Origin of the sequence: Cedecea selenatireducens, assembly GCF_042138895.1 — a bacterium.
GTDB lineage: Bacteria > Pseudomonadota > Gammaproteobacteria > Enterobacterales > Enterobacteriaceae > Cedecea > Cedecea selenatireducens.
On the sequence record NZ_JBHIKW010000001.1, the window covers coordinates 1 to 57,671 of the forward strand.

A 57,671-nucleotide genomic window follows, 5' to 3' on the forward strand; every position below is an offset into this window, starting at 1 on the left:
TTTCAGGGGCTTTTTCGTTTCTTACTTCAGCATATTCCTGATCACATAATGCAGGATGCCATCGTTACGGAAATAGGTAAGCTCATTGCCGGTATCAATACGGCAGCGGCAATCAACCACCTGCTTACGCCCGTCGGCGAAGGTCAGCGTAACCGGGACATCTGTACCCGGCTGGAGCTGATTAAGCCCGCTGATGTCCAGCTTCTCTTCGCCCGTTAAGCCAAGCGTTTTACGCGTGACGCCCTGCGGGAATTCCAGCGGCAAAATGCCCATGCCGATAAGGTTAGAGCGGTGAATTCGCTCGAACGATTCGGCAATCACCACCCGAACGCCTAACAGCCGGGGACCTTTCGCAGCCCAGTCACGGCTTGAGCCGGAGCCATATTCTTTCCCGGCAATCACCGCCAGCGGCGTGCCCTGCTCTTTGTAACGCATCGCTGCGTCGTAAATTGAAAGCACTTCTTCGCCCGGCAATAGCCGCGTCATGCCTCCTTCCACGCCCGGCACCATTTCGTTGCGAATACGAATGTTGGCAAACGTCCCGCGCATCATCACTTCGTGGTTACCGCGCCGCGAGCCGTAGGAGTTAAAATCCCCGCGCTCAACGCCATGCCCTTGCAGATAACGCCCTGCCGGGCTGTCAGGTTTAATACTCCCAGCCGGGGAAATGTGGTCGGTGGTTACCGAGTCCCCGAGCATCGCCAGTACCTTAGCACCGTGGATATCTTCCACAGGTTTAGGCTCTATGCCCATATCATCAAAGAACGGCGACAGCCGGATATAGGTCGAGTCATCTTGCCAGCCGTAGGTAGCCGAGCGTTCCACCTTAATATTGCGCCACTCCTCAGTGCCTTCGAACACCTCCGCGTACTCTTTGCGGAACATATCGGTGGTCACCTGCGCCACGGCGGCAGCAATCTCCTGGCTGCTCGGCCAGATATCTTTCAGGTAAACCGGGTCACCTTTTTTATCGTGCCCCAGCGGCTCTTTGGTCAGGTCGATGTTCATGTTCCCGGCCAGCGCATAGGCCACAACAAGCGGCGGCGATGCCAGCCAGTTAGTTTTGACCAGCGGGTGAATACGACCTTCGAAGTTACGGTTCCCTGAAAGCACCGCGCCCACGGTGAGATCGCCTTTTTTAATCGCCTGTTCGATAGGATCCGGCAGCGGGCCCGAGTTACCGATACAGGTAGTACAGCCGTAGCCCACCAGGTTAAAGCCAAGCTCATCGAGGTAAGGCGTTAACTTCGCCTTTGCCAGGTAGTCAGACACAACTTTAGAGCCCGGCGCAAGCGACGCTTTCACCCATGGCTGTGGCTTCAGCCCCAGGCTGACGGCCTTTTTAGCCAGCAACCCGGCCGCCATCAGCACGCTAGGGTTTGAGGTGTTGGTACAGGAGGTAATGGCCGCGATCACGACTGCGCCATCCGGCAGCTGGTGCTCACGGCCAGCAAGCGTATAGCTAACCGGGTTGCGGTCTTTGTGTGAAGCGTTGACTTCAAGCTCGTTGCTGGCGGCAAATGCTTGCGGTACGCCGCCAAGCGGGACGCGGTCCTGTGGACGTTTTGGCCCGGCCAGGCTGGCCTCAACGTCGTTCATGTTTAACGCCAGCGTGCTGGTAAACACGGGTTCGTCCCCCGTATTACGCCACATGCCCTGCGCCTTAGCGTAGGCTTCTACCAGGGCAACCTGCTCTTCGCTGCGCCCGCTGAGACGCATATAGTCGAGAGTTACGCCGTCAATCGGGAAGAAGCCGCAGGTGGCGCCGTATTCAGGTGACATGTTGGCGATAGTCGCCCGGTCGGCAAGCGGCAGCGAATCAAGACCATCGCCGTAAAACTCAACAAATTTACCCACCACGCCGTGCTTGCGCAGCATCTGGGTGACGGTCAGCACCAGGTCCGTGGCGGTGATCCCCTCACGCAATTTGCCGTCGAGCTTAAAGCCGACGACATCCGGGATCAGCATGGAAACGGGCTGGCCAAGCATTGCGGCCTCGGCTTCAATACCACCTACGCCCCAGCCAAGTACACCCAGACCGTTAATCATCGTCGTGTGGGAGTCGGTGCCCACCAGCGTGTCAGGATAAGCGATAAATTCACCGTTCTGCTCTTCGCTCCAGACGGCTTTCCCCAGATACTCAAGGTTGACCTGGTGGCAAATACCGGTGCCCGGCGGGACGACGCTGAAGCGGCTAAAGGCCTGCTGCCCCCAGCGTAAAAAGACATAGCGCTCGTGGTTACGTTCCATTTCCAGGCGAACGTTTTCTTCGAAGGCGTCTTTATCGCCAAAATGGTCGACCGTCACGGAGTGGTCAATTACGAGGTCAACCGGGGAGAGTGGATTCACTTTTGCCACATCTCCGCCAAGGCGTTTCACCGCTTCGCGCATCGCGGCAAGGTCAACGACTGCGGGGACGCCGGTGAAATCCTGCATCAGTACACGGGCAGGACGATAGGCAATTTCGCGGTCGGCGTGGGCATGTTTTAGCCAGTCGGCCAGCGCCTGAATATCTTCCCGGGTGACGGAGTCTTCATCCTGCCAGCGCAGCAGGTTTTCCAGTAAAACTTTTAGCGACTTAGGTAAACGGCTGATATCCCCAAGCTCTTTTGCGGCCAGCGGCAGGCTGTAGTAGTGCCAGGTTTTGTTTAGCGCTTGTAAAGTGTCCTTACTGGCTTCGCGTAGGGTTAACGACATAGCTCCTCCTTTATGACAGGGATAGCGAGTGCCCTGATTATCAGCAGGGTCACTATTAAAGATAACACAAACCTGCCGTAACGATTTGATAACAACCCAAATTGATAAATGACGCGAAGGGAATAAGCCGTGAGTAAACAAACGCCCCGGCGTTAGCCAGGGCGAGATTTAAAGCAGAGAGGAGTCTTTGGTGCGGCAGAGCAGCGGCGGTAAGCCGCACGTGGCGATGATTAATTAACGAAGGCGCGGAACATTTCTACCCAAAAGACAGCAGATAGCGTAAAGGCGCCCATCCAGGACCAGTATTTCACGGCGCGTTGATTATTCATAAGTTTTGCTCAATGTTGCGATATGCAATAAGACTGCTTAATTAAGCAGTCACCAGAATGTATTGCTGTGTGTAATTATCAGTAAACGATTCGTTGCCCTACGGTAAATAAAATGCATTTCTTTGCCGCAGAGAAAATAAACGGTTTAATAACGAAATTATTGTTTTTTGCTGTCGTCTTCGGAAAACAAATCGATAAAAGCCTGCTGCTGTTTTGTCAGCGCCCAGCCTTCAGTCGATGTGCTTTCCTCTTTTTTTACTTCTTTTCGCGTTTTGCCGCGGGTGCGGGCCACGACTTTGGGTGCAGGAACCCTATCCCGAGTAGACATAGCTACCCCCAAAATTTCCAGGCAACCAGCGCCACGACCAGCCAGAACAAGGCTGACACCAAAAACACCGCAGTCCACGCCTTGCGTTTCAGCGCCGGATCCCTTTGCGGTTGCTCACTTCCTGATGACATTGCTAGCCTCATACAATCGACACCACTTATCGTAATATTTCCAAACAATCGGTATAACTAATCGCCAGTTGGGATTAATCCTAAAGAAACTCTAGCTCAAAAGCCAGAAAAATTGCGCTATGGGGAAGAGAAAAGATTTAATCTTTTGACCTGAAATAAATAATCGAAACACCAAATTTGCGCAACTACGACTTATTTACTAGCTGTGTCTCTTTATTGCGACACAATAACCATTGTCACGATGTGGCTTATTAGGCGGGAATGGGAATAGATGAAGAAATGCGTTTAATTCTTATTTAATAATGAAGTGGGTATCTCCGGATTCACCGAAGATACCCTGGGAAATTATTTGGCCGGTAATTTTATATCTTTAAACATCGCTTCAATATCTTCATTTGAGCGTAATGCCACTGCGGTATCGACCACATCTCGCGTTAAATGCGGCGCAAAACGCTGAATGAAATCATACATATAACTGCGAAGGAAAGTGCTACGACGGAAACCAATTTTCGTGGTGCTGTGGCTAAATACGCCCTGCGCTTCAATGCGGACTAAATCGGGGTCGGAAATCGGATCCACCGCCATGCTCGCGATAACCCCCACGCCAAGGCCCAGACGCACGTACGTTTTGATAACGTCAGCATCGGTCGCCGTAAAGACGATACGCGGCGTTAATCCGGCTCGGTTAAAGGCGGTGTCCAGCTCTGAACGGCCGGTAAAACCAAAGGTGTAGGTAACCAGCGGATACTGCGCCAGCTCTTCAATGGTGACCGACTCTTTTGAGGCCAGCGGATGATCCGGCGTGACCACGATTGAACGGTTCCAGTGGTAGCACGGCAGCATGACCAGGTCGTCATAAAGATGCAGCGCTTCGGTGGCAATCGCAAAGTCTGCATTGCCTTTAGACACGGCCTCTGCAATCTGCGTCGGCGAGCCCTGATGCATGTGCAAAGAAACACGCGGATAACGCTCAATAAAGCCTTTTATCACGCCGGGCAACGCGTAACGAGCCTGGGTATGCGTGGTGGCCACATACAGCGAGCCTTTGTCAGGCCAGGTATGCTCCCCGGCAACGGATTTAATGGCGTCGACTTTAGAAAGCACTTCCCGGGCGATACGGATAATTTCCTGCCCTGCCGGCGTCACCTGAGTCAGATGTTTCCCGCTGCGGGCGAAAATTTGGATCCCAAGCTCATCTTCCAGCATACGAACTTGCTTACTGATCCCCGGCTGAGAGGTATAAAGCCCTTCCGCCGTGGAGGACACATTCAGGTTGTGGTTAACGACTTCAACGATATAACGAAGCTGCTGTAATTTCATGACTTACCGTCCAGGGTCAAAGGCCCCGGCACTCAATGGCAGGGGTTACGACGCAGAAAATACGAAAATTGACATTGCTTTACTTACTATATCAGTTATAGCTACTTTGTATAGATGGGATGAAAAGATAATAAACGAGTTATATAAAGCGGCATAAAAAAACCGGAGACAGGCTCCGGTTTTCTCATTTGCAGGCAGGCTTATTTCTTGCCGACAACCCATTTACCGTCGACGAAGAAGGCGGACCAGCCGGTCGCTTTGCCCTCTTTCTCAGAAGCGACATACTGCTGCTTCGTTTTACGGCTAAAGCGTACGAAAGCTTTATTCCCTTCAGGATCTTCCTGAGGAGCATCGGCCAGGTAGCGCAGTTTCTCCGGTAAACGATCGCGGAAGCGGTGAAGCTCTTCAACCAACGGCGCACGCGTTTCACGAGATTTCGGGAAGGTGTTTGCCGCCAGGAATACCCCAGCCGCACCATCACGCAGCACGAAATAGGCATCGGATTTCTCGCACGGCAGCTCAGGCAACGGCACCGGGTCTTCCTTCGGCGGCGCGACTTCGCCGTTACGCAGGATCTTACGGGTATTCTTACACTCGTCGTTGGTACAGGCCATGTACTTCCCGAAACGCCCCATTCTCAGGTGCATTTCTGAGCCACACTTCTCGCACTCAACGATCGGGCCGTCATAACCTTTGATGCGGAACTCACCCTCTTCGATTTCGTAGCCGTCGCAGGTCGGGTTGTTACCACAAACGTGCAGCTTACGCTTCGGATCGATGAGATAGCTGTCCATCGCCGTGCCGCATTTCTGGCAGCGACGCTTGGCGCGCAGGGCGTTTGTTTCCGCGTCATCCCCTTCCAGCACGTTAAGAACTTCGTTCTCCGGCACCAGGTTGATGGTGGTTTTGCAGCGCTCTTTCGGCGGTAACGCATAGCCGGAACAGCCGAGGAACACGCCGGTACTCGCGGTACGGATCCCCATTTTACGGCCGCAGGTTGGGCAATCGATGCTGGTCAGGACCATCTGATTCGGGCGCATGCCGCCTTCTTCCGGATCCTGCTCGGCTTTCTCAAGCTGGCCGCTGAAATCGCTGAAGAAGTTATCCAGCACGCCTTTCCACTCGGCCTGATTGTTTGCGACCTGGTCCAGGCTGTTTTCCATTTGCGCGGTGAAGTCGTAATTCATCAGCTCGCGGAAGTTTTCTTCCAGACGGTCGGTCACGATCTCGCCCATTTTTTCAGCGTAGAAACGGCGGTTCTCGACGCGCACGTAGCCACGATCCTGAATGGTGGAGATGATAGAAGCGTAGGTAGATGGACGACCAATACCGCGTTTTTCCAGCTCTTTAACCAGCGATGCTTCACTGAAACGTGCAGGCGGCTTGGTAAAGTGCTGGGCCGGAAGCAGCTCAACCAGCGTCAGTTCCTCACCCGGGTTAACCGCCGGTAAAGTGCGGTCTTCATCGCCCTTACGCAGCGCAGGCATCACCTTCGTCCAGCCATCAAAGCGCAGCGTACGACCACGCGTCTTCAGGCGGTATTCACCGGCTTCCACCGTCAGCGTGGTGGAATCGTATTTCGCAGGCGTCATCTGGCAGGCCACGAACTGGCGCCAGATCAGCTGATAAAGCTTCTGGGCATCCGCTTCCATGTCTTTCAACGACTCGGCCTGCACGGACACATCAGAAGGACGAATCGCTTCGTGCGCTTCCTGAGAGTTGTCCTTGCTGGCGTACTGGTTGGCGTCCGCAGGCAGGTATTTCTTACCGAAGCTCTCTTCGATATAGCCGCGCACCATGCTCACCGCATCCTGGCTCAGGTTGGTGGAGTCGGTACGCATATAGGTAATGTGGCCCGCTTCGTAAAGACGCTGTGCCATCATCATCGTTTTCTTCACGCCGAAGCCAAGACGCGTACTGGCGGCCTGCTGCAGCGTGGAGGTAATGAACGGCGCACCCGGCTTGCTGCTGGTTGGCTTGTCTTCACGATCCAGAACGATGTAGCGAGCTTTTTCTAGCAGGCTAACCGCCGCCATAGTTTGCTCGCGGTTAACCGGCCGGAAAGGCTTGTCTTTATGATGGCTCACCTGCACCGGGAGCGCATCGCCCTTCGGCGTCGACAGGTTAGCGTCGATTTCCCAGTACTCTTCCGGCACGAACGCTTTGATTTCGCGCTCACGCTCGACAACCAGGCGAACCGCTACGGACTGCACGCGCCCTGCGGACAGGCCACGCGCAATCTTTTTCCACAGCAGCGGCGACACCATGTAACCCACTACGCGGTCCATAAAGCGGCGCGCCTGCTGGGCGTTAACACGGTCGATGTTCAGTTCACCCGGCTTTTCAAACGCCTGGCGAATCGCATTTTTAGTGATTTCGTTAAAGACCACGCGGCTATAGCGCGTTTCATCGCCGCCGATAACTTCCCGCAGGTGCCATGCAATGGCTTCCCCTTCGCGGTCAAGGTCGGTTGCGAGATAGATGTGGTCTGCTTTTTCTGCCAGAGATTTCAGCTCGGAGACCACTTTCTCCTTGCCCGGCAGCACTTCGTAGCGAGCGTCCCAGTTATGCCATGGATCAACACCCATGCGATTGACGAGCGCTCCGCGTTCATCCTTTTTGACCTTTTTGGTCCCTTTGGCGGCGGCAGAGTCAGCGCTCTTCTTGGTGGTTGATCCACTGGTCGGCAAATCACGGATGTGACCGACGCTGGATTTAACCACGTAGTCATTACCGAGATATTTGTTGATCGTTTTGGCTTTTGCCGGGGACTCAACGATGACGAGAGCTTTACCCATTTTCACCTTTACCTATTTAATTCTTCCAGGAATACGTCGCAAATTTTCACCTTCCACTGGCGACGCGCTTTTTTATATTGCGGCAGTGTGGAAGGAGATCAACTCTTTTTTTCAATAACCTGCATCACAGGCGGCTCACTCGCCGGTTATTGAAGGCCAGAAGTCTCGCGCAAGTGGCATAGCACGACGGAAGTTTGGTCGAATGTCAAGCAATTCTGTTGCCAGATTTGCGAAAGCGTCACACTCTACCTGATAAAATATGTTACGCAACTTTATTAGCATGCAATACCGGATCCCGCCAGCACGGTTAACTTTTTTAAGGCCACAGGGTTTACAGGGAAAATTTGCCCTTTCCCCTCAAGCGGACGTAAACTAGCGCCAGTTTTTTAAGGAGAACATCATGCAAGAGACAACTCAACCTATTGACCGCGAATCCCTCCTCGTTGAGGCGAACAAAATCATTCGTGAACATGAGGATTTCCTGCACGGGATGGAAGCCACCGGCGTGGCCCAGAAAAACGGCGTGCTGGTCTTTAGTGGAGAATACTTCCTGGACGAACAGGGCTTGCCGACGCCGAAGAGCACGGCGGTGTTTAATATGTTTAAGCACCTGGCCCACGTCCTGTCTGAAAAGTATTCGCTGCAGGACTAAACGAAAAGCGAGGCTCAGGGCCTCGCTTTTTTGGTCTTAGAACAGCCTTGTTTTAGAAAATAATTGTTTTAGAGCAGCGGCTTTTCTCCCCGCTGCCACCAGCGCAGCAGCAGGCGGTCAACGCTGTTCGCCGCGCTTCCGGTGAAACGATCCATTACTTTTTTACGCTGCAGATATCGGACATTTACGGCGTCAAAATCTTTCATCATGCCCAACAGCAGGTCATCGCTGGTCGCCACGTCATCCACCAGGCCCTTTTCCTTCGCCTGAGTACCGTACCAGTGCTCGCCCGTAGCCACCGCTTCAATATCAAGCGCGGGACGCATGCTGCTGACAAACTGCTTGAAAAGGTGATGCGTTTCGTTCAGATCTTCCCTGAATTTCTCACGTCCCTGTTCGGTATTTTCGCCCAGCAGCGTCAGGGTACGTTTGTACTGCCCCGCGGTGTGCAGCTCAACGTCGATGTCATTACGTTTGAGCAGGCGGTGGAAGTTAGGAATTTGGGCCACGACGCCAATCGAACCGATGATGGAGAATGGCGCGGCAACAATACGCTGAGCCACACACGCCATCATATAACCGCCGCTGGCCGCGACTTTGTCTACCGCAACCGTTAGCGGGACGTCTTTGTCACGTAAACGCTGAAGCTGCGATGCCGCAAGTCCATAGCCATGAACCACGCCGCCGGGGCTTTCAAGCCGCAGCAGAACCTCATCTTTCGGCTTCACCACGGACAGCACGGCGGTAACCTCTTCGCGCAGGGAACTCACTTCGTGAGCATCCATGCTGCCTTTAAAGTCGAGCACGTAAAGCGTTGGCTTGCCCGAACTGGTTTTTTCGCCACGTTTTGCCCGCGCTTTAGCCTGTTTTGCTTCAAGCTTGAGTTTTTTCTTTTCTTCTTTATGCCACAGTTTCTGCTGGTGCGGATCGAGCATAGCGACCTGCATTTCCTGCTTGACGTCCTGATACTGCTCGCTCAGATTCGTCAGGCGTAGTTCACCGCGCGCCTGTTTCTTACGTTGCGCAACGTTCACCAAAATAATGGCCACGGCGGCAATCGCAACCACGAGGGTTACCGCTTTAGCCAGAAAAAGCCCATAGTTAGCAATCAGATCCACATTTACCGCCTTTATCACTAAGCATTGTTAATGTCTGCCAGTGTACCCGAGCGGGTACACGTTCGTCTGTAAGTAACTATAAAGGCAGGAAGAGCGCTTCCTTAAAGGGTTTGGCGCAGGGAAACTTTTGCAAAATGTTAATCCTGAGCATTGTCTCCGTCAGGCTGATTGAAATGCGCCCGCCTTTGAGGCATAAAGCCCGGTAACCCAATGAGAAATAAGACGTGAGCATATTGCATCACGCGAGGAGCAAAACCGTGCACTACCAGCCGCAAGATAACTTACTGCAAAACCGAATTATTTTAGTCACCGGCGCCAGCGATGGCATCGGCCGTGTCGCCGCACTCACCTACGCTCGCTTCGGTGCTTCGGTCATTCTGCTGGGACGCAACGAACAGAAGCTTCGCGCCGTCGCCGGCGAAATCCAGTCCCACGGCCTGCTGCCAGCGCACTGGTTCACGCTCGACCTGGCCACGGCCACCCCGGAAGAGTGCCACGGCCTGGCAAACAAGCTCGCTACGCTGGTTCCGCGCCTCGATGGCGTACTGCATAACGCAGGTATTCTTGGCGACGTGGTGCCGATGGATAAGCAGAACCCGGACACCTGGCAGGCCGTGATGCAGGTGAACGTTAACGCCACCTTTTTCCTGACTCAGGCTTTGCTTCCTTTATTACTCAAATCCGAATCCGGCTCGCTGGTCTTCACCACTTCCAGCGTTGGCCGCCAGGGCCGCGCTGGATGGGGAGCTTATGCTGCATCGAAGTTTGCCACAGAAGGCATGATGCAGGTGCTGGCCGAGGAATATAAGCAACACAACCTGCGCGTGAACTGCATTAACCCCGGCGGCACGCGTACGGCGATGCGCGCCAGCGCCTTCCCAACAGAAGATCCGTCAAAACTAAAAACGCCGCGAGATTTAATGCCGCTTTATCTGTGGCTGATGGGCGACGATAGCCGCCGAAAAACCGGCATGAGTTTTGACGCCCAGCCTAACCGCAAACCGGGGATTTCAGAATGAGTGAGGATCGTTACCAGCAGCGACAGCAGCGGCAAAAAGAAAAGGTTGATGCCCGCATTGCGGATGCTCAGGAAGAGCGAGGGATCCTGATAGTCTTTACCGGCAACGGCAAAGGTAAAACAACCGCTGCATTTGGCACCGCCACCCGTGCAGTAGGCCACGGCAAAAAAGTCGGAGTAATTCAGTTTATCAAAGGCCAATGGCCGAACGGCGAGCGTAATCTGCTGGAGCCGCACGGCGTGGAGTTTCAGGTGATGGCAACCGGCTTTACCTGGGAGACACAGAACCGTGAAACCGATACGGCCGCGTGCCTGGCGGTATGGGAGCAGGGTAAACGCATGCTGGCGGACGCTGCGCTGGATATGGTTATCCTCGACGAACTTACCTATATGGTGGCCTATGATTATCTGCCGCTGGAAGAAGTCTTAAGCGCGCTGGCTAGCCGTCCGGCAAACCAGACGGTGATTATCACCGGACGCGGATGTCATCGCGAGATTCTGGACATCGCCGACACGGTCAGCGAACTTCGCCCGGTGAAGCATGCGTTTGACGCCGGGGTCAAAGCGCAACCCGGCATTGATTACTGAAATTCCAGGCGCTTAAGCAGCTCCGCATTCAGCGGCAGGCAGAGACAATCCTCCCCCAGAGCCAGCTTGCTGTCGATGGCGCTTTGCCGGGAAACAAAGCGTTTTCGGTACTCCGTTGGCGTCAAACCGCAATACTTATTAAACGCGGCAATCAGGTATTTATGCTCCTGAAAACCGCAGGAGTGGCTAATGGTGGTGATAGGCGAACGCGTGTCTTTGAGCAGCGTGCGGGCTTTATTTAACCTCACCAGGGTCAGGTATTCTTTAAAGTTATGGCGGCTCACTTTCTTAAACTGCCGCGAAAACCATGAATAGCTGACCCCGATATAGCTGGCGACCTCGGCGAGGCTGAGGGGCTGATCAAATCGCTGGTTAATAAACTCAATTCCTTTCTTGATCATCGCCACGTCACGCTGCGCGCTCTCGACCCGACCCACCGGCTTTCCTGCCGTTACAAGCGCATCCAGCAGCAAATAAATTGCAGCAATACGCTGGAAAGGCGCACGGTCGTCTATCAGGTGTTCAATCAGCGTTTTTAGTCGCTGATGAACGACCCTGTCAGCGCTGTCCGTAACCCCATCCGGACGACACCAGTCAATGTCCGGTGCCGGATGTAATTCGTCGAACAGACCCGAGGAAAACTGCACCGTGACCAGCGTACTGCCCTCTTCCTCCGCACACAGCGAGTGGACCTCCTGGGCATTAATATAGAGCATTCCGCCCTTATTCAGTTCAATAGACTGCATGCCTACGGACAGGGTAAAACGCCCCGCAAGGACGGTGACAAGCTCAGGTGCCGGGTGCCAGTGAGGCTCGCAGTAACGCACCTCAGCGGCAAAGACATTCAGCTTTTCGGCGTCGAAAGCTATCAGCTCATAGCCGCTCGCGTTCAGCTGCCGCCCTTCTGTTATTGCCGACCCGGCATGAATAGCTGAAAAAGAAAACACGGCGCCCCCTGTGGCTGTTCATTATTATTCCCCGGCGAGCACGGCGTTTAACTCATCTCGCTCAATATCCAGCCCAAGAAACTCGGTAAGCGCGATGAATAAGCCGCAAAAGAGGTCCGGTGCAACCCTGGTCAGCTTCTCCCGCACAACCTCTGGCGGCACAAGGCTTTTCCCGGCAACCAACGCCACTACGCGATCGAAGACTTCCGGCTGCTGAATCAACTGCTGTAGCGAGTTATCATCACGAAGCGTCATGTATTGCTCCTCGCAGTCAACATTAAACCCGGCACTCAGCGGTAAATCGCGTGACGACCCGCCAACATACACCTGCCAGCGGCCGGGCGTTATTAGCCATTTTGCCAGACCCGGATGATAGCAGCTCAGCTCGGCAACAGGCACCTGGAGGCTCACACGCCGCGTTTCTCCTGGCTCAAGGAGGATTTTACTAAAGGCTTTCAGCGCCCTTTCCTCACGAATCAGTTCCCCTTTTGGCGCACGGACGTAAAGCTGCACGATTTCTTTACCGGCGTATTTGCCGCAGTTCGTCACATCCACGTTAACCGTTAAGGTCTCATTATCACCCAATCGCTCAGTAGAAAGTTCAATCCTGTCATACGCAAAACGCGTGTAGCTCAGGCCGAAGCCAAAAGGAAACAGCGGCGTCAGGCGGCGTTTATCATAATAGCGATAACCGACAAATAATCCCTCACTGTAATGGTGCTGCAGATTTTCCCCCGGATAATGCAGCCAGGCCGGCGTCTCTTCCAGCGTATTCGGAACGGTGACCGTGAGCTTGCCGCAGGGATTACGTTTGCCAAACAAAATGTCCGCCACGGCGCCCCCCATTCCCTGCCCGGCAAAAAAGGTTTCCAACAATGCTTTGCATTCGCTCAGCCACGGCATCACCACCGCATCGCTGTTGGCCAGCACGACAACGACGTTGCGCTGTACCGCAGCGACCTCGCGGATAAGCTGCTCGTGGACCGCAAGAATATTCAGATCCTGACGGTCGCCGTTTTCACCATCTTCGCCGACGGCGGTACTGACAAAGACGACCGCGACATCCGCTTCTCGTGCGACGGTTATCGCTTCCTGAAGCGCCTGCGCATCTGCCTGTATATCGTCCGGTGTGCCTTCAGCCCACGAAACCGTAAACGCCTCTCCCGCCAACGCGAAGATCTCATCGAGAGGGCGATCGAGGAAATACGGCACCGTAGTGGCGCAACCTGATCCTTGAATAACAGGCTGTTGTGCTGGTTTGCCCAGCACCGCTATACGGGGAGTTTTATCGGGCCGTAACGGAAGCAGGTCGTCTTCGTTTTTCAATAATACAATCGACTCTGCCGCCAGCCTCTGCGAAAGGGCGTGGTGTGCGGGGAAATCAGCAACGGCATCTCTGCGCCGATGGCGTTCTACTTTATCAATGAGTTCGAGCATTCTCAGACAGGCGCTGTCAACCACGCTAAGCGGCACTTCACCGGCCTCGATAGCCGCCAGCAATGTTTTCTTATCCCGTGCCGTTTCCGGCATGGCTAAATCATTACCTGCCATCAGCGAGGCGGGACGGTCTTTAATTCCGTACCAGTCCGACATCACCAGGCCGCTATAGCCCCATTCATCTCGAAGGACTTTAGTGAGCAAGAAAGGATCCTGAGAGGTTTGAACGCCATTTAGCCGATTATAGGAGGACATCACGGTCCACGGATTCGATTTGGCAATCGCTCTCTGAAATCCTGCCAGATAAATTTCTCGTAGCGCACGTTCGTCTACTATTGAGTCCATTTCGGTACGGCGAAACTCTGAATTATTGGCGGCGAAATGCTTGAGGCTGGCGCCCACGCCCTCTGCCTGCAGGCCATTAATCAGGGCCGCTGCGATGTCGCCGCTGACAACCGGATCCTCGGAGTAATACTCATATCCCCGACCAGCAAGCGGAGTACGTCGAATATTAATTCCCGGTCCTAACAAAATCCCCACGCCCATTTTCTGGCACTCAAGCCCTAACGCTTGCCCCATTATTTGCACCAGGTCAATATCCCAGCTGCACGCCAGGCTTGAGCCGTTAGGGAAGCAGGTAGCAGGCAAAGAAGCGCTGAATAAGGCCTCGCTTCCTCCTTTCTGTTCATCCTCTACCGCCGCACCTGCCCGGTCGGCCGTTTGCGTGATCACGGAGATAAAATCATCCATGCTCCACTTCTGCTGGCCGTCGATTTGAGCGCTGCTGTAACGTACGCCATAGGTGCCATCAGTCATGACGATATCTGGGATGCCGTGCTGTGGCAGAGAGGCTGTGCGCCACAGGCCGCTACCGCTCAGTAAGGTCACTTTTTCATTGGTCGTCATTGCCGCAAGCATTGCGTGAAAGTCAGCATTCATTTTGCTAATCCCCAGAAGTTAAAGCGTTTCCTGCTTGCGCAGACTCAGTTTATGAACGATATCGCGGTATTTATTTTCATCAAGGGAATAACAGGCAACAAAAATCGCGCTGAGTGCGAACATCGCCCCTGGAAATAACGTCATCATAATATTGATACCGTTGATAGCGCTGGCACTAATATTACCGGCATCATAGTGGTAATAATCAAGCATCCACCCTGCACAGCCACCGCCGATGGCCATCGCAATTTTGGTGATAAAATTATAGAAACCATATATAGCACCTTCAGTACGAACGCCATGATGCCATTCGGCATATTCAACCGTGTCGGCTATCATCGACCACATTGCAACAAATCCGATACCCAGCGTAATGCTGTATAAGCAGACACCGGTCATAATTAACCAAATATTATCTCCGGCGATGAAATATTGCATTAGCACACCCAACACACCGAGTAGCAATGCTGCCAGAGTCATTTTCTTTTTCCCCATTAGGGTAATTAATTTTTCGCACAAAACCGTCCCCACAATATAAGCGGCCGACTGAATAATGAAAAAAGTCGCGGTAAACCCTTGGTTACCAATAATGTATTTTATAAAATAGATAGCAATCGCCATCCACACCGTATAGGCAATGTAGAAAAATACGGTGAACAATGACAGGTGAATAAGCGGTTTATTCCCGGTGACGGCCCTGAGCATTTCACGCAGCCCAGGTGAATGTGTGCTCTCTTCCGTGACCCTTTCCTTCGTCATGCCAAAACACAGCATAAACATGAAGGTAGCCAGCAGTGCGAAGCATGACACGGCAAAGACATAGCCGTACTGCTTATCGGTAAAAGGCGATATAATCCAGTCGGCCGTGGTTGAAACAATCAGGTAACCCAGGATCGCCAGCACAAATCGATAGACCGAAAGCGAGGCACGCGAGGCTTCATGCTGCGTGATACGGTTCGTTAACGCCGAATATGGCGTATTTACTGCCGTATATGCGAGGCAGTAAAGCGTATAAGAGATAAAGGCAAAATAGAATTTTGCGCCGCCGCCGAAGGGGAAAAAACACAATACGGTCAGCAAGCCTAAGGGAATCGCGCCGTAGCATATCCAGGGCCTTAGCTTCCCGTAGCGGCTGTGCGTCTTATCAATAGCAAACCCAATGACCACATTAAAAATGGCATCAATGATGCGAGCCACAACAAATATCACGCTGGCCTGCGCGGCGCTAATCCCATATATATTGGTATAAAAGAAAAGCAAGAATAGTGATACAAACCCAAATGATAAATTAGAGGCAAAATCCCCTAACCCATAACCGACTTTTTCTTTTAAGCCGATCGCCACATAGCTTGCCGATAACTTCTGCACAGAATTCATGTTCCCCCCCGCACATTACACAATGTTCAGCCAGTATAAGGAGGGTGCAAAACCATTACTTTGCGTTATTTGTCGAGCTATTTCCTGTTTTTTGTCTTTGTGCGAAAGTGTGAGAGTTGTCTCAAACAGGAATATCAGGAGAGACATTCCCGGCGAGGATTCACCGGGAATGAAGGGGATTAACCGTTACTGCGACCGCCGGAACGACGATTGCCGCCGGTGGTCTGAGTGTGACGCTTAACGGCACGGCGAATCTGGTTCGCCTTCATACGGCGACGATCTTTTTCTACCGCCACCTTGCTGCTGGTTTCTTCCGGCAGCTCGACAAGCGTACGCAGGTAGTTTGTCTGGGCCAGATCGAGCTCAGTGTACCCGCCACGCGGCAAGCCTTTAGGCAGCTTGATATCGCCATAACGAACGCGAATAAGGCGGCTTACCTGCACGCCAACCGCTTCCCACAGGCGACGAACCTCACGGTTACGGCCTTCGGTCAGGGTCACGTTGTACCACTGGTTAATTCCTTCGCCACCGGTGAACTTGATAGTTTTGAATGCCGCAGGGCCATCCTCAAGCTGCACGCCGCGAGAAAGCTGCTTTACTTTATCGTCATCTATTTGACCAAAGACGCGAACGGAGTATTCACGCTCCACTTCACGGCTCGGGTGCATCAGGCGGTTAGCCAGCTCGCCGTCGGTGGTGAACAGCAGTAAACCGCAGGTGTTGACGTCCAGACGCCCTACGGCAATCCAGCGAGCACCGCGCAGCTTCGGCAGACGATCAAACACCGTCGGGCGCCCTTCCGGATCGCTGCGGGTACACAGCTCACCTTCCGGTTTGTAATAGGCCAGCACGCGGCAGATTTGTTCCGCAGACTCACGAATCGAGATCAAATGACCATCGATGCGAATTTTAAGCGACTGGGTAATTTCAACCCGATCGCCCAGCGTGGCAATTTTGCCATCAACGCTTACGCGACCAGCAGAGATAATGGTTTCAATCTCACGACGGGAACCATGGCCAGCGCGAGCCAGCACTTTTTGTAACTTTTCGCTCATTGAGCTTCCTCGGGTGTCGCCTTCACAGGCGTCTCAGATACTTTGAAATCAAAAGGCATGGGCCTGATGAAGTATAAATACGGATTCGGACCGCCGCCCGGTCGCAGTCAAATGCTGAGGGCAGCTTCGTGGCCGCACATAGTACACGAATTTTAGCGCAAATGGAGTTAAAACCCGTCTACCGGGTTTTACTCATACTAATGATTCAGGCTGGCAAGCAGCGAGGCACGGTCGACGGGTAAACAGTCAGCGCTTGTTGCCACATCTCTTTGTGCCTGTGCGGCTTCACTGCCCGCAAGAAAGACGGGTAAATCGCTACTCAGCCACCGCTGATACAGCGCCTGCTGGCTGCTCGTCAGCGCTTTATCCGTCCAAATCATAATGTGATCGGCGCTGATGCGGCTGAGGTCCGGGAACGGAATTTCACGATCCAGCACCTCAACGAAGAAACCGTCGCTGGCAAAACGAATCCCTTCCAGCCACAGCTCAAGGGGATCTTTCAGCGAAAGCGCCAGAATAAACAGCCTGCCGCCGGGGCGTTTTCGCCCGCTGGCCAGCACGAACGTGGCGTATTCAATCAGGGCGGTGTCCAGCATAGCGCGGCTCATGGCCATTTCCTGCTGCACATCGGCGTCGAGCCACAGCCTCAGCGGCCGGACAATTTCATCAATAAAAATAGCCGGAGGCACTTCGCGGCCGTAGCGCCAGATAAGCCCCCGCAGCTTCGTGGGCTGCATCGCCTCGCACTGCGCCAACAGGGCTTCCTGAACCTCAAGCCAGCCGGAAGGAGTGCCGGTTTCCTCACCGTTCAGCAGCGCCAGCATATCCGGCAACGCGGCGCCCTTTTCAAGCCAGCCTACAATCGCTGCGACCCGTGAACAGTGGGTAAAATTGAAAAAACGGTGCCCGTTCTCATCCACCTGCGGTTTGATTAAACCGTAACGCTGCCAGCTGCGAATATTGGCTGGCGTCACGCCGCACTGAGAAGCCAGAACATCAATGTTAAATCGGGCCATAGCCATCTCCTTACAGGAAAGGTTTAACGTCCCCGACGCCCTCGCGCATCACCACTGGCGCATCTTCCGTCAGGTCGATAACCGTGGTGGGCTGCTGGCCCAGATAACCGCCGTGGATGACCAGATCCACGACCTTCTCCAGACGATCTTTAATCTCTTCAGGGTCGGACTCGGTAAACTCATTGCCCGGCAGCATCAGCGAAGTTGACAGCATCGGCTCGTCCAGCGTTTCCAGCAGCGCCAGCGCAATCGGGTTTGACGGCACGCGCAGGCCGATGGTTTTACGTTTTTCCTGCAGCAGGCGGCGCGGCACCTCTTTGGTACCCTTGAGGATGAAAGTATAGTTCCCCGGCGTGTTGTTTTTAATCAGGCGGAACGCGACGTTATCGACAAACGCATAGGTCGACAGCTCAGATAAATCCCGGCACATCAGGGTGAAGTTGTGGCCATCGGGAAGCTGACGGATGCGGCAAATGCGCTCCATCGCCGATTTATCTTCCAGCTTACAGCCCAGCGCATAGCCGGAATCCGTAGGGTAAACAATCACCCCACCTTTACGAATAATGTCCACTGCCTGGTTAATCAGGCGCGGCTGCGGGTTATCCGGGTGGATATAAAAAAACTGACTCATACTGCCCTCTCTTTCGCGATGTGGCTCTGCTCCCAGTGCTGCCAGACGGGCTCAACGCCCGCAGGAAGCCACAGCTTGCGTCCCAGCTCAATCCAGGCGCAGGGCAGATGAAAGTCTGATCCCTGCGACGCCAGCAGATTAAACTGCTTCGCGTAGCTCGCAAGCTGGGTTCGTTCGTTGGGAGCCTGCTGGCACTGCGCAACTTCCATGGCATCGCCACCGTGTTCGGCAAAGTGCGCCAGCAGTCGTTTTAGCCATTTTGCGGTCAGGCCGTAGCGCCCTGGATGCGCCAGTACCGCCTGCCCGCCAGAATGATGAATGACATCAATAGCTTGTTCTATTGTACACCACTGAGGCGGAACATATCCGGTTTTCCCTTTCGCCAGATACTTCTTGAAGACGTCGCCCATATTGCTGGCTTTGCCCTGCTCGACCAGAAAACGAGCAAAATGACCGCGGGTGATCGCCCCGCCGCTGGCATGCCGCATTGCGCCTTCTAACGCATCGGGAATACGCGCTTTATCCAGACGCTCGGCAATCATCACTGCGCGCTGGCTGCGGCGTTCACTCTGCTGCGCAAGAAACAGCGTCAGCGCCGGATGCTGCTCATCAACGCCCAGCCCCACGATATGAATCTCGTGGTTTTCCCACACGGTTGATATTTCTACTCCGCTGATTAACTGTAGCGGTAAATTCAGACGTTCGATTTCTGCACGCGCAGCAGGCAGGCCGGCAACGGTATCGTGATCGGTAATAGCCAGAACCGTCACGCGCATATCCACCGCGCGGCTGACAAGAGCTTCAGGAGACAACAGGCCGTCCGAGGCGGTAGTGTGGCTGTGTAAATCGTGGATCGTGGCCAGGGTGGGCTCGCTCAAAATAGCTCCAGAATGGATAAACAGAAATTTAGCGGCCTATGATAGCGATATTCGGCTATTTTAAAAAATCAGTATTGACAATACACGCCCGAACCAGTTTACTAGTACGCAAGTTCACATAACGAGGTATCTGAAATGAAAGCGATGAATTCCCTGCACGGTTGGTGGCGTACTCCCTGAACTCGGGCGGTGCGATCGCGTACGCTGTTTAACAGCGCAGATACCAGGCCCGCCAACGATGCGGGCTTTTTTTTGAACAAAATTTGAGAACTAAAATGCAAACACAAAAACCGGCACTTGAACTCCTGAGCAGCGAAGCTGCCTACCGTGAAAACCCAACGGCCCTTTTCCACCAGCTGTGCGGCGCACGCCCTGCGACGCTGCTGCTGGAGTCCGCCGACATCGACAGCAAAAACGATTTAAAAAGCCTGCTGCTGGTAGACAGCGCCATGCGCATTACGGCGTTGGGTGACACCGTCACTTTACAGGCTCTGTCCGCGAACGGCGCCTCTTTACTGCCGCTGCTGGACGCAGCCTTACCGGCTGGGGTCGAAAATGAACACTTCCCCGATGGCCGTATCTTGCGCTTTCCGGGCGTCAGCTCGTTATTAGATGAAGACGCACGCCTGTGTTCGCTGTCAGTCTTTGACGCTTTCCGCATCATGCAGGAACTGGTGAGCGTGCCCGCTGACGAACGTAACGCGATGTTCTTCGGCGGCCTGTTCGCTTATGACCTGGTGGCCGGCTTTGAAGATCTGCCGCAGCTGAAACAGGACAACCGCTGCCCGGATTACTGCTTCTACCTGGCCGAGACATTATTGACCATCGATCACCAGAAAAAGCAGACCCGCATTCAGGCCAGTCTCTTTACGCCGTCAGAAAGCGAAAAACAGCGCCTGATAAAACGTACCGAACAGCTTCGCCAGCAAATTAGCGAGCAGCCAGCCGAGCTGCCGGTACAGAAAGTCGAACACATGCGCTGCGACGTTAACCAGAGCGATGAAGAATTCGGCGCGGTTGTCCGCCAGATGCAAAAAGCTATTCGCATCGGCGAAATCTTCCAGGTAGTGCCGTCCCGCCGCTTCTCACTGCCCTGCCCGTCGCCGCTGGCCGCCTATCAGACGCTGAAGAAGAGCAACCCAAGCCCGTACATGTTCTTTATGCAGGATAACGATTTCACGCTGTTCGGGGCCTCTCCGGAAAGCTCGCTGAAATACGATGCGACGAACCGCCAGATTGAGATCTACCCGATTGCCGGTACCCGGCCTCGCGGTCGCCGCGCGGACGGTTCGCTGGACCGCGATTTAGACAGCCGCATCGAGCTGGAAATGCGCACCGATCATAAAGAACTCTCTGAACACCTGATGTTGGTTGACCTGGCGCGTAACGACCTGGCCCGCATCTGTACGCCGGGCAGCCGCTACGTGGCTGATTTAACCAAAGTCGACCGCTACTCCTTCGTGATGCACCTGGTGTCGCGCGTTGTTGGCGAGCTGCGTCATGACCTGGACGTGCTGCACGCCTATCGCGCCTGCATGAATATGGGCACCCTGAGCGGCGCACCTAAAGTGCGTGCCATGCAGCTGATTGCCGGCGCCGAAGGCGTGCGTCGCGGCAGCTACGGTGGCGCGGTGGGTTATTTCACCGCCCACGGCGACCTCGACACCTGCATCGTTATCCGCTCTGCCTATGTTGAAGACGGGATCGCCACCGTTCAGGCTGGGGCCGGCGTTGTCCTGGATTCAGACCCGCAGTCAGAAGCCGACGAAACCCGCAACAAAGCCCGCGCCGTTTTGCGCGCCATTGCTACAGCGCATCACGCGAAGGAGACTTTCTAATGGCTGACATTCTGCTGCTCGATAATATCGACTCATTCACCTATAACCTGGCAGATCAGCTCCGCGCGAGCGGCCACAACGTGGTGATTTACCGTAACCATGTTCCGGCGCAGACCTTGATTGAACGCCTGGCCACCATGGATAACCCGGTACTGATGCTTTCACCAGGCCCAGGAGCGCCAAGCGAAGCGGGCTGTATGCCTGAATTGCTGACCCGCATGCGCGGCAAGCTGCCGATTATCGGTATCTGCCTGGGCCACCAGGCCATCGTTGAAGCTTACGGCGGCTACGTAGGCCAGGCCGGAGAAATCCTGCACGGTAAAGCGTCTTCTATTTCCCACGACGGCGAAGCGATGTTTGCCGGGCTGCCTAACCCGCTGCCGGTGGCGCGTTACCACTCGCTGGTTGGCAGCAATATTCCTGCCGGGCTGACCATCAACGCGCATTTCGAGGGCATGGTAATGGCGGTTCGTCATGAAGCTGACCGGGTTGTTGGCTTCCAGTTCCATCCGGAATCCATCCTGACCAGCCACGGGGCTCGCCTGCTTGAGCAGACGCTCGACTGGGCGCTGCTCAAGCTGAAGCAGGCCAATACGCTGCAGCCGATCCTCGACAAACTTTATCAGGCACAAACCCTGAGCCGCGAAGAGAGCCACCAGCTGTTTTCCGCCATCGTTCGCGGTGAGTTGAAGCCAGAACAGCTGGCGGCCGCGCTGGTCAGCATGAAGGTGCGCGGTGAACATCCGAACGAAATCGCCGGGGCCGCATCCGCCCTGCTCGAACACGCTGCGCCGTTCCCAAGCCCGAGTTACGAGTTTGCCGACATCGTCGGTACCGGCGGCGACGGCAGCAACAGCATTAATATCTCCACCGCCAGCGCCTTTGTCGCCGCAGCGGTAGGGCTTAAGGTCGCCAAACACGGTAACCGCAGCGTGTCCAGCAAGTCCGGTTCATCCGACCTGCTGGCAGCATTTGGCATCAACCTTGAGATGAATGCCGACGCTTCCCGCAAAGCGCTGGACGAGCTGGGCGTCTGCTTCCTGTTTGCGCCTAAGTATCACACGGGTTTCCGCCACGCGATGCCGGTTCGCCAGCAGCTGAAAACGCGCACCCTGTTCAACGTGTTAGGCCCGCTGATTAACCCGGCACACCCGCCGCTGGCGCTGATCGGTGTTTACAGCCCTGAGCTGGTACTGCCGATTGCTGAAACACTGCGCGTCCTCGGCTACAAACGCGCGGCAGTTGTTCACAGCGGCGGCATGGATGAAGTTTCGCTTCACGCGCCAACACTGGTTGCCGAACTGAACCACGGCGAAATCAAAAGCTACCAGCTGACCGCCGCCGATTTCGACCTGCCTGCCTACCACCAGGAAGCGCTGGCGGGCGGCACGCCGGAAGAAAACCGTGACATTCTGACCCGCCTGCTACAAGGTAAAGGTGAGACAGCGCACGAGTCTGCCGTCGCGGCAAACGTGGCCATGCTGATGCGACTGCACGGCCATGAAGACCTGAAAGCTAACGCACAGAAAGTGCTGGATGTATTACGTAGCGGTGCTGCATACGACCGCGTGACCGCGCTCGCGGGGAGAGGATAAGGCAATGCAGGAGACCGTATTAAACCGCATCGTGGCTGACAAAGCGCTGTGGGTCGAAGCCCGCAAACAGCAGCAGCCGCTGGCGAGCTTCCAGAATGAGATAGTGCCAGCCACGCGCAACTTCTATCACGCGCTGCAGGGGGCCCGCACCGTCTTCATTCTTGAGTGCAAAAAAGCGTCCCCGTCTAAAGGGGTTATCCGCGACGATTTCGATCCGGCCCGAATTGCAGGCGTTTATAAGCATTATGCTTCTGCGATATCGGTGCTGACCGACGAGAAATACTTCCAGGGCAGCTTTGATTTTCTGCCTGTCGTCAGCGGGATTGTCAGCCAGCCGGTGCTGTGCAAAGACTTTATTATCGACGCCTATCAGATTCATCTGGCGCGTTTTTACCAGGCAGATGCTTGCCTGCTGATGCTCTCGGTGCTGGACGACGAACAGTATCGCCAACTGGCCGCGGTTGCCCACAGCCTGAATATGGGCGTGCTGACCGAAGTGAGCAACGAAGAAGAGCTGGAGCGTGCCATCACGCTCGGCGCCAAAGTCGTCGGCATCAACAACCGCGACCTGCGCGACCTGTCCATCGATCTGGATCGCACCCGGCAGCTGGCGCCGCGCCTGACCCACGGCGTGACGGTTATCAGTGAATCTGGCATCAATAATTACGCTCAGGTTCGCGAGCTTAGCCACTACGCGAACGGCTTCCTGATTGGCTCGGCGCTGATGAGTGAAGATGACCTGAACGCTGCGGTACGCCGCGTGCTGTTCGGGGAGAACAAAGTCTGCGGCCTTACGCGTGGCGAAGATGCTCGTGCAGCTCAGGAAGCCGGAGCTATTTACGGTGGTCTGATCTTCGTGCCTGCTTCACCTCGCTTTGTCACCGATGATAAAGCCGCAGCGGTGATTGCCGCCGCCCCGCTTCGCTACGTGGGCGTTTTCAGAAACACGCCGGTAGCGGAAGTCGTGGCGAAAGCAGAGAAATTCTCGCTCAGTGCGGTTCAGCTCCACGGCGCTGAAAACCAGGATTACATTACTGAGCTACGTGCCCTGCTGCCGGCGAATACACAAATCTGGAAAGCGTTGAGCGTGGCTGACACGCTGCCCGAGCGCAATCTACAACACGTGGATAAGTACGTGTTCGATAACGGCCAGGGCGGCACCGGGCAAAGCTTTGACTGGCGACTGTTAGCCGGACAAAAGCTGGAAAACGTGATTCTGGCGGGCGGCCTCGGAGCGGATAACTGCGTGGAAGCGGCAAAAGCCGGCTGCGCGGGACTGGATTTCAACTCCGGCGTGGAAAGCGCGCCGGGAATAAAAGATGCTAACAAGCTGGCTGCGGTCTTTCAGACTCTGCGGGCTTACTAAGGAAGAGATACCATGACTTTACTGAACCCTTATTTTGGTGAATTTGGCGGCATGTATGTGCCGCAGATCCTGATGCCTGCCCTGCGCCAGCTTGAAGAAGCTTTCGTGGCGGCGCAAAGCGATGCGGAGTTCCAGGCCGAGTTTACCGACCTGCTGAAAAACTACGCCGGGCGCCCAACAGCCCTGACGAAATGCCGTAACCTGACGGCAGGCACCAACACTACGCTGTACCTCAAGCGTGAAGATCTGCTGCACGGCGGCGCGCACAAAACTAACCAGGTACTGGGCCAGGCCCTGCTCGCCAAACGCATGGGTAAAACCGAGATCATCGCCGAAACCGGCGCGGGTCAGCACGGCGTAGCCTCTGCGCTCGCCAGCGCCCTGCTCGGCCTGAAATGCCGCATCTATATGGGGGCCAAAGACGTTGAGCGCCAGTCGCCAAACGTCTTCCGCATGCGCCTGATGGGTGCCGAAGTGATTCCGGTACACAGCGGTTCATCCACCCTGAAAGATGCCTGTAACGAGGCGCTGCGCGACTGGTCTGCAAGCTATGACACCGCGCACTACATGCTCGGCACTGCCGCCGGCCCGCACCCGTTCCCAACCATCGTCCGTGAGTTCCAGCGCATGATCGGTGAAGAAACCAAAGCGCAGATTCTGGAGAAAGAAGGCCGCCTGCCTGACGCGGTGATCGCCTGCGTGGGCGGCGGCTCCAACGCCATCGGCATGTTTGCCGACTTTATCGACGAAACCAGCGTGGGCCTGATTGGCGTCGAACCTGCCGGGCACGGGATCGAAACCGGCGAACACGGTGCGCCGTTGAAGCACGGCCGCGTGGGCATTTACTTCGGCATGAAGTCGCCGATGATGCAGACTGACGAAGGCCAGATTGAAGAGTCTTACTCTATCTCTGCCGGGCTCGACTTCCCGTCAGTTGGGCCACAGCACGCTTATCTGAACAGCACCGGCCGCGCCGATTACGTGTCCATTACCGATGACGAAGCGCTGGACGCCTTTAAAACGCTATGCCGCAGCGAAGGTATTATTCCTGCGCTGGAGTCTTCCCACGCCCTCGCCCATGCCTTGAAAATGATCCGCGAGAATCCTGAAAAAGAACAGCTGTTGGTAGTGAACCTCTCTGGCCGCGGCGACAAAGACATCTTCACCGTCCACGATATTCTGAAAGCACGAGGGGAAATGTAATGGAACGTTATCATCATCTGTTTGAACAGCTGCAGGCCCGCAAGGAAGGCGCATTCGTTCCCTTTGTGACGCTGGGCGACCCGAACCCGGAGCTTTCGCTGAAAATCATCGACGCGCTGATTGAAGGCGGGGCGGATGCGCTGGAGCTGGGTATTCCGTTCTCCGATCCGCTGGCGGATGGTCCAACGATTCAGGGCGCAGCGCTGCGTGCCTTCGCCTCTGACGTGACGCCAACTCAGTGCTTTGAAATGCTCGCCGCGATCCGCCAAAAGTACCCGGAAATCCCGATTGGCCTGCTGATGTATGCCAACCTGGTGTTTAACCGCGGTATCGACGAGTTTTACGCGCTGTGTGCCAAAGTGGGCGTGGATTCGGTGCTGGTAGCCGACGTACCGGTTGAAGAGTCAGCCGAGTTCCGTAACGCCGCCATGCGCCACGGTGTAGCGCCTATCTTCATCTGTCCGCCAAACGCCGACGATGCGCTGCTGCGTGAAATTTCGTCCCACGGCCGGGGGTATACTTACCTGCTTTCCCGCGCAGGGGTTACCGGCACTGAAACTCGTGCTCAGCTGCCTCTTAACCATCTGATTGAGAAACTGGGCGAGTATCATGCCGCGCCACCTCTGCAAGGTTTTGGTATTTCTGAACCTTCTCAGGTTCGCGATGCGATTTCCGCTGGCGCAGCGGGGGCAATTTCAGGCTCTGCGGTGGTGAAAATCATTGAGAAGAATCTGGCACAGCCAGAGGTGATGCTCAGCGAACTGAAGGTCTTTGTACAGAATATGAAAGCCGCGACTCGCGGTTGATCGGTAAAAGGCCGGGGAGACCCGGCCTTTTTTCTTAGAAGCGGTAACCTGCGGAGAACATAAATACCCACGGGTCAATGCGCGTCTTAATACTTTGCTGCTCACCCGCGGCTTTAAATTTCACCGTAGTGTCGATGTCCATATACCAGACGGACATGTTCAGCAGCCAGTCGTCATTCACCATATAATCCAGCCCGACCTGGCCTGCCGCCCCCCAGGAATCTTTCACTTTCAGATCGCTCAGACCCGCGCTTTTGCCGGTGTCGTTGAAGCTTGCATCAAAGAAAGTCGTGTAGTTCACGCCGACGCCCACATAAGGACGCACTTTGCTACCCGCATCGCCAAAATACCACTGCGCCATCAGCGTCGGCGGCAGCTGATGCACTGTCGCCAGGTCGCCGGTTGGCCCAAGCCCAACCTTGTGGCGGAACGGCGTGGCTGCCAGCAGTTCAATACCGATGTTGTCGGTGACCATGTAGTCAAAGGTCAGCCCCAGTTGGGTATTGTTATCAACCTTAAAACTCCCCATCTTGAGCACGTCGTCCGAACCGGCGGTTGGTCGAACCGTCGCGGTACCCGCACGCATAAAGAATTCTCCCGCCTGATGCGCCGAAGCCGCACCGGACAGACACCCCATCGCCAGTAATGCCAGAGTGAGTTTTTTCATAGCCCTTCCCTTGTTATGGTTTTTTAACAGCGGGCTGAATATACTCAGAAAGAAGTACAAAGTGATCTAACACCGATCACACTTTGCCTTCTAATTTAACATTCAATGATCTGGATTAATTTTTAGTGACGGCATGAAAAACAACAAAGCGGAACCAGATCAATTTTATTGAATTATCAGTTTTCGTAAATTTCTGTCATATCTGTACAACCTGCAGCCTAATCGACGCTATTCAACCGCTTAGAGAAAGTCTTTGTGGTGCCACGGCGCCTGCATCCAGGGTACAATTGCCCGCAGATTGATAACCGCTAGCAACACCAAGGAGAGTGCATGTCTATCACGGCGGGTTCGGTATACCGTGACACGGGAAATTTTCTTCGTAATCAGTTCATTACCATTTTGCTGATTGCGTTACTTTGCGCCTTAATTTCGGTGATTATTGGCCGTGCGTTCTCGCCCAGCGAAGAACAAATGGCGATATTGAGTGAGGGAGATAACCTGGCGGGTAGCGTTGGGTTGTTTGATTTAGTGCAGAATATGTCGCTGGAGCAGCAGCAAGTGTTACTGAAAGCGTCTGCTGCCTCAACGTTTTCAGGCCTGATTGGCAACGCCATTCTGGCGGCCAGCATGATGGTGCTGATGCAAATCGTCTCTGCTGGTCAGCGCGTCAGCGCCCTGCGTGCGATTGGTGCCTCGGCGCCGGTGCTGCCAAAAATGTTCATTCTGATCTTCCTGACCACGCTGCTGGTGCAAATCGGCATTATGCTCGTCGTGGTGCCAGGCGTGCTGCTGGCCATCCTGCTTTCCCTCGCTCCGGTGATGCTGGTGCAGGATAAAACGGGCATTTTCCGCTCCATGCGCAGCAGCCTGCGTTTGGTCTGGTCAAACATGCGCCTGGTCGCCCCGGCGGTCGTCGCGTGGCTGGCGGCAAAAACGGCGTTACTGCTGCTGGCCTCAAGCTTTGCCGCACTGTCGCCAGAAGTTGGGGCAGTGATTGCGAACACCATAAGCAACCTGATTTCGGCCGTGCTGCTTATCTACTTATTCCGCCTGTACATGTTGATACGTCAATAACCTTCCCCGGCTCCTGACCGCGAGTTATAGTCAGGAGCCACCTCTTTACGGAACAGATTATGAAGCAGTTTCTCGACTTCCTGCCCCTGATTGTCTTCTTTGCTTTCTACAAGATGTACGACATTTTTGTCGGCACCTGGGCGCTGATCATCGCCACCGCCCTCGCGCTGGTTTACAGCTGGTTTAAATACCGCAAGCTGGAAAAAACCACGCTGGTCACCTTTGTGATGGTTGCCGTATTTGGTGGCCTGACGCTTTACTTCCACAACGCGGAATTCATTAAGTGGAAAGTGACGCTGATTTACGGGCTGTTTGCCGCCGCGCTACTGTTTATGCAGTTCGGCATGAACAAACTGCTGATTCAGAGCATGCTGGGCAAAGAGATCTCACTCCCGACGGTGGTCTGGTTTCGCCTTAACATCGCCTGGGCGCTGTTCTTCATCGCCTGCGGTTTGCTGAATATTTACGTGGCGTTCTGGCTCCCGGAAAGTATCTGGATTAATTTTAAAGTCTTCGGACTCACCGCCCTCACGCTGGTATTCACCCTGCTGAGTGGGGTGTATATCTATCGTCATATGCCGCAGGAAGAGAAGTAATGTCGAACGAATTACCGCAAGGTGAATTAGTCCTGCGTACCCTGGCAATGCCGGCGGATACTAACGCCAACGGCGATATTTTTGGCGGCTGGCTGATGGCTCAAATGGACATGGGCGGTGCCATCCAGGCCAAAGAAATTGCCCACGGCCGCGTTGTCACCGTGCGCGTGGACGGTATGACCTTCCTGAAGCCGGTGGCGGTGGGCGACGTGGTCTGCTGCTACGCGCGCTGCGTTAAGCGCGGCACAACCTCCATAACCATCAATGTGGAAGTGTGGGTGAAAAAGGTCTCTTCCGAGCCTATCGGCCAGCGCTACAAAGCCACCGAGGCCATTTTTATTTACGTAGCCGTGGATAAAGCGGGCAAACCTCGCGCGATACCTCAAGCCTAGTAACTCTCCTGCCCGGTTACGCCGGGCAGTTCATTTTCCCCTTACGCGACCGACCTGGTTTCCCGCATTTCCTGCAGAAGATAATCAATAAACAGGCGCGTTTTGGCCGGTATCAATCGGCCCGGCGGTATAATGCCGTAGACGCCTCCCCGATCCCTGAGAGCTGAGAGCTGAGAGCTGAGAGCTGAGAGCTGAGAGCTGAGAGCTTTTTAATCATGCTTACTTTGAGTTAAGTAAAAAACACTTTCGAGATTCAATAAGACTTAATGTATTTGCGCCCCCCGCGAAGTCAGGATCTGATGATTGAACCGGATCATCTTCCCATCCACAGATGGAGCAAATTTCATAGTTGCCAAGTTCACTTATTGTCCGATTGCCACAGCAAGGACAAGGGTAAAGCTCATTTTTATTCATTGCTTATTCCAGTATTCAATCCCTTTTTCAGGCCTAAACATAGTCCTGGGAACGCCGTTAGCATCTTTGGACGCAAAAGTATTTGTTTTCGGTTCATAGTACAAAGTATCTCCATTAGTTCGCGTTTTCGTTAATGTTCCTTCTGGAGGGTTTCTGACAAAATCATGTGTAGCATCAACGTATTGCTTCGAATTTTTAAATTCTGGGAATTCAGTTTTATGCTTATCCCAATGGCCGTAGGCGTTTGAAACAGAGTCATCCTTTCTTGTTTCAGTCCATATCTGATCATCCTTGTGTTTTCCACTATTCTGGACATCATTACGCCCTTTTTCCTCATCTTCTGGCCCCCAACCGCCCGGCGTCCCTGAGCCAGTTCCACCAAGTTCGGCTTTTTCTTTATCCGTTGCCCTCGCAATATCTTTACCGACATTTGGCTGGCTGTTCTCTTCCGTGCCATCACCATTTATTACATGGCCTGGTCCACGGGTTCCATCACGTGTTCCATCACGTGTTCCATCTCGCACCGCGCACTGCTCGCGTGTTTCTTCACAGCCGCCACCAACTTCGTCCCAAGATTCACCGTCACGGCCAACACTACCCCTGGTATTGTAACCTACGGCACCTGCAGAGGCGGCCCCCGCTGCGCCTACCTCCCCCGGTAACACCGGGGGAGGTATAGGTACTGCCATCAGGTTATTCTCAACCGCATTCTTCCCGGCCTGAGCGCCCGTGGTCGCCGCTGCGGTGCTATTCCCCACCACGCCGCCGGCGATCCCTGCTGCCATAGTGCCTAACAGACTAATGAGTTGTTTTTGGTCCTGATTCAAATCCCCAAGTTTTGTATCCGGGAACATCTCTGCGGCGATATGTCTCGCCGCCAGCTCACCGCTGAATGCGCCCGCCGCGCCTACTGCTGCATTGCCGCCTGAAAGCTGCGCCGCCAGAGCGCCCCAGACCGCCTGCGCCATCAGGTTGGCAGGTTCATGGCCTTCAGTCGCTCCCTTAATAGCCTGCGCCATCACCGAATTCAGGCCGCCCGCGAGGGCTTTATTGAAATTGCCCCCGGCTGCGCCCGCCAGAATTCCGCTCACCGACTGCGCCACCATCTGATATTTGCCGCCGATGCCGTAATCACCGAACGCTTTCTGGTAGGCCTCCGTATTACGCAGCTCTTCAGCACTCATGTTGGCGTATTTGCCGTCTTTCGCACGCACCGCATCCAGCGCCTGCAGATCGCCATAGGTTGCCACCACGCTGGTCATCTGACCGCCGATTTCACCCACCAGCTGCGCCGTCTGTAGGCGTTTTTGCTCTTCGTCTTTGTTAAAGATCTGCCCGATACTGCCGTTGGCATGTTCGGTGTCGCGGCTCAGCGTGGCAACGTCCTGCTGCTGATTCGCCTGCTACGTTATGCTTGATAACGTCTACTCTAATAAAGATGAAAGTTTAGGTGAAAAAGGTTTCTTCCGAGCCTATCAGCCAATGCTATAAAGCCACCGAGACCATTTTATCTGAGTAGTCATTGACTACGAGATCAATATTTTTTTTATATTCTCTCTGTCTTTCTCTTGAAATATGACTTCTAAGACATGTTGCTCATGTCCCATCCAATCCATGGCAACATCCATTAATATCTCCAAATATACTTTCAAATCATCACTGGGTATATTAGGCAACCTATCATGAACTATTATTATTTTTTTCTCGGCTATCCAACAAAAATCACTCAAACAATCTTCCAATGCATTCCAGTTAAAGCCAAAATACCCAGGAAACCACAGCAAATAATAGATGGAATTTAGTAGTTCATCAGTACTAGCAATCAACGGATCTAATCTGGCGAAGAAAACCTCGCCGGTATTATATGATGCCGGACCATCAACAAATTTAAACACATCATTACAATCAGTCATTTAAACTCCTATTTGATTTTTATAAACGTCTTATAGTGATCATTTGTATAATATGCCTCCCCTTGTTGTCCAACAAAAATTCGTTGGGGGCCAGGTCCTGAGATACCTGGAGTTGGATGTACATATTCTTTATAATATCCAGGCTGCTTCGGAGGGAGACCTGTTTTACCAGTAACTCTATCAGGACGATTCTGGAATGTGGAACCATCGTTCTTATGTGGATATGAACCACTACTCTGGATCCTGTCAAGAGTAGGCTTTAAATCCACTGTTCCGCTAAAATTTTCTCCTGTCTTTATATCTTTGACGGTTACACCGTCAATAAATCGAATAGATTCATTTGTATTAGACCTGGCAGTATTTTTTCCTGTTGATAAATAAATCAGATCATCATTACCTGGCCCATCAGGAATCGGTGTGACCGTAATATTTCCGCCCGTATCAGGCACACCACTGGAATTCCCGGTATGGCTACTGCCGTTCCGATCTCTCTGATCCGGTGTGGTCAGCGTCGTGCCTTTGTTCTGCTCCGGGATGGGGTTCGTCAGCGTACTGTCAATCAGCGGCCGGTCAAGCGCCGGTAAGGGAAGCAGAGTGCCTTTCTGACCCTCGGCCATTTCCTTATACGCCGCCTGTTGCTCCGGGGTCAGCCGCTCTATTGCTTCGGCTTTACCCGTCATGGCCGCTGCCAGAATCACTGTGCGATCTGCATCTGAGAGATTGTCCATCGCCGTTTTCGCTACGCCGATGCCCAGCAACGCCCCCAACCCTTTCTCAACTACCATGTTACGGCATGAAGCGATCTTAGTGCATGCCGTGACACCAAGACGCACGACGACTGCCAGATTATTATTCTCAATCTCAACCCGCGCAGCATTTGCACCGCTGGCGGCCGAGAACATATCGCCACCCACGCTACCGCCTGCCACTGCGCCTATGGCGGTAGCAAGATTGCTGATAAAGTCCCTTTCTTTACCCTCCAGCGCTTCGGCTTTTTTACCGTAAAACGCCATTGCCAGGCTATCGCCCATCACCGCAGAACCCATACCGCCGACAGCGGCGGCTAGCGGGTTACCGCCCTGGGCACTGGCGAGCCCGGCCGATACAATACCATGTAGCGCGATACGAGCGGCTTCATTACCCTGGCTAACATCCTTCACCAACTTCGCCATGTAAGGCGCTGCACCGGCAGCCATACCGCCCTGAATATTTCCACCCAGCACGCCCGCCATTACGCCCGTCACGGCGCTGGTTGCTCGCCAGAAGTCGCTGCCAGGGCCATATTCTTTATCAGCGTCAATATAGCGAGGGTCACTTTTCACTGCGCCATCCAGCGCTGTGTCCGTTGCCAACGGGAGCTGTTTACGTAACTCCTCTTTTAGCGCAGCGTTTTTCTCATCGGCCTCTTTCATCATCGCCGATTTATAGACATCCGCAGCCTGAGTGCCCAGCGCGATAGTTTCTCTTTGGATCTCAAGACGATCTCTTACCTTATCGGCATCAAATCCGTCTTTTACGCTGTGGTTAGCATTTGCCGTGTCCCGGCTGAGGTCGGTTACGTCCTGCTTCTGGCCTGCTGGATCGCGAATAACAATGCTACCAGCCGCAATTGCGCTGCTGGTCGTGCCCTGTTCTTTGCCCTTATTCTGCCCATAGCCTGTCGTCGGCATCCCCTGCGAAACAGGAGACCACTGGCCAGTGTTAAGGTCACGAGTCGCGCCACCCGACACTGCGACGTTAACGGAGTTGCCGCTCCAGTCGGATTTATTGTGCAGCTCGCTCCAGCCCAGCGTGCCGGTATCAAGGCGGTTTTTATCTGCCGTCGCGTCTGAGGCAATCACTGCCCCGTCCAGCTGAGTGTGGTTCCGAACCGTGATATCAAACCCACTCTGCCCGGCGTGGATACCGCTTTGCTCCATCACCGACTGGTAATTGTTACGCAGCTTCTCCGCGCTGAAGTTGGCGCTGCCCTGTACCGTGTTGTCCACGCAAATTGGCGGCACGCAAACGCTGACGTTGGCCCCGGACGACGTTGAACGGCTGTCATACTTAGCGCTGTCCTGCAGGCTTGCAATGGTCAGGTCGCGCCCAATAGTGGCGATAACTTTATCACCACTCAATACCGCGCCAGTTAAAGCAGTATCGCGCCCGCTGTTGAGGCTCAGCAGCTCGTCGGCGTGCACGTTGCTGTTCTTATTGCCCAGACTATTACCGTTGGCGTGACTGTTGTTGGCGCTATAGCCAGCTTCGATCGTGATGCCGTTCTGGTTCTTACCTAATGTGAAGCCCACGCCTGCATTAAACTGGCTACCGCTGCTGCTGCTGTTTTGCGACTGGGTGTTTTGTGCCGCCGTGAGCGTGATATCACGCCCGGCATCCAGCACAACGGTTTTCCCCCGGATATCAACGCCTGCACCTTCGATATCCTGGCGCGCTTTAATGATGACTGACTCTCCGGCATGAAGCGTGCTGCCCTGCTGATTCTGACGGGTTGCCTCCTGCTGCTGCTTCGAGCTTCCTGCCGTTACGCTTACGCTCACCTTAATAAGGGAAGGATTCATGTCATTCTGGATGGTCTGGCTGGCCACATTCAGGCCCGCCTGAGCCGCATAAATAGCCGTCAGACGCGGATCTTTGCCTTCCTGGACCGAACGGGCCGTTTTTTCTGCAGCCTGAACTGCGCTGACGATAACGCCTGAAGTTGATCCTTTAACACCGTATTGCGTGGAAGAGGATTCACTTTGCGTATGGCGATCGTCTTTACTGACGTCAATTCGAACGTTTTCGCCGTTCAGCAACAGTGTTTTCCCGGCGCTGATATCAGCCCCGCTTAGCGCAATGTCCTTTCCGGCCTGAAGAGCTACATTGCCGTTTTGGCTGGCAAGCTGGCTGCGCAACGTACTCTGCTGCTGGCTCTCTAACAGAGAAGACTGGCTACCTTTGCTCCAGCCCACGGTGCCGCTGTAGCCATCGCCGCCCAGGTTGCCTACTTTCGTCTGGCTGCCGTGCTGCTCATCGCGCAGCGTGTGGTTTCCGGCCGTGACGCTGATGTCGCCTTTGTCCGCCGCCAGCAGCAGATCGTTGATTGCCGCCAGAGAGCTGCCGGAAATATCTATTCGCCCTTCTTGGCTGTTGAGATAAATTTCACGGCCGCTGAGCTGAGAGCCCGTCTGAGCCTGAGTTTCCCGCTCACCGTTCGCCGATGAGCGCTCCATGCCGAACGGCAACACATTGCTGCCGTGGTTGGCGCCACCATTTACCGTTCGTATCGCAGAGCCAATGGTCGGCATCGCGCTGGTCACACTCCAGCTTTTACTGTCCGAATGCTGGCTGAGCTGTTCACGGTCAGTCGACGCGCTGACGGTAATGTCGTGCTTCGCATCGGCAATGATCGCCTCGCCAGCCCCCACTCGACTACCGTTAATCAGAATATCGCCCTGGCCTGCATTTCCTTTTGCATTAAGCTGAACGTTACCTGCCGCCTGCAGATGGCTGCCGGTGAGGTATTCCGCATTGAACTGCGATTCACTGTGAGATGACGAGCGGCCATAACTCAGCGGCAGCGAAGTCCCGTTTGAGAAGTCGGCCACGGATGCAGCCCCTTCCGCCGACAGCGCTTTAACCTGAGAGATCCCGTCCCCGCGAGCTTTTACGATGTCACGCAGGTTTAGCACCGAGTCCACAATCGGGTTGGACAGGGAAATCCCAATCCCCTGGCTTTTTTGAGACTGCTTCACCGTTTCCTGAACGGTATCTTTGCCAGGAATAATGGCAATGTCGCTTCCGGTAATATCAATATGGCCCGTTTTTCTTGCCGTATCGTCAGCGGCACGCCCTGCCACCATATCAACCGCGCTCAAGGTGACCTGCTTGCCCGCATCGATAACCACGTTACCGCCGGTGGTGCCGATCACGCTCCGCGCGTCGCTTTGCTTGACTTCAGCACCCTTACGCTCAGATTTCGCAGATTGCGATCCAATGGTGATCCCCAGGCCACCACCGCCAAATACGCCGCTCTTCTTCACGCTCTTCATGCTGTAGCTGGAACTTTGATCTTCCGCGGCCTCTATAGCGACATTGTTCCCGGCTTTCAGCGCAATGTTGCCATCAGCGGTAACGGCAGAGCCTTTCACCAACAGGTCGTTACCCGCTTTCAGCGTCACGGCCTGCGATTCGATATTGCCGCTGTTGGCTAGCATCAGGCTCTCAATAGCCAGTACCTGTTTTACCGAAATCAGCCCGGCATTGGCTAACTGCGGAATACTAAGCTCAAGCCCGCTGCCGCTGATGACTTTCCCGCCGCTGCGGTTAGTCAGATCTTCGGCGGTTAACGTCAGGATCTGCCCACCCTGAAGCAGCCCGCTGTTATCTAAAGAGGTGGTATCCAGCGTGAGAGATGAGCCCCCGAGCTGCCCGGTATTGTTGAGTACCGGCGCCGTTACGCTCAGGCTCTTCTCGGCCAGTACGCTACCGTTGTTGGTCAGGCCGTTATGGACAGACAAATCAAGCGAGCTCGCCGCCAACTGCCCCTCGTTATGGAAGGTTTCTGATGTGCTCGTCAGGCCATGGCGGGCGGTGATTCTGCCGTCGCCCTGGTTAGCGATGTGCCCGGTGATAGCCAGCGTTAAGGCATCGCTGTCCAGCGAGCCACGGTTAGTGAAGCTGTTCCATTAAGCTGCAGGTTCTTTTGAGCCAGTAGTGCACCACCAGCCTGCTGCACAATGTTGTCCGCGCTAAGCGACATTGTGCCGTCGGCCTGGAGACTGCCGCTGGTTTCAAGCTGTTTTGCCCGCAGTGAAACGTTGTTTCCCCTGGTGCTCCCGGCGTGTGTAAAAGTGCCAGTGCTCACCGTAAGATCGCCTTTGGCGGCCTGCGTTCCTGCCAGGAAGGCGGAATCCCTCGCCTGCAGCAACATGTTGCCCTGCGACTGCACCTGCCCGCCAACAAGGGTTTTTAACCGGTCGCCCTCGAATGTCAGCCCACCCAGCGAGGTAATTTGCCCGGCACTCTGCATTTCCTGTGCAAACAGCTGAAGATGACCGCCGCTGGCCAGCAAGCTTCCCTGTTGACCGTTAAACAGCCTGCTGCTTAGCAAGACATCCTGCCTGCCATTCACCGTGCCGGCATTGCTAAAGCTATCGGCCTGAAGCGCCAGCTTACCGTTACTCAAAAGCTGACCATTACGGCCAACGTTCAGCGCATTTTTACTGCTGACGTTCTGGTCGCCGCCGCTGCTGAGCATGCCGTCGATCCACGCATCCCCGGCTGAAACCGTAAGCCCTGTGCCAGCCAGCAGCTGGCCGCTATGGTTGAACGTGCCGAGTTCAAGCTGAACGTTGTGCTGCGCCTGCACGCTCCCGCTATCGTTAAAATTCCCTGCTTTGACGCTTAATGCGCCGTTGGCGGTGAGTTGGCCGCTATTTGCCAGTTGGTCAGCAGATAACGCAACGTCGCCGCCCGCCGTCAGCTTACCGGCATTGTCCATGCGTGTAGCCGCGCTGGCGTGAATCGCACCGCCAGAGTTAGCTTCACTGGCAGCGTCTGAGCTTATTGCTGCGGCATTTAAATGAATGTTATTGCCTGCGGTCAGCGTGCCGTTATTCAGCGCCAGCTTCCCATTACCGTTCAGCGTGATGTTCTGGTCGCTGGCTATTTGGCCGTTGGCTACGGTGATGTCAGAGCGGCTATTGACCTGCGCTGCGCCCCCGCTTTTGTGCTCCCCGCTCAGCACAACGCTATCGGCCTGTGCCGTAAGGTTGCCGCTCGCGAGGCTGTTATTGACCACCAGCTTGCCGTTGGCATCGAGGGTAATGTCGCCCTGGCGCGCGTTAAGATTACCGAGGTTGACACCTACGCCTTTATCGCTGGAAACAAGGTGAATGCGATTGGCATACATTCCGCCCAGCGCACCGGTATCAACGGCAACCACGGGCGCAGATCCTTCTCCGGCTATCGGCGTGACTGCACCACCAGATGAAACGCGGTTGGCGCCCACGGTCACTTTGAGATCTTTGGCATGAATCCCGGCGTTAACCTCCGTTGCCCGGGCAATAATCGACAGCGCGTCGCTTTTGCTGGCGTCCAGGCCCTGGCCTTCTATCGTGATGCTGCCTTTGCTGACGTCCAGCGCGAGCAGATTCCCGGCCGCATCAAACTGAGGCTTACCCGTGGTCAGAGTGGCATTGGGGGTATTAATAAACCCGCAGCCGTTACAGGTAATGCCGTAAGGGTTAGCAACCATCACGTTGGCCGCTTTCCCTGCCACTTCGGTGTACCCCTGCAGCTGAGAACGATTGCCGCCGATGACCTCGTTGATGATGCCGGTGGCTTCCTGTCCCATTTTGAGGTTCGGGTTGTTCTGGATAAGCCCGCCTAGCTGGGTCTGGGTCAACTGCCCGGTGGCGTTGTTAAGGATCAGCCCCTCTTTGCCGACGTTATAGTCCTGGAACTGGTTATGGGAGATCCCCGCCTGGTTTGGCGTGGCAATATTAAGCACCGGCACACCGTTTCCGGCCTGATCCATCTGCGCGCCCGGCGTAACCGGGTTAATGGTTGCCGCCACCGCCGGAAACACCGGCTGCCCGGCAATCAGGCACATGACGAGGTAACTTAACAGGCGCTTCGCTAATCCAACGGGGTGCTTATCCATATCTTTACCTTAAATTGCCAGGCCCAGGCGGTAATAAATCACAAGATGATCCGGGGCCAGATCGCCCGGATAGTGGAGTGGCGAACCAACCGTGAACTGGCTGGAGTAATAGCGCCCGGCCACGGAGAGGCCAGCAGAAGCGCCCCAAAGCGTCCCGGAAGCCTGCCGATCGTCGTTGTCATTGCGCAGCCAGCCGCCGTCCACGGCTGCGTTCAGGCTGACTTCGCCCAGATAAGGGAGGCTGAACAGGGAGTAGCTCAGCTCGTTGCGAAGATACCCGCCGTTGTCGCCGGAAAGGTATTGCTCTTTAAAGCCTCGAACGGAGCTTTCACCGCCTATCGTTAAGCGTTCACTGCCGTAAAGTCGGTCCGGTGACCACTGCCCATAAACGCTGGTTAGCCACCACATTTTTTGCGTCAGAGGGCGCTGGAAGCTGCCGCTCAGGCTCCATTTTTTAAACCCGGCCCTGGGCGCATCATCACGTTTGTCATTATCGTTTTCGGCACCAAACCACGGCACGCCGTGACTGAATGACGGGTTAAAGGTCGCCACGCCGCCGCCAATTTTCTGCGTATGGTTAAGGCCGAACTGCAGGCTGGTGAGCTTGCGGCTGCTGCTGAGCAGCGGCGCGTCATTGAGGTAGTTACGGCTGAGGCGGTGAGTCAGGCCTATGGTGGCGGCGGTTTTCAGATCGCCGTTTCGGTAAAGCACGTGCGAGAGATTCAGGCGATGCGTTTCGGCTCTCCCCGTGGAACGCCACAGATAGCCTTTGTTGTTGAGGGTGGTGAGGTAGTCGCTCCAGGCGTAGCTGTAATCGACCAGGCTATAGCCCCAGGGCACGCTGACCCCGGCCTGAAAACTTTGCGCGTCGTAGTCATTGGCAAAGTCACTGCTTCGCCCGCCGCTGACAAACCATTTATCGGCCAGCCCTAACGGGTTATTGGCGGTCAGCGAGCCGGTAAGCTGCCCGGTGCCGGTACTTTTTTGCCCGCTATTATCAAATCCCAGCGCGGCTTGTAGCGGGAATTCCGGGGTTGCGGTGAGATTAACAATCGACTCACCCGCTTTCTCGCCAGGCAATATTTCAATTTGTACCGGCGTGGCCCGCAGCCGGTTAATTTGTTCCATGCCCTGCTCAATATCGCGCAGGTTGAGTATTTTTTCTTCAAGCCCTGGAAAAGCCATTTTAAGCTGACGCGAAGAAGCCCCTTCTATGTGAATGGCCTGCAGCTTCCCTTCCAGCACGGCAATATGCAGCGTGCCTCCTGACAAATCCTGCTCGGTCAGAAATGCGCGACTGGTAATATATCCGCGGCTGATATACCAGTCAGAAATATCACGCGTGAGATTATTGATCTTCGCCATGCCGAGGCATTGATTAATATAGGGAGTGATTAATCTGTTCTGGTCACGCACGGAAAGCAGCGTGGCGTTATCAATAACGATTTGGCGGATTGTAAAACAGGGGCCCTGCTCTGGCCCCACTGCAGGGCTTGCCAGCCGGGGCTTGAGGCTTCGCTGGATCTCTTCGCGCTGCTGCTGGTTTTGCAGCAGTAAATCCTGCTGCTGTTGGAGAACCGTATCCCTGTCGGCAGGCGTTAGCGGTGCGGCATAGCTCAAAGGATAATAAGATAGCGCGTACAAAAGAACGGCTTTATGGTAGTGGCGCATAAAGTTAAAGTAAGTTTTTTGTCATTTCATTTAAGTATGCCAGCCCACACTCAAATAAGAAAAGTCTTAAATTAAAATCCTATTATTATTGGTAGTTAATTTGCGATAAGTCTATTTTAAAATTTAAGATAAGTGACATGAAAATAACTAACTGTTTTTAATAAAAATGATAAGAAAACAAAAAGTCGTTCGAATAACCATCAACAATAAAATAAAAAGAAGTCAGAAAAGAAAAAAGGCCACACATTTTCATATGCAGCCTTTTTGATGAACGGGTGGAGATTAATCCACGCTTGCACCGCCGCTAATGCGGAACTTGATGTTGACGGTAATGCCCTGCCCTGGCTTACCGCTTTCGTAGCGCCATTTTTTCATCGCCTGCTTAACCTCACGTTCGAACATATTCGCAGGCTGAGCGGAAAGAATCTCCACGTTGTTCACGCGGCCGTCCGCATCCACGTCAAACTTCACGCGTACGTTGCCATCCATGCGCAGCGCAAAGGCACGCGCCGGGTACTGAGGCCTGTCGCGGCTGAGCACACGTGGCCCGGTATTCACCGACGGTGCCGGTGCTGCTGGCGCCGGTTTTGCCGCCGGGGTTGGCGATGGCTGTGCCGGAGCGTTGTTTTCAAACGGAGAAGCCGCCCGAGTTTCAACCGGCTTAACTTCACGCTTCGGCTGCTCGACTTTTTTCACCGGTTTAGGCTTCGGCTTGGGTTTAGGCTCCGGCTTGTGGATGACCACCGGGGCTTCTTTCGGCGGCTCAGGAATCGGTTCTGGCTCTGGTTCAGGCTCGGGTTCCGCTACCGGCTGTGGCGGGGGCGGAACAACCGCAGGCTCAAGGTCAGCCGGAGCGACCATCGTGACGCTGATGGGCTGCGAAGGCGCTGGGGACTCAATAACCTGATGTACCGAGGTGTAGAGCAACCCGGCCACAACGGCACCATGAATCCCGACGGAGAGAAGAGTCGGCCACGGAAAGCGGCGAGGTAAATCAAGGGTCATTGACGTCATAATGGTTTCAGTATCTTTAAGAGACGACAATTTTAAATGCAAATAGCAATCATATTCAACAACGCATCGTCCTGAGAGGCATTTTTTCCTGCTCACTAAGCACTTTTCCCTTAATTATCTCAAGGATTTAACATCCTGTTTATCTTTCAATTGCAGTCTGCACGGCATTCACTTACCGTGGTTTACAACCCAACATCAAGAAGGAAGTGTGCCCGTGTTGTACGTCATTTATGCTGAAGATATTGCCGACTCGCTGGAAAAACGTCTGTCGGTCCGCCCTGCTCACCTTGCCCGTCTCCAGCTGCTGCGCGATGAAGGCCGCTTGCTCACCGCAGGCCCGATGCCAGCCGTCGACAGCAACGACCCTGGCGCGGCAGGTTTCACAGGGTCAACGGTGATTGCCGAGTTTGCCTCCCTTGAAGAGGCAAAGGCCTGGGCTGACGCCGACCCGTATGTCGCCGCAGGCGTGTACGCTCATGTTGCAGTGAAGCCTTTCAAGAAAGTGTTCTGATTTGCGGTGAAGCGAGCCTGCCGTGAGCAGGCTCACTAGGGAATCAGGTTTCCGGCGTCAGCAAATGCTTATGGCGAAAACTGTCCCGATCGAGGGGGCGCGAGAAAAGATAGCCTTGTGCCATTCTGACATTGTTATTGAACAGCATTTGCATCTGCGAAAAGGTTTCCACCCCTTCGGCAATAACATCCACTTCACTCTCCTGCGCACGTCTGACAATACGCAGCGTTTCCTCACTGCACGTCGCCTTGAAACAGGAGCGGTCGAGCTTAATGAAGTTCGTATCCACCTGGGCCAGCCTGTCCTGCAGCTGCTCAACGCTGTGAATATCATCCCACGCCAGCAAGAAGCCAGCCTCGCGAAGGCGAACGGCATTTTCACGCCCGGCGTCATCTAACGGAAGATGGTTATCCGTTATCTCAAACACGATGCGCTGCACGGGCACAGAGCGCTGCACTGCGAGGGCAATAACCCGTCCGGCGAAACCGACGTCATTCAACTGCACGGGTGAAAGATTAAGGTGCATTAAATAGCTGCTGTTATGCGGCATGATGACGTCTTTCATGTAGCTAAAAGCCGTGGCGATAATATGCTCACCCAAAGAAACGATGCCGCCGTTGTCTTCCAGACGGTGAATAAACAGATCCGGGGCGACAAGGGCCCGGCGATGCACGCCCCGGATGAGCATTTCGGTTCCGACACACTTAAAACTTGATGTGTCGAAAATAGGCTGTAGCAACGACTCAAAAGCCATGCTGAAGTTATTCTTCATCACGCGATTAACGATGAACTCAGCGCTTTTCTCCATGTAACAACTCCTTAGTGCAGGCTTTTCTTAGCTGGTCGCGATAACCACTTTATTTTTACCACTGGATTTTGCCTTATAAAGCAGCCTGTCAGCTTTCTCGATAAGCGCCTCGTAGCCCTCTCCGCGCCACGGGCAAACCCCTCCGCTGAAGGTGACGGTCAGTCCTTGCTCACGCCAGGTTTTACTTTCCACCTGTTTACGCCAGCACTCCATAATTTCCATGGCTTTAACCTGATTATCGGAGAAGTAAATAAAGGCAATTTCTTCCCCGCCGTAACGATAAAGCTTCGCGTAATCGTCCAGCAGCCCCATGCCCATATCAGCGATAACTTTCAAAACCGTGTCGCCAACAAGATGACCGTATCCGTCGTTTATTTTTTTGAAGTTATCAATATCGATAATTCCGAGGCTAAAGGGAGCTTTACGGGTTAATAAATAATTAATATCATTATCAAAGCTTCGACGATTAAGCAGGCCGGTGAGACCATCCGTTAGTGAAGCACTTTTTGCACTTTTAATTTGCTGACTGCTTTCATTAATCTCATTTAAAATTTGCTTATCTACATCATTCTTTAACTCAAGCCGACCAAAGCGCATCATCGAAACGATATCCACGATCATCGATTTGATGGAATGGCGCATAAAGACCCACAACAATGAATAAATGGTCAGGCAGAAGGCGAATGCCACCCAAATAACCCAGACATAGTAGAAGGTGTGCTCATCTATTACTTTATCCTTAACGGTAAAGACGACAAACCAGTCGGGGTTAGAGAAAGAATAATAGTAATAACGCTTGCTGGTGACGTTGTCGTGAAATGAACCAAGTCCGTTGGTCATTCGCTCAATGGCTGCCTGCGGGACAGTCGGGGTGCCTATTGCATCGCTGTCTGCATCCAGGATGGCTCGCCCCTGGCGATCGACAATCGAGAAGTGCCCTTCACTCGGGCTCTCAAGCTGGCGCAGCACGTAGCTCATATTGATCAGATTCAGATCCATAGCAAACACGCCATAGCGCTCGCCTTTATCGTCATGCAGCAGTTTGGCAATCGTCACCACCGGCGATTTATCTATCGCATTAGCATAAATTTGGGAGTAGTTAACAAATGAGTTTTTCGCACTAAGGCGTTCGTACCAGTCTCGCCCCGCTAGAATATAATTACTGTCGACGTAAGATTTGGGGATACTGTTATAACGGCCATCGCGCGTAGCAATAATATACCCTGAAACGACAGGCAGCATTGAGATTGACGTCGTGAGTTTTTTCTCCAGTTCTTCGTCTTCAGACTTGACCAGTGCCTCAACGTAATTGTTATTCAGCATAATAGAGTTTTGCCATAGCGCATTCTCTAAGGTTTTTAGCTGCTGCTCCAGGTAGAACGTTGCAATATTGTGAACAAAACCCTCGCTCTCTTCATTTAACGTGGTTTTCTGGTGATTATAACTTACATAGGAGATTATTGAGCTAAAAACAATTAGCACGGCAACAATAATAACAAACAGAAAGTTAATTCTCCTGGAGTAAGAGAAATCCTTTTTAATTAAATCACTAATCACTTATTCAGACATCCTGGAGATATAAGAAAAATCGCGAGGATTATGACGTTATTTTTTGCCCGGATGATGATCACGATCATTTTAAAAACAAACTTCCGCCGTTTGGAACGGTAATTTCCGGCCAAAAGGAAGGCTTATTTCCTGGTTTACTCTAAGGGGGAGAAGAATTTTTTGATGGGCACCGCACGCGGTGCCCGATGCTTATGCCCAGCGATCGTGGATGGCAAACAGCAATGAATTACGCTGCTGGTTCACCAGGCACTTGCGAATGGCATGAATGCGCATATTGCGCCGTGACTGACTTTCCAGCCAACGCGCCCTGCGTTTTTGCGTTTGACGCTGCATCCGCCAACGCCCGACTTCCGTTCTGCTACGCCTCATTTCTATGACTCAATTTTCCAAAAAAGACGCGCCATTATAGAACCTTCTGCCGGGCAAACCATCCGTTTTGCGTATACTTTTAGTGTTAAGCAATGAAAGTTCTGCGTACACTCTCAACTCTTCGGTTTCAAAAGGATTTTTAAGGCATGACAACCTTCTATACCGTGGTGAGCTGGCTGGTTATTCTCGGCTACTGGCTGCTTATCGCTGGCGTTACGCTGCGAATATTGATGAAACGCCGGGCCGTACCTTCGGCAATGGCCTGGCTGCTTATCATCTATATTCTGCCGCTGGTCGGGATTATTGCCTATCTTTCGGTGGGGGAACTGCACCTGGGCAAACGCCGTGCAGAGCGCGCCCGCGCCATGTGGCCTTCAACCGCCAAATGGCTAAAGGACCTGAAGAACTGCAAGCATATCTTCGCCTCAGAAACCAGCGAGGTGGCCAGCTCGCTGTTCCAGCTCTGTGAGCGTCGCCAGGGTATCGCCGGCGTGAAGGGCAATCAGCTACAGCTGCTGACAAGCTCAGATGACACCATGCAGGCGCTGATCCGCGATATTCAGCTAGCGCGCCATAACATCGAGATGGTGTTCTATATCTGGCAGCCTGGCGGCATGGCCGACCAGGTAGCAGAGTCGCTGATGGCCGCAGCTCGTCGTGGTATTCACTGCCGGCTGATGCTCGACTCTGCCGGCAGCGTGGCCTTCTTCCGTAGCCCGTGGGCGAACATGATGCGCAACGCGGGCATCGAAGTTGTCGAGGCGCTAAAAGTTAACCTGATGCGTGTTTTCCTGCGCCGTATGGACCTGCGCCAGCACCGCAAAATGGTGATGATCGATAACTACATTGCCTATACCGGCAGCATGAACATGGTGGATCCTCGTTTCTTCAAGCAGGATGCCAACGTGGGCCAGTGGGTCGACCTGATGGCGCGTATGGAAGGCCCGGTCGCCACCGCAATGGGCATCGTTTACTCCTGCGACTGGGAGATAGAGACCGGCAAACGCATTCTCCCTCCGCCGCCGGATGAAAACATCATGCCGTTTGAAGAAGCGAGCGGTCATACGATCCATACCATTGCCTCTGGCCCTGGCTTCCCGGAGGATTTGATTCATCAGGCGTTGCTTACGTCCGTCTACGCGGCGCGCGAATACCTGATAATGACTACCCCTTACTTCGTACCGAGTGATGATTTGCTGCATGCGATTTGCACCGCGGCTCAGCGAGGCGTGGACGTCAGCATTATTGTCCCGCGTAAAAACGATTCTCTACTGGTCGGCTGGGCAAGCCGCGCCTTCTTTACCGAACTGCTTGCCGCAGGTGTGAAGATTTATCAGTTTGAAGGGGGCCTGCTTCACACCAAGAGCGTGCTGGTTGACGGCCAGCTAAGCCTGGTGGGCACCGTGAACCTGGATATGCGCAGCCTGTGGCTCAACTTTGAGATTACGCTGGTCATCGATGATGAAGGTTTTGCCGGTGATTTAGCGGCAGTGCAGGACGACTATATTTCCCGTTCACGGCTGTTGGACGCGCATTTATGGCTAAAACGCCCGCTGTGGCAGCGTATGACCGAGCGACTGTTTTACTTCTTTAGTCCGTTGCTGTAAAACGTGGCGCATCAGCACTCGATAAGTGGATGTAGAGATGGAAATGGATCTGAATAACCGCCTGACCGAAGACGAGACTTTAGAGCAGGCGTACGACATATTTCTCGAACTCGCGGGCGATAACCTCGACCCTGCCGACATTATTCTTTTCAATCTGCAGTTCGAGGAGCGCGGCGGTGCTGAGCTGTTTGATCCTGCCGAAGACTGGCAGGAGCACGTCGACTTCGACCTGAACCCGGACTTCTTCGCAGAAGTGGTTATCGGGCTGGCCGACACCGACGGCGGCGAGCTAAACGATATCTTCGCTCGCGTTCTGCTGTGCCGCGAGAAAGACCACAAGCTTTGCCACATCCTGTGGCGTGAGTGATACTGAAGCAATAATCTGACGCGGCCTTCTGGCCGCGTCAGATTGATGACAAACAGCCGAAAAACGTGGTTTTCGACTGTTTGGGGCAAACCAGAGAACATTATTCATTGTTTTTGTTAGACCTGGGCTCGGACTTTTTTAGAGCAATGAACTTTATCAGCAGCCTCACGCGGCCTTCTGGCCGCGTTATTATTTCTCGTTCGGCGGTAAATGCTCCCCACACGTTTTGCAGTAGTGCGCGTTAGCGGCATGATCCTGCTGATGGCATCGCACACACTCCCTCGCCGATCTTCTTCTTTGCATATCCTGTGACATTTGAGCCGTTAAAATCCCGGTAGGGATAGCTATCACCGAATAACCAATCAAAATCAGCAGCGAGGCAACGAAGCGGCCCAGCGCGGTATGCGGCACAATATCGCCGTAGCCGACGGTTGTCACCGTGACTACCGCCCAGTAGACCGCGACGCCCAGGCTGGTAAAGCCGTTAGCCTTCCCTTCTATGCCGTACATCAGCGCGCCCGCCGCGACCATCACAATGGCAATAAACGAGTAGAACAGGATCAGCTGGTTGCTGGCGTTAAGCAGGCTGCGCCAGAGGCTTTTGAGCGCCGGCATATAGCGCAGAAGCTTCAGTATGCGCAGCACGCGAATGGCTCGCATGGCTCGCCAGGCAAAATAGTAATGGATAGCAAATTCGGGCCACAGCCACAGCACATATAGCGGCAGCATGGTCGCCAGGTCAATAATGCCCCAGAAGCTGAACACATAGCGGACGGGTTTAGGCCAGGTCAACACTCGCAGCAGGTATTCGCAGGTGAACAGCAGCGTGAAGATGATTTCCAGCCAGATAAAGAGCTGCCATTCGCCGAACGTGAGCCTCGGGTCGTTCCCTACGCTTGATTCGGTAAATACAACGGCAACGCTGAGCAACGCCAGCAGGCCGCAAAACGCCTCAAACCGGCGCCCGGAACGGGTATTTTGATCAAACAGAAAGTGGTAAAGCAGCGCTCGAAGTGAAGAGATGTTCCCTGACACAGCAATCCTCGCATAAAGAAAGGGCCAGCTCGGTGCTGGCCCCTGGCGAGATTATAGCGGGTCGACCTTCAGACAGGAAACCGCATGGCGGAAACTACCTTCCAGTACCGGACGCGTTTTGGCACATTCCGGGCCTGCAATCGGGCAGCGGGTGCGGAACACGCAGCCTGACGGCGGGTTAATTGGCGACGGTAGCTCCCCTTCCAGCAGCTGGATGGTTTTGTTCTTTTCCAGATCCGGATCGGGAATTGGTACCGCTGACATCAGCGCTTTGGTGTAAGGATGCAGCGGGTTGTGATAAACCTCGTCATAGGTGCCGAGTTCTACCGCATGGCCCAGGTACATGACCAGAACACGATCGGAGATGTGCTTTACCACCGCGAGATCGTGGGCGATGAAGATAAGCGACAGCCCCATTTCACGCTGCAGCTTCTGCAGCAGGTTAACCACCTGTGCCTGGATGGAAACGTCCAGCGCGGAGACCGGCTCATCACAGATAATGAGTTTAGGCTCCAGGATCAGCGCCCGCGCAATACCGATACGCTGACACTGGCCGCCGGAAAACTCATGCGGGTAGCGGTTAACCAGGTTTGGCAGCAGACCCACTTTCATCATCATCGCCTTCACGCGGTCGCGAACTTCCTGCTTAGGCATTTTCGGATGATAGGTCAGCAGCGGCTCGGCAATAATGTCGCCGATGTTCATGCGCGGGTTCAGCGAGGCCAGAGGATCCTGGAAAATCATCTGAATGTCGCTCCGTACGTCGCGCCACTCTTCCGGCTTCATGCCCAGAAGATCTTTGCCAAGCCAGGCCACGCGCCCCTCGGTCGCTTTCACCAGGCCAATGATGGCGCGGGCAAACGTCGACTTGCCACAGCCGGACTCGCCCACCACGCCGAGGGTCTCCCCTTCGTACAGGCGAAGCGTAACGCCATCAACGGCTTTCAGCGTTTTTGAAGGCTGCCAGAACCATTGCTTACCGTCTTTGATGTCAAAGTGCACCTTCAGGTCAGCGATTTCTAACAGAACTTTTCTCTCTTCCGCAACGGTGCTCATGCTAATTCCTCCACCGGTCTAAAGCAGGCACGCAGGCGGCCATCACCAAACTGCTCCAGTGGCGGAGCACTATTACACGCTTCCATCGCAAACTGGCAGCGAGGCTGGAACGGACATCCCTGCGGCAAACGCAGCAGGTTCGGTGGGTTACCCGGGATGGTGAGCAGAGCCTCACCTTCCGCATCCAGGCGCGGCACCGCGTTCAGCAGGCCAATGGAGTAAGGGTGAACCGGCTTGTAGAACACGTCACGCGCGTTGCCGTATTCCATTGTACGCCCGGCATACATCACCAGCACTTTGTCGCAGATACCGGCCACCACGCCCAGGTCGTGGGTGATCATAATGATCGCCGTGTTGAACTCGCGCTTCAGCTCGTTCAGCAGCGTCATGATCTGCGCCTGAACGGTAACGTCCAGCGCCGTGGTAGGTTCGTCAGCAATCAGCAGTTTTGGCCGGCACAGCAGCGCCATCGCAATCATCACGCGCTGACGCATCCCGCCGGAGAATTCATGCGGGAACATGCGCATACGCTTACGCGCTTCCGGCATTTTTACCGCATCCAGCATCCGCACAGACTCTTCAAACGCTTCCGCTTTACCGAGTTTCTTGTGCAGCATCAGCACTTCCATCAGCTGCTCGCCCACGCGCATGTATGGGTTCAGCGAGGTCATTGGATCCTGGAAAATCATCGAAATTTGCTCGGCACGCAGGCGGTTAAGCTGCGATTCCGGCAGGTTCAGGATCTCTTTGCCGTTGAATTTAGCGGAGCCGCCAATGCGACCGTTGGCCGCCAGCAGGCCCATCAGGGCAAAGGCCGTCTGCGACTTGCCGGAGCCGGACTCACCTACGATACCGAGGGTTTCACCCGCACGCAGGCTAAAGTTGAGGTCGTTTACCGCCGTGACGTCACCGTCTGGCGTGCCAAAGGTCACGCGCAGATCTTTAACGTCAAGCAATGCCTCAGATTTGCTCAGTGGAGCGGCCACCGGAGAGGTTTCAATCGTACTCATGGAGCGACTCCTTAACGATCTTTCGGGTCGAGGGCATCACGCAGGCCATCGCCGATAAAGTTAAAACAGAACAGCGTAATCACCAGGAAGCCTGCCGGGAACAGCAGCAGCCACGGTGATACCTCCATGGAGTTCGCACCATCACTCAGCAATGCGCCCCAGCTGCTCAAAGGCTCCTGCGTGCCGAGGCCCAGGAAGCTCAGGAAAGATTCGAACAGGATCATACTTGGTACCAGCAGCGAGGCGTAAACCACCACCACGCCCAGTACGTTCGGCACGATGTGACGCAGAACGATGTTAATCGTAGAAACACCGCCCACGTGAGCCGCTTCGATAAACTCTTTGCGTTTCAGGCTCAGGGTCTGGCCGCGCACGATACGCGCCATATCCAGCCAGGACACCATACCGATAGCCACGAAGATAAGCAGGATGTTTTGCCCGAAGAAAGTCACCAGCAGAATAACGAAGAACATGAACGGGAAGGAGTTCAGGATCTCCAGCAGGCGCATCATTACGGAGTCGATTTTACCGCCGAGATAACCGGCCAGGCAGCCGTAAAGCGTCCCAACGATTACCGCAACCAGCGCAGCAGAAATACCGACCATCAGGGAGATACGCCCCCCGATAGCCACGCGCACCAGCAAATCACGGCCCGAAGAGTCAGTACCGAAGTAGTGCCCGGACGCCAGATCGGGTGCGGCCGACATCATGCCCCAGTCGGTATCAAAGTAGCTAAACTGCGACAGGAGCGGCGCAAACGCCACGAACAAAGCAATCACCGTCAGTACGAACAGGCTGGTGATCGCCGCGCGGTTATGGATAAAACGGCGACGCGCATCCTGCCAAAGGCTACGGCCTTCAACTTCCAGTTTTTCACTGAAGTTTTCCAGCGCCTCGCTGTTTTTCTTAGTCAACATTATGGCCACTCCAGCTTAGTAACGGATTTTCGGGTCGATGACGGCATACAGCACGTCGACCACCGCGTTGAACAGAATCGTCAGCGCACCGACCAGAATGGTCAGGCTGAGAACCAGTGAATAGTCACGGTTCAGCGCCCCGTTAACAAACAGCTGTCCGATACCCGGCAAGCCATAAATCGTTTCAATAACCATGGAGCCAGTGATGATCCCAACGAATGCAGGCCCGAGGTACGACAGTACCGGCAGCAGTGCTGGCTTCAGGGCATGACGCAGCACAATACGACGCATCGGCAGGCCTTTAGCGCGCGCGGTGCGGATAAAGTTAGAGTGCAGGACTTCAATCATTGAACCGCGGGTAATACGCGCGATGCTGGCAATGTAAGCCAGAGACAGCGCGATCATCGGCAGTATCATGTACTTCGGCGCGCCCCCGTTCCAGCCGCCACCGGGCAGCCATTTGAGGGTAATCGCGAAGACCAGAACCAGCAACGGAGCCACCACGAAGCTGGGAATGACCACCCCCGTCATGGCAAAGCCCATTACCGTGTAATCCCATTTCGTGTTTTGATTCAGCGCCGCAACCACGCCCGCCGTTACGCCCAGCACAATGGCAAAGATGAAGGCGGCTGCGCCTAATTTAGCGGAAACCGGGAAGCTTGAAGCAACCAGGTCATTGACTGAATAGTCTTTGTATTTAAATGACGGGCCAAAATCCCCGTGCGCCAGCTGTTTTAAATAGCTGAAGTATTGGGTGGTTATCGGATCGTTCAGGTGATACTTCGCTTCGATGTTCGCCATTACTTCTGGCGGCAGCGTACGTTCGCCGGTAAAAGGGCTCCCCGGTGCGAGACGCATCATAAAGAAGGAGATCGTTATAAGAATAAAGAGTGTCGGAATTGCTTCCAGACAACGACGTAGAATAAATTTCAACATTGCCCGTACCTTCTGGCCTGTGCCTTTGCAGTGCGATGTAAATAAGACACGATGGGGCAGAACTTAGCCACTGGCCAAAAGCCGGTGAGCCCTGCCCCACGAATTGCCATTAATGTTTGATAATGTACAAGTCACGTACGTAGACATTATCCATCGGGTCTTTACCGGTGTAACCACCCACCCACGGCTTAACCAGACGGGCGTTAACGTAGTAGTAAACCGGCACGATGGCTGAGTCTTTATCAAGCTGTTGCTCAGCTTTCTCATACAGCGCGGTACGCTGTGCTTCATCGGTCACTTTCAGGGTGTCGGCAATGATTTTATCGAACGCCGGGCTCTTATAGTGCGCGGTGTTGTTAGAGCTGTCGGACAGCATGGTGTTCAGGAAGGAAGTCGGTTCGTTGTAGTCCGCACACCAGCCAGCACGCGCCACGTCGAAGGTACCCTGATGACGGGTATCCAGGAAGGTTTTCCACTCCTGGTTTTCCAGCTTGACGTTCACACCCAGGTTTTTCTGCCAGATAGACGCCACGGCGATAGCCAGCTTCTTGTGCAGATCTGAGGTGTTGTACAGCAGGTTGAAGGTCAGCGGCTTGTCTTTGGTGTAACCCGCTTCGGCCAGCAGTTTTTTGGCTTCTTCGTTACGTTTGTCCTGAGACCAGGTGAACCACTCTGGCGGGGTCAGTTTCGCGCCATCGGTGTAAGGTGGGGTGTAACCATAAGCAGGCAGATCGCCCTGGTTTTTCACTTTGTTCACGATGATGTCACGATCCAGGCCCAGCTTCAGAGCAGCACGTACGCGAGGATCGGTAAACGGTGCTTTCTGGTTGTTGATCTCGTAGTAGTAGGTGCACAGGTACGGATCGGCGTGAACTTCAGTTGGGATTTCTTTTTTCAGTTTCTGGAACAGCTCAATCGGCAGGTTGTTGTACGTCATGTCGATTTCACCGCTGCGGTAGCGGTTTACGTCTGTTACTTCAGAAGAGATTGGCAGGTAGGTGACCTGGTTAATCACGGTTTTCGCGTTATTCCAGTAGTTGGTGTTACGCACCAGAACGATACGTTCGTTCACCACCCAATCTTTTAATTTGTATGCACCGTTGGTCACGATGTTAGCAGGCTGGGTCCACTTGTCGCCGAATTTCTCAACGGTGGCTTTCGGCACTGGAGATACGGATGGGTGAACCAGCAGCTTATAGAAGTAAGGAACCGGCTCGCTCAGCGTGACTTCCAGAGTGTGGTCATCGATGGCTTTCACGCCCAGATCGCTGGTCGGCTTCTTACCGGCAATAATATCGTCGATATTCGCAAGGTGGCCGTACTGCAGATAGCTGGAGTAAGGCGAAGCGGTTTTCGGGTCAGCCAGGCGCTGCCAGCTGTATACGAAGTCCTGTGCAGTCACAGGGTCGCCGTTGGACCATTTGGCGTCTTTACGCAGATGGAAAGTCCAGACTTTAAAGTCTTTGTTATCCCATGATTCTGCCACGCCCGGAGACGGGTGGCCCTGCAGGTCGCTTACCAGCAGACCTTCAAACAGGTCACGGCTGATGTTTGACTCTGGCACGCCTTCGATTTTGTGCGGATCAAGAGATTGTGGTTCTGAGCCGTTGTTACGAACCAGATCTTGTTTCTCTGCCAATTGCACACCGGCCGGGACGTCCGCCGCCATAGCGACATTGCCGGCAATAAGCGCAGTTAAAATGCCTGCTGCAATCAGGCTTTTTTTAGTGATATTTGTCATTGTGTTGGTACTCCACTCATTATAATTACCGGCCCGAAAGCCAGCCTCTTCCCCTAGGGGTCCCTTACAGCGCAGGAGCGTTAAGCGTCCGTACGGGATGCTGCTTTTACTTCTCGCTATCACCGACTTTATTTTCGGGCCGTTCTCTAATGACGGCCTCATTACGTCGATTCTGTTCTACCGCCGATTGCGTGTTCGACGGCCATTAATCTTTTTATTCCGCTGGTAATGATGACGCGGCGTAATCAAACTCATCTGCAAAATAAACGTTTTTCAGCGAATTGTTTTGCCCGGAAAGTATCAAAAGCGTCACATACCCGCCAATACAATTTGCAAATTTGTTAACCATTTCTCCTTTATGGAGAGAATGTGGGGAAAGCGATGCGTGACAGGGCCCAGAGAAAACTCAATCATGATCTTGATAATCATGGAGTTAACCTGATATCACCGCACTGGAAGGGAGGTCAGTCTCTTACCCGCTTCATCACTCACAAAAAATTAACAATTGATTATTTTTTAGCACATTCCTCTGCGGGAAGGCATGAATTACTAATATCATCTCAATAAACCCGCAGCAAGCCTGATTGCGTAACGGCAGCGAAATATCATTTCGATCGCCACTTTTCTGTACAACATGTTACAAGGTCAACCGCTAATGTACGGTTTTCCAAAGCATTTTCTTATGAAAGATTCGCATTTGCTTTTGCGAAAATGAGGGCAAGACGAGGAGGCGTTTTTCTCTACAGAAAGAAAAAAAGCAGAAGAGAGATTCTGCTTTTTCATTTGAAAGTGGCAGCGGAATTAACTTAACAATCCAGGGAAGATAGCTTTCATTCCGGTGACAATAAATTCGATACCGAGCGCCATCAGCAAAAGCCCCATGATACGGGTGATCACGTTGATACCCGTTTGCCCCAGCATACGAACGAGCCACGGCGCAATTCGGAACAGCAACCAGCAGCAGAAGGCAAACAGCGCAATGGCGAGAGAGAAGCCCAGCAGATGCCCCCAGTTATGGTAGCGGCTCCCCCAAACGATGGTCGAACTGATGGCCCCCGGCCCCGCCATCAGCGGCAAAGCCAGCGGCACAACGCCGACGCTTTCACGAATGGCGCTCTCAGACTTTTCTTGCTTATTCTGCTTATCCTCACCCAGCTTGCCGCTTATCATCGACATCGCAATAGTGACCACCAGAATACCGCCAGCGATACGGAATGAGTCTATAGAGATACCAAAGACTTGCAGAATGCCGTCACCCAAAAAGAGTGAAGTCCAGAGAATAATTGCCACGGACAGATTGGCCGTGAGGTTGGTTTTATTTCTCGCCGCCGCAGTCTGGTAACTGGTCATACTAATAAAAACGGGAATAATCCCTACCGGGTTGACCAGGGCAAACATCCCGATAAAGAACTTAATATAGGTTGGCAGGTCGAAAATGGATTGAGCCACGCAAAACTCCGCAAATGAACAAAGCAAAATCAGGCGTAATGTAATGGAAAAACACCCCCGCCGCTACGCTATTTCCCTGCGCAATCGACGTCTGCAGCAAGTAATTTTAGCGCAATGACGAACTGTTACCCGAATGTTGAATTTGTGGTACTTTGTTTCGACGTTGCTGTGACTAACTTTTTAAAGATTTATCAACCACCTGGATAGCGCCTGCTGAATGGTGTCAGCATGAAATAGTTGTGATTTGGATCACGAAAAAGCTACTCAGAAGTGGGTACTCTTGGACACATCTGAAGAGCAGGTTTTCCACTAACACGGCTTATTCAGATGAGGCTCTTTTAGTAAATCAGCGCATGAATCCAGGTATTTAGTACGGTGCCGTTTCGTCTTAAACACGCATTCTGTGGCTGCTGACTATACTGTCGACTCGCGCAGCTTATTTACTAAAAGAGTTTAACATTATCAGGAGAGCATTATGGCTGTAACTAATGTCGCGGAACTGAACGCCCTCGTCGAGCGCGTAAAGAAAGCCCAGCGTGAATATGCCAACTTTACTCAAGAGCAAGTCGATAAGATCTTCCGTGCTGCCGCCCTGGCCGCTGCCGACGCTCGAATCCCCCTGGCTAAATTAGCCGTCGCCGAATCCGGTATGGGTATCGTCGAAGATAAAGTGATTAAAAACCACTTCGCTTCCGAATATATCTATAACGCTTATAAAGATGAGAAAACCTGTGGTGTGCTGTCTGAAGATCATACCTTCGGTACCATCACTATCGCTGAACCTATCGGCATCATCTGCGGTATCGTGCCAACCACTAACCCAACGTCTACCGCTATCTTCAAATCTTTGATCAGCCTGAAGACCCGTAACGCCATCATCTTCTCGCCACACCCACGCGCTAAAGATGCGACCAACAAAGCAGCAGACATCGTGCTGCAGGCTGCTATCGCTGCCGGTGCACCAAAAGATCTGATCGGTTGGATCGACCAGCCTTCCGTAGAACTGTCTAACGCCCTGATGCACCACCCGGATATCAATATGATCCTGGCGACCGGTGGCCCAGGCATGGTTAAAGCAGCTTACAGCTCCGGTAAACCTGCTATCGGCGTTGGCGCCGGTAACACCCCGGTTGTGGTTGACGAAACCGCAGACATCAAACGTGTTGTTGCTTCCATTCTGATGTCCAAAACCTTCGATAACGGCGTTATATGTGCTTCCGAGCAGTCCGTCATCGTTGTTGACTCTGCTTATAACGCAGTGCGTGAACGTTTCGCTACCCACGGCGGCTACCTGCTGCAGGGTAAAGAGCTGAAAGCCGTGCAGGACATCATCCTGAAAAATGGCGCGCTGAACGCTGCTATCGTCGGTCAGCCAGCCACCAAAATTGCTGAACTGGCCGGGTTCACCGTACCAGCAGACACCAAAATCCTCATCGGCGAAGTGTCCGTTGTCGACGAGTCTGAACCTTTCGCTCACGAAAAACTGTCTCCGACGCTGGCCATGTACCGTGCCAAGAACTTCGAAGACGCCGTCATCAAAGCGGAAAAACTGGTTGAGATGGGCGGCATCGGCCATACCTCTTGCCTGTACACTGACCAGGACAACCAGCCTGAGCGCGTTAAGTTCTTCGGCGACAAAATGAAGACCGCACGTATTCTGATTAACACCCCGGCTTCTCAGGGGGGTATCGGCGACCTGTATAACTTCAAGCTGGCCCCTTCCCTGACGCTGGGTTGTGGTTCATGGGGTGGTAACTCCATCTCTGAAAACGTGGGTCCTAAGCACCTGATCAACAAGAAAACCGTTGCTAAGCGAGCTGAGAACATGTTGTGGCATAAACTTCCGAAATCTATCTACTTCCGCCGTGGCTCCCTGCCAATTGCGCTGGACGAAGTGATTACTGATGGCCACAAACGTGCGCTGATCGTGACCGACCGCTTCCTGTTCAACAACGGCTATGCGGACCAGATCACTTCCGTGCTGAAAGCCTCTGGTGTCGAAACCGAAGTCTTCTTTGAGGTTGAAGCTGACCCAACGCTGACCGTTGTTCGCAAAGGCGCAGAGCTGGCAAACTCCTTCAAACCAGACGTTATCATCGCGCTGGGCGGCGGCTCCCCGATGGATGCAGCCAAAATCATGTGGGTGATGTACGAACACCCGGAAACCCACTTCGAAGAACTGGCGCTGCGCTTTATGGACATCCGTAAACGTATCTACAAGTTCCCGAAAATGGGCGTAAAAGCGAAGATGATTGCGGTGACCACCACGTCCGGTACCGGTTCTGAAGTCACACCGTTTGCGGTTGTTACCGACGATGCTACCGGCCAGAAATACCCGCTGGCTGACTATGCGCTGACCCCAGATATGGCGATTGTTGATGCCAACCTGGTGATGGATATGCCTAAGTCGCTCTGCGCCTTCGGCGGTCTGGATGCGGTGACCCACGCGCTGGAAGCTTACGTTTCCGTCCTGGCAAGCGAATTCTCTGACGGCCAGGCTCTGCAAGCGCTGAAACTGCTGAAAGAAAACCTGCCAGCTTCCTATAATGAAGGCTCTAAAAATCCGGTTGCCCGCGAGCGCGTTCACAACGCAGCGACTATCGCCGGCATCGCGTTTGCAAACGCCTTCCTGGGCGTGTGTCACTCAATGGCGCACAAGCTGGGTTCTCAGTTCCACATTCCTCACGGTCTGGCAAACGCCCTGCTTATCTCCAACGTTATCCGCTATAACGCGAATGACAACCCAACCAAGCAGACTGCTTTCAGCCAGTACGACCGCCCACAGGCGCGTCGCCGCTACGCTGAAATCGCTGACCATCTGGGTCTGACCGCAGCGGGTGACCGTACCGCGGCTAAGATCGAGAAACTGCTGGCATGGCTGGATTCTATCAAGGCTGAACTGGGTATTCCTAAGTCCATCCGCGAAGCGGGCGTACAGGAAGCAGACTTCCTGGCACACGTCGACAAACTGTCTGAAGATGCGTTTGATGACCAGTGTACCGGGGCTAACCCACGCTATCCGCTGATTTCTGAGCTGAAACAGATTCTGCTGGATACCTACTACGGCCGTGAGTACGTAGAAGGTGCAGCGGCTAAAGAAGCCGCACCTGCAGCAAAAGCTGACAAAAAAGCGAAGAAAACCGCTTAATCATTAGCTCTTAAAACACAAAACCCGCCTCATTCTGGCGGGTTTTTTTATGCGTGGACGCTTTGTACAAGCCGCTATAGCACGCTTAATGCAGGGGCAATGGAGTTACCCCTCTTTTAAATTAACTGCCCTGCATCTCTTGCAGAGAGCCTTTAATTAACGCTTCTTTATAATGTTTACGGCAAACCGAGACGTAACGTTCATTGCCGCCGATCACCACCTGCTCGCCTTCATTATAAGGACGCCCTTCCCGATCGAGACGAAGCACCATGCTTGCTTTACGCCCGCAAAAACAAATCGTTTTCAGCTCAACCAGCTTATCTGACAGCGCCAGCAGATACTGGCTGCCGCTGAATAACTCACCGCGGAAATCCGTACGCAGGCCGTAGCATAAGACGGGGATATCAAGCTCATCGACAACGTCAGATAAAGCATAAACCTGTTCTTTAGATAAGAACTGGCTTTCATCCACCAGCACGCAGTGCACGGGCGCAGATTGCTGCTCTGCACGAATGTCGGCATACAGGTCTGTTGTCGCGTTATAAAGCTTTGCAGGAGACGACAGCCCAATACGCGAACTGACTTTTCCCACACCAAAACGATTATCTATCTCTGCTGTATACACCAACGTGCGCATCCCTCTTTCCTGGTAATTCCACGAGGATTGAAGCAGCGCGGTCGATTTTCCCGC

At 53.8% G+C, this 57,671-nt stretch carries 47 protein-coding genes, 1 pseudogene and 1 other annotated feature (1 of these 49 running past the window's edge); of the genes and pseudogenes, 15 read left to right on the forward strand and 33 right to left on the reverse strand.

The features are described from left to right. Positions 1 to 21: 21 nt before the first annotated feature. The 6 genes from acnA to topA all read right to left on the reverse strand — a co-directional run bounded on the left by acnA (position 22) and on the right by topA (position 7,603). The gene (gene acnA, locus ACE38U_RS00005) at positions 22 to 2,697 is read right to left on the reverse strand and encodes an aconitate hydratase AcnA (RefSeq protein ID WP_375528917.1); all 2,676 of its coding nucleotides are present in this window, start codon (positions 2,695 to 2,697) and stop codon (positions 22 to 24) included. Positions 2,698 to 2,927: 230 nt separating this feature from the next. Then, complete coding sequence (ymiC, locus tag ACE38U_RS00010) at positions 2,928 to 3,026, reverse strand: small membrane protein YmiC (RefSeq protein ID WP_235212905.1); 99 nt, start codon at positions 3,024 to 3,026, stop codon at positions 2,928 to 2,930. Between the two features lie 157 nt (positions 3,027 to 3,183). Beyond that, the gene (locus ACE38U_RS00015) at positions 3,184 to 3,354 is read right to left on the reverse strand and encodes a YciX family protein (protein WP_158399815.1); all 171 of its coding nucleotides are present in this window, start codon (positions 3,352 to 3,354) and stop codon (positions 3,184 to 3,186) included. Between the two features lie 2 nt (positions 3,355 to 3,356). Then, on the reverse strand, positions 3,357 to 3,485 hold the full coding sequence (locus ACE38U_RS00020; RefSeq protein WP_071842910.1) for a YmiA family putative membrane protein: 129 nt from the start codon (positions 3,483 to 3,485) through the stop codon (positions 3,357 to 3,359). A gap of 345 nt (positions 3,486 to 3,830) precedes the next feature. Next, positions 3,831 to 4,805: an HTH-type transcriptional regulator CysB gene (cysB, locus tag ACE38U_RS00025; RefSeq protein ID WP_038471909.1), complete on the reverse strand. Its 975-nt coding sequence runs from the start codon at positions 4,803 to 4,805 to the stop codon at positions 3,831 to 3,833. A 200-nt stretch (positions 4,806 to 5,005) separates the two neighbouring features. After that, the gene (gene topA, locus ACE38U_RS00030; protein WP_375528918.1) at positions 5,006 to 7,603 is read right to left on the reverse strand and encodes a type I DNA topoisomerase; all 2,598 of its coding nucleotides are present in this window, start codon (positions 7,601 to 7,603) and stop codon (positions 5,006 to 5,008) included. A 400-nt stretch (positions 7,604 to 8,003) separates the two neighbouring features. Here topA and ACE38U_RS00035 point away from each other — a divergent pair, with 400 nt between their 5' ends. Beyond that, a complete protein-coding gene (locus tag ACE38U_RS00035) occupies positions 8,004 to 8,255 on the forward strand; it encodes a YciN family protein (RefSeq protein ID WP_375528919.1) in 252 nt (83 codons plus the stop codon). A gap of 68 nt (positions 8,256 to 8,323) precedes the next feature. Here ACE38U_RS00035 and sohB read toward each other — a convergent pair whose 3' ends face one another. Continuing rightward, positions 8,324 to 9,373, reverse strand: coding sequence for a protease SohB (gene sohB, locus ACE38U_RS00040; RefSeq protein ID WP_038471899.1), 1,050 nt, complete (start codon positions 9,371 to 9,373; stop codon positions 8,324 to 8,326). Positions 9,374 to 9,630: 257 nt separating this feature from the next. Between sohB and ACE38U_RS00045 the strand changes: the two genes are divergently transcribed. Together ACE38U_RS00045 and cobO are read left to right on the forward strand one after the other, a co-directional pair. After that, complete coding sequence (locus tag ACE38U_RS00045) at positions 9,631 to 10,392, forward strand: YciK family oxidoreductase (RefSeq protein WP_176983320.1); 762 nt, start codon at positions 9,631 to 9,633, stop codon at positions 10,390 to 10,392. Further along, positions 10,389 to 10,979 (forward strand): cob(I)yrinic acid a,c-diamide adenosyltransferase, encoded by a 591-nt coding sequence (gene cobO, locus ACE38U_RS00050; protein ID WP_038471893.1) that lies wholly within the window; start codon positions 10,389 to 10,391, stop codon positions 10,977 to 10,979. Before ACE38U_RS00045 ends, cobO begins: the two co-directional genes overlap by 4 nt. Here the strand turns inward: cobO and ACE38U_RS00055 are convergent. The 7 genes from ACE38U_RS00055 to rnm all read right to left on the reverse strand — a co-directional run bounded on the left by ACE38U_RS00055 (position 10,973) and on the right by rnm (position 19,259). Next, positions 10,973 to 11,926: an AraC family transcriptional regulator gene (locus ACE38U_RS00055; RefSeq protein WP_375528920.1), complete on the reverse strand. Its 954-nt coding sequence runs from the start codon at positions 11,924 to 11,926 to the stop codon at positions 10,973 to 10,975. The genes cobO and ACE38U_RS00055 overlap by 7 nt on opposite strands. Positions 11,927 to 11,950: 24 nt before the next feature. Beyond that, positions 11,951 to 14,302 carry a beta-glucosidase gene (locus ACE38U_RS00060; protein WP_375528921.1) on the reverse strand — a complete coding sequence of 784 codons (2,352 nt, stop codon included), beginning with the start codon at positions 14,300 to 14,302 and terminating at the stop codon, positions 11,951 to 11,953. Positions 14,303 to 14,320: 18 nt separating this feature from the next. Next, positions 14,321 to 15,679: an MFS transporter gene (locus tag ACE38U_RS00065; protein WP_375528922.1), complete on the reverse strand. Its 1,359-nt coding sequence runs from the start codon at positions 15,677 to 15,679 to the stop codon at positions 14,321 to 14,323. A gap of 179 nt (positions 15,680 to 15,858) precedes the next feature. Further along, on the reverse strand, positions 15,859 to 16,734 hold the full coding sequence (rluB, locus tag ACE38U_RS00070; RefSeq protein ID WP_038471880.1) for a 23S rRNA pseudouridine(2605) synthase RluB: 876 nt from the start codon (positions 16,732 to 16,734) through the stop codon (positions 15,859 to 15,861). 197 nt (positions 16,735 to 16,931) lie between these two features. Next, the gene (locus ACE38U_RS00075; protein ID WP_176982165.1) at positions 16,932 to 17,750 is read right to left on the reverse strand and encodes a MerR family transcriptional regulator; all 819 of its coding nucleotides are present in this window, start codon (positions 17,748 to 17,750) and stop codon (positions 16,932 to 16,934) included. 10 nt (positions 17,751 to 17,760) lie between these two features. Then, positions 17,761 to 18,381 (reverse strand): L-threonylcarbamoyladenylate synthase, encoded by a 621-nt coding sequence (locus tag ACE38U_RS00080; protein ID WP_038471874.1) that lies wholly within the window; start codon positions 18,379 to 18,381, stop codon positions 17,761 to 17,763. After that, complete coding sequence (gene rnm, locus ACE38U_RS00085; RefSeq protein ID WP_375528923.1) at positions 18,378 to 19,259, reverse strand: RNase RNM; 882 nt, start codon at positions 19,257 to 19,259, stop codon at positions 18,378 to 18,380. Before rnm ends, ACE38U_RS00080 begins: the two co-directional genes overlap by 4 nt. Positions 19,260 to 19,415: 156 nt before the next feature. Beyond that, positions 19,416 to 19,513, forward strand: a sequence feature (Trp leader region). 21 nt (positions 19,514 to 19,534) lie between these two features. On the opposite strand from rnm, the gene ACE38U_RS00090 reads away from it, so the two are divergent. Genes ACE38U_RS00090 through trpA form a run of 5 tightly spaced genes read left to right on the forward strand, consistent with a single transcriptional unit; the run spans position 19,535 to position 26,067 of the window. Then, the gene (locus tag ACE38U_RS00090; RefSeq protein WP_375528924.1) at positions 19,535 to 21,097 is read left to right on the forward strand and encodes an anthranilate synthase component 1; all 1,563 of its coding nucleotides are present in this window, start codon (positions 19,535 to 19,537) and stop codon (positions 21,095 to 21,097) included. After that, positions 21,097 to 22,692 carry a bifunctional anthranilate synthase glutamate amidotransferase component TrpG/anthranilate phosphoribosyltransferase TrpD gene (gene trpD / locus ACE38U_RS00095; RefSeq protein ID WP_038471865.1) on the forward strand — a complete coding sequence of 532 codons (1,596 nt, stop codon included), beginning with the start codon at positions 21,097 to 21,099 and terminating at the stop codon, positions 22,690 to 22,692. The genes ACE38U_RS00090 and trpD overlap by 1 nt, the downstream gene beginning before the upstream one ends. Positions 22,693 to 22,696: 4 nt before the next feature. Then, the gene (trpCF, locus tag ACE38U_RS00100; protein WP_375528925.1) at positions 22,697 to 24,058 is read left to right on the forward strand and encodes a bifunctional indole-3-glycerol-phosphate synthase TrpC/phosphoribosylanthranilate isomerase TrpF; all 1,362 of its coding nucleotides are present in this window, start codon (positions 22,697 to 22,699) and stop codon (positions 24,056 to 24,058) included. Positions 24,059 to 24,070: 12 nt separating this feature from the next. Next, positions 24,071 to 25,261 carry a tryptophan synthase subunit beta gene (trpB, locus tag ACE38U_RS00105; RefSeq protein WP_038482552.1) on the forward strand — a complete coding sequence of 397 codons (1,191 nt, stop codon included), beginning with the start codon at positions 24,071 to 24,073 and terminating at the stop codon, positions 25,259 to 25,261. Beyond that, the gene (gene trpA, locus ACE38U_RS00110) at positions 25,261 to 26,067 is read left to right on the forward strand and encodes a tryptophan synthase subunit alpha (protein WP_038482549.1); all 807 of its coding nucleotides are present in this window, start codon (positions 25,261 to 25,263) and stop codon (positions 26,065 to 26,067) included. Before trpB ends, trpA begins: the two co-directional genes overlap by 1 nt. Before the next feature lie 34 nt (positions 26,068 to 26,101). Here the strand turns inward: trpA and ompW are convergent, their stop codons facing one another. Further along, complete coding sequence (gene ompW / locus ACE38U_RS00115; protein WP_038482546.1) at positions 26,102 to 26,734, reverse strand: outer membrane protein OmpW; 633 nt, start codon at positions 26,732 to 26,734, stop codon at positions 26,102 to 26,104. Positions 26,735 to 27,064: 330 nt separating this feature from the next. Between ompW and ACE38U_RS00120 the strand changes: the two genes are divergently transcribed. From ACE38U_RS00120 to yciA, 3 genes are read left to right on the forward strand one after another with little or no spacing between them, the layout of a single operon-like run. Further along, positions 27,065 to 27,808, forward strand: a complete 744-nt coding sequence (locus tag ACE38U_RS00120) for a YciC family protein (RefSeq protein ID WP_038482543.1) — start codon at positions 27,065 to 27,067, stop codon at positions 27,806 to 27,808. 59 nt (positions 27,809 to 27,867) lie between these two features. After that, positions 27,868 to 28,404: a septation protein A gene (locus ACE38U_RS00125; RefSeq protein ID WP_375528926.1), complete on the forward strand. Its 537-nt coding sequence runs from the start codon at positions 27,868 to 27,870 to the stop codon at positions 28,402 to 28,404. Continuing rightward, positions 28,404 to 28,796, forward strand: coding sequence for an acyl-CoA thioester hydrolase YciA (gene yciA, locus ACE38U_RS00130; RefSeq protein ID WP_038482537.1), 393 nt, complete (start codon positions 28,404 to 28,406; stop codon positions 28,794 to 28,796). Before ACE38U_RS00125 ends, yciA begins: the two co-directional genes overlap by 1 nt. Positions 28,797 to 29,015: 219 nt before the next feature. Here yciA and ACE38U_RS00135 read toward each other — a convergent pair whose 3' ends face one another. The 7 genes and pseudogenes from ACE38U_RS00135 to tonB all read right to left on the reverse strand — a co-directional run bounded on the left by ACE38U_RS00135 (position 29,016) and on the right by tonB (position 40,448). Further along, a complete protein-coding gene (locus ACE38U_RS00135; RefSeq protein WP_071843004.1) occupies positions 29,016 to 29,210 on the reverse strand; it encodes a CPCC family cysteine-rich protein in 195 nt (64 codons plus the stop codon). Then, positions 29,207 to 30,493 (reverse strand): VENN motif pre-toxin domain-containing protein, encoded by a 1,287-nt coding sequence (locus tag ACE38U_RS00140; RefSeq protein ID WP_375528927.1) that lies wholly within the window; start codon positions 30,491 to 30,493, stop codon positions 29,207 to 29,209. Before ACE38U_RS00140 ends, ACE38U_RS00135 begins: the two co-directional genes overlap by 4 nt. Before the next feature lie 243 nt (positions 30,494 to 30,736). Beyond that, positions 30,737 to 31,123 carry a barstar family protein gene (locus ACE38U_RS00145; RefSeq protein ID WP_375528928.1) on the reverse strand — a complete coding sequence of 129 codons (387 nt, stop codon included), beginning with the start codon at positions 31,121 to 31,123 and terminating at the stop codon, positions 30,737 to 30,739. Between the two features lie 8 nt (positions 31,124 to 31,131). Next, complete coding sequence (locus ACE38U_RS00150) at positions 31,132 to 35,646, reverse strand: hemagglutinin repeat-containing protein (RefSeq protein WP_375528929.1); 4,515 nt, start codon at positions 35,644 to 35,646, stop codon at positions 31,132 to 31,134. A gap of 824 nt (positions 35,647 to 36,470) precedes the next feature. After that, positions 36,471 to 37,772: pseudogene (locus ACE38U_RS22410) on the reverse strand (filamentous hemagglutinin N-terminal domain-containing protein); the annotation flags it as partial. Positions 37,773 to 37,781: 9 nt separating this feature from the next. Next, positions 37,782 to 39,443: a ShlB/FhaC/HecB family hemolysin secretion/activation protein gene (locus tag ACE38U_RS00160; RefSeq protein WP_375528931.1), complete on the reverse strand. Its 1,662-nt coding sequence runs from the start codon at positions 39,441 to 39,443 to the stop codon at positions 37,782 to 37,784. Positions 39,444 to 39,725: 282 nt separating this feature from the next. Further along, entirely contained in the window at positions 39,726 to 40,448 is a 723-nt protein-coding gene (tonB, locus tag ACE38U_RS00165) for a TonB system transport protein TonB (protein ID WP_038483529.1), read from the reverse strand. A 223-nt stretch (positions 40,449 to 40,671) separates the two neighbouring features. Between tonB and ACE38U_RS00170 the strand changes: the two genes are divergently transcribed. Beyond that, a complete protein-coding gene (locus tag ACE38U_RS00170; protein ID WP_038482514.1) occupies positions 40,672 to 40,968 on the forward strand; it encodes a YciI family protein in 297 nt (98 codons plus the stop codon). 43 nt (positions 40,969 to 41,011) lie between these two features. On the opposite strand, the gene ACE38U_RS00175 is transcribed toward ACE38U_RS00170, so the two are convergent. The 3 genes from ACE38U_RS00175 to ACE38U_RS00185 all read right to left on the reverse strand — a co-directional run bounded on the left by ACE38U_RS00175 (position 41,012) and on the right by ACE38U_RS00185 (position 43,714). Next, positions 41,012 to 41,776: an EAL domain-containing protein gene (locus ACE38U_RS00175; RefSeq protein ID WP_038482511.1), complete on the reverse strand. Its 765-nt coding sequence runs from the start codon at positions 41,774 to 41,776 to the stop codon at positions 41,012 to 41,014. Positions 41,777 to 41,803: 27 nt separating this feature from the next. After that, positions 41,804 to 43,333: a sensor domain-containing diguanylate cyclase gene (locus ACE38U_RS00180; RefSeq protein WP_375528932.1), complete on the reverse strand. Its 1,530-nt coding sequence runs from the start codon at positions 43,331 to 43,333 to the stop codon at positions 41,804 to 41,806. A 201-nt stretch (positions 43,334 to 43,534) separates the two neighbouring features. Then, positions 43,535 to 43,714, reverse strand: a complete 180-nt coding sequence (locus ACE38U_RS00185; protein WP_008454259.1) for a YciY family protein — start codon at positions 43,712 to 43,714, stop codon at positions 43,535 to 43,537. 146 nt (positions 43,715 to 43,860) lie between these two features. Here ACE38U_RS00185 and cls point away from each other — a divergent pair, with 146 nt between their 5' ends. After that, positions 43,861 to 45,321 carry a cardiolipin synthase gene (cls, locus tag ACE38U_RS00190; protein ID WP_038482505.1) on the forward strand — a complete coding sequence of 487 codons (1,461 nt, stop codon included), beginning with the start codon at positions 43,861 to 43,863 and terminating at the stop codon, positions 45,319 to 45,321. 37 nt (positions 45,322 to 45,358) lie between these two features. Then, positions 45,359 to 45,688, forward strand: coding sequence for an HI1450 family dsDNA-mimic protein (locus tag ACE38U_RS00195; protein ID WP_008454257.1), 330 nt, complete (start codon positions 45,359 to 45,361; stop codon positions 45,686 to 45,688). Positions 45,689 to 45,877: 189 nt separating this feature from the next. On the opposite strand, the gene ACE38U_RS00200 is transcribed toward ACE38U_RS00195, so the two are convergent. From ACE38U_RS00200 to ACE38U_RS00230, 7 genes are all read right to left on the reverse strand, one after another. Beyond that, entirely contained in the window at positions 45,878 to 46,723 is an 846-nt protein-coding gene (locus ACE38U_RS00200; protein ID WP_375528933.1) for an ion transporter, read from the reverse strand. A 51-nt stretch (positions 46,724 to 46,774) separates the two neighbouring features. Next, entirely contained in the window at positions 46,775 to 47,779 is a 1,005-nt protein-coding gene (oppF, locus tag ACE38U_RS00205; protein WP_375528934.1) for a murein tripeptide/oligopeptide ABC transporter ATP binding protein OppF, read from the reverse strand. Then, complete coding sequence (locus ACE38U_RS00210) at positions 47,776 to 48,789, reverse strand: ABC transporter ATP-binding protein (RefSeq protein WP_038482496.1); 1,014 nt, start codon at positions 48,787 to 48,789, stop codon at positions 47,776 to 47,778. The genes oppF and ACE38U_RS00210 overlap by 4 nt, the downstream gene beginning before the upstream one ends. Positions 48,790 to 48,800: 11 nt before the next feature. Then, complete coding sequence (oppC, locus tag ACE38U_RS00215; protein ID WP_176983066.1) at positions 48,801 to 49,709, reverse strand: oligopeptide ABC transporter permease OppC; 909 nt, start codon at positions 49,707 to 49,709, stop codon at positions 48,801 to 48,803. Between the two features lie 12 nt (positions 49,710 to 49,721). Continuing rightward, the gene (oppB, locus tag ACE38U_RS00220) at positions 49,722 to 50,642 is read right to left on the reverse strand and encodes an oligopeptide ABC transporter permease OppB (RefSeq protein WP_038482493.1); all 921 of its coding nucleotides are present in this window, start codon (positions 50,640 to 50,642) and stop codon (positions 49,722 to 49,724) included. Positions 50,643 to 50,751: 109 nt separating this feature from the next. Then, positions 50,752 to 52,383 (reverse strand): oligopeptide ABC transporter substrate-binding protein OppA, encoded by a 1,632-nt coding sequence (gene oppA / locus ACE38U_RS00225; protein WP_375528935.1) that lies wholly within the window; start codon positions 52,381 to 52,383, stop codon positions 50,752 to 50,754. Positions 52,384 to 53,184: 801 nt separating this feature from the next. Next, complete coding sequence (locus ACE38U_RS00230) at positions 53,185 to 53,832, reverse strand: YchE family NAAT transporter (RefSeq protein ID WP_176983057.1); 648 nt, start codon at positions 53,830 to 53,832, stop codon at positions 53,185 to 53,187. A 475-nt stretch (positions 53,833 to 54,307) separates the two neighbouring features. Between ACE38U_RS00230 and adhE the strand changes: the two genes are divergently transcribed. After that, positions 54,308 to 56,980 (forward strand): bifunctional acetaldehyde-CoA/alcohol dehydrogenase, encoded by a 2,673-nt coding sequence (gene adhE, locus ACE38U_RS00235; RefSeq protein ID WP_176983056.1) that lies wholly within the window; start codon positions 54,308 to 54,310, stop codon positions 56,978 to 56,980. Between the two features lie 121 nt (positions 56,981 to 57,101). Here the strand turns inward: adhE and tdk are convergent, their stop codons facing one another. Beyond that, positions 57,102 to 57,671, reverse strand: the 3' portion of a protein-coding gene (gene tdk, locus ACE38U_RS00240; protein WP_176983055.1) for a thymidine kinase. It continues 36 nt past the right edge of the window; the window shows 570 of its 606 coding nt (coding positions 37-606); its start codon lies off the right edge, out of view; it ends in the stop codon at positions 57,102 to 57,104.

Bases quoted from the DNA above. Each gene is read 5' to 3' on its own strand.
- oppA (WP_375528935.1), bottom strand. From the start codon at position 52,383: ATGACAAATATCACTAAAAAAAGCCTGATTGCAGCAGGCATTTTAACT.
- ACE38U_RS00145 (WP_375528928.1), bottom strand. From the start codon at position 31,123: ATGACTGATTGTAATGATGTGTTTAAATTTGTTGATGGTCCGGCATCA.
- ACE38U_RS00185 (WP_008454259.1), bottom strand. From the start codon at position 43,714: ATGAGGCGTAGCAGAACGGAAGTCGGGCGTTGGCGGATGCAGCGTCAA.
- ACE38U_RS00175 (WP_038482511.1), bottom strand. From the start codon at position 41,776: ATGGAGAAAAGCGCTGAGTTCATCGTTAATCGCGTGATGAAGAATAAC.
- trpD (WP_038471865.1), top strand. From the start codon at position 21,097: ATGGCTGACATTCTGCTGCTCGATAATATCGACTCATTCACCTATAAC.
- ACE38U_RS00075 (WP_176982165.1), bottom strand. From the start codon at position 17,750: ATGGCCCGATTTAACATTGATGTTCTGGCTTCTCAGTGCGGCGTGACG.
- adhE (WP_176983056.1), top strand. From the start codon at position 54,308: ATGGCTGTAACTAATGTCGCGGAACTGAACGCCCTCGTCGAGCGCGTA.
- ACE38U_RS00080 (WP_038471874.1), bottom strand. From the start codon at position 18,381: ATGAGTCAGTTTTTTTATATCCACCCGGATAACCCGCAGCCGCGCCTG.
- topA (WP_375528918.1), bottom strand. From the start codon at position 7,603: ATGGGTAAAGCTCTCGTCATCGTTGAGTCCCCGGCAAAAGCCAAAACG.
- ymiC (WP_235212905.1), bottom strand. From the start codon at position 3,026: ATGAATAATCAACGCGCCGTGAAATACTGGTCCTGGATGGGCGCCTTT.
- ACE38U_RS00060 (WP_375528921.1), bottom strand. From the start codon at position 14,302: ATGAATGCTGACTTTCACGCAATGCTTGCGGCAATGACGACCAATGAA.
- ACE38U_RS00035 (WP_375528919.1), top strand. From the start codon at position 8,004: ATGCAAGAGACAACTCAACCTATTGACCGCGAATCCCTCCTCGTTGAG.
- cysB (WP_038471909.1), bottom strand. From the start codon at position 4,805: ATGAAATTACAGCAGCTTCGTTATATCGTTGAAGTCGTTAACCACAAC.
- ACE38U_RS00160 (WP_375528931.1), bottom strand. From the start codon at position 39,443: ATGCGCCACTACCATAAAGCCGTTCTTTTGTACGCGCTATCTTATTAT.
- oppB (WP_038482493.1), bottom strand. From the start codon at position 50,642: ATGTTGAAATTTATTCTACGTCGTTGTCTGGAAGCAATTCCGACACTC.
- oppF (WP_375528934.1), bottom strand. From the start codon at position 47,779: ATGAGCACCGTTGCGGAAGAGAGAAAAGTTCTGTTAGAAATCGCTGAC.
- trpCF (WP_375528925.1), top strand. From the start codon at position 22,697: ATGCAGGAGACCGTATTAAACCGCATCGTGGCTGACAAAGCGCTGTGG.
- rluB (WP_038471880.1), bottom strand. From the start codon at position 16,734: ATGAGCGAAAAGTTACAAAAAGTGCTGGCTCGCGCTGGCCATGGTTCC.
- ACE38U_RS00015 (WP_158399815.1), bottom strand. From the start codon at position 3,354: ATGTCTACTCGGGATAGGGTTCCTGCACCCAAAGTCGTGGCCCGCACC.
- cls (WP_038482505.1), top strand. From the start codon at position 43,861: ATGACAACCTTCTATACCGTGGTGAGCTGGCTGGTTATTCTCGGCTAC.
- yciA (WP_038482537.1), top strand. From the start codon at position 28,404: ATGTCGAACGAATTACCGCAAGGTGAATTAGTCCTGCGTACCCTGGCA.
- ACE38U_RS00090 (WP_375528924.1), top strand. From the start codon at position 19,535: ATGCAAACACAAAAACCGGCACTTGAACTCCTGAGCAGCGAAGCTGCC.
- ACE38U_RS00125 (WP_375528926.1), top strand. From the start codon at position 27,868: ATGAAGCAGTTTCTCGACTTCCTGCCCCTGATTGTCTTCTTTGCTTTC.
- cobO (WP_038471893.1), top strand. From the start codon at position 10,389: ATGAGTGAGGATCGTTACCAGCAGCGACAGCAGCGGCAAAAAGAAAAG.
- ACE38U_RS00120 (WP_038482543.1), top strand. From the start codon at position 27,065: ATGTCTATCACGGCGGGTTCGGTATACCGTGACACGGGAAATTTTCTT.
- ACE38U_RS00020 (WP_071842910.1), bottom strand. From the start codon at position 3,485: ATGTCATCAGGAAGTGAGCAACCGCAAAGGGATCCGGCGCTGAAACGC.
- acnA (WP_375528917.1), bottom strand. From the start codon at position 2,697: ATGTCGTTAACCCTACGCGAAGCCAGTAAGGACACTTTACAAGCGCTA.
- trpA (WP_038482549.1), top strand. From the start codon at position 25,261: ATGGAACGTTATCATCATCTGTTTGAACAGCTGCAGGCCCGCAAGGAA.
- ACE38U_RS00065 (WP_375528922.1), bottom strand. From the start codon at position 15,679: ATGAATTCTGTGCAGAAGTTATCGGCAAGCTATGTGGCGATCGGCTTA.
- ACE38U_RS00195 (WP_008454257.1), top strand. From the start codon at position 45,359: ATGGAAATGGATCTGAATAACCGCCTGACCGAAGACGAGACTTTAGAG.
- tonB (WP_038483529.1), bottom strand. From the start codon at position 40,448: ATGACCCTTGATTTACCTCGCCGCTTTCCGTGGCCGACTCTTCTCTCC.
- trpB (WP_038482552.1), top strand. From the start codon at position 24,071: ATGACTTTACTGAACCCTTATTTTGGTGAATTTGGCGGCATGTATGTG.
- ACE38U_RS00135 (WP_071843004.1), bottom strand. From the start codon at position 29,210: ATGAATAAAAATGAGCTTTACCCTTGTCCTTGCTGTGGCAATCGGACA.
- ACE38U_RS00210 (WP_038482496.1), bottom strand. From the start codon at position 48,789: ATGAGTACGATTGAAACCTCTCCGGTGGCCGCTCCACTGAGCAAATCT.
- ompW (WP_038482546.1), bottom strand. From the start codon at position 26,734: ATGAAAAAACTCACTCTGGCATTACTGGCGATGGGGTGTCTGTCCGGT.